The sequence below is a fragment of the Trichocoleus sp. ST-U2 genome (assembly GCF_039961875.1).
GTDB lineage: Bacteria > Cyanobacteriota > Cyanobacteriia > Cyanobacteriales > FACHB-T130 > FACHB-T130.
In genome coordinates this window covers 1-57,671 of the sequence record NZ_JAMPJY010000020.1, presented here as the reverse complement: position 1 = coordinate 57,671, position 57,671 = coordinate 1, and the positions used below count along the sequence as shown (strand labels likewise).

50 protein-coding genes, 1 tRNA gene and 2 pseudogenes (1 of these 53 running past the window's edge) are annotated in these 57,671 nt (G+C 47.6%); 22 read left to right on the top strand and 31 right to left on the bottom strand.

Annotated features, from left to right (window positions below; all coding sequences use genetic code 11):
• From NC996_RS14935 to trmFO, 4 genes are all read left to right on the top strand, one after another.
• A protein-coding gene (locus tag NC996_RS14935; protein ID WP_190689023.1) for an ATP-binding protein crosses the window boundary here: on the top strand, positions 1-1,034 show its 3' portion. 1,915 nt of this gene lie to the left of the window's left edge; only the last 1,034 of its 2,949 coding nucleotides appear in the window; the start codon falls outside the window, past its left edge; it ends in the stop codon at positions 1,032-1,034.
• A gap of 126 nt (positions 1,035-1,160) precedes the next feature.
• Positions 1,161-1,406 carry a hypothetical protein gene (locus tag NC996_RS14930; RefSeq protein WP_190430664.1) on the top strand — a complete coding sequence of 82 codons (246 nt, stop codon included), beginning with the start codon at positions 1,161-1,163 and terminating at the stop codon, positions 1,404-1,406.
• 19 nt (positions 1,407-1,425) lie between these two features.
• Entirely contained in the window at positions 1,426-2,925 is a 1,500-nt protein-coding gene (locus NC996_RS14925; RefSeq protein WP_190430663.1) for a site-2 protease family protein, read from the top strand.
• A 147-nt stretch (positions 2,926-3,072) separates the two neighbouring features.
• Complete coding sequence (gene trmFO, locus NC996_RS14920) at positions 3,073-4,473, top strand: FADH(2)-oxidizing methylenetetrahydrofolate--tRNA-(uracil(54)-C(5))-methyltransferase TrmFO (RefSeq protein ID WP_190689020.1); 1,401 nt, start codon at positions 3,073-3,075, stop codon at positions 4,471-4,473.
• 107 nt (positions 4,474-4,580) lie between these two features.
• On the opposite strand, the gene NC996_RS14915 is transcribed toward trmFO, so the two are convergent.
• From NC996_RS14915 to NC996_RS14895, 5 genes are all read right to left on the bottom strand, one after another.
• On the bottom strand, positions 4,581-4,748 hold the full coding sequence (locus NC996_RS14915) for a hypothetical protein (protein ID WP_190414399.1): 168 nt from the start codon (positions 4,746-4,748) through the stop codon (positions 4,581-4,583).
• A gap of 258 nt (positions 4,749-5,006) precedes the next feature.
• Entirely contained in the window at positions 5,007-6,050 is a 1,044-nt protein-coding gene (locus NC996_RS14910; protein ID WP_190689017.1) for a UDP-N-acetylglucosamine--LPS N-acetylglucosamine transferase, read from the bottom strand.
• Positions 6,051-6,162: 112 nt separating this feature from the next.
• Positions 6,163-6,816, bottom strand: a complete 654-nt coding sequence (locus NC996_RS14905; protein WP_190430660.1) for an FHA domain-containing protein — start codon at positions 6,814-6,816, stop codon at positions 6,163-6,165.
• Positions 6,817-6,819: 3 nt separating this feature from the next.
• Positions 6,820-7,503 (bottom strand): hypothetical protein, encoded by a 684-nt coding sequence (locus NC996_RS14900; RefSeq protein ID WP_199300328.1) that lies wholly within the window; start codon positions 7,501-7,503, stop codon positions 6,820-6,822.
• A 109-nt stretch (positions 7,504-7,612) separates the two neighbouring features.
• Positions 7,613-8,536 carry a hypothetical protein gene (locus NC996_RS14895; protein ID WP_190689013.1) on the bottom strand — a complete coding sequence of 308 codons (924 nt, stop codon included), beginning with the start codon at positions 8,534-8,536 and terminating at the stop codon, positions 7,613-7,615.
• A gap of 164 nt (positions 8,537-8,700) precedes the next feature.
• On the opposite strand from NC996_RS14895, the gene NC996_RS14890 reads away from it, so the two are divergent.
• A complete protein-coding gene (locus NC996_RS14890) occupies positions 8,701-9,966 on the top strand; it encodes a glycosyltransferase family 4 protein (RefSeq protein WP_190689011.1) in 1,266 nt (421 codons plus the stop codon).
• Here the strand turns inward: NC996_RS14890 and NC996_RS14885 are convergent.
• The 6 genes from NC996_RS14885 to NC996_RS14860 all read right to left on the bottom strand — a co-directional run bounded on the left by NC996_RS14885 (position 9,927) and on the right by NC996_RS14860 (position 18,824).
• The gene (locus tag NC996_RS14885) at positions 9,927-11,147 is read right to left on the bottom strand and encodes a glycosyltransferase (protein ID WP_190689008.1); all 1,221 of its coding nucleotides are present in this window, start codon (positions 11,145-11,147) and stop codon (positions 9,927-9,929) included. The two genes, NC996_RS14890 and NC996_RS14885, sit on opposite strands and share 40 nt — an antisense overlap.
• A 291-nt stretch (positions 11,148-11,438) precedes the next feature.
• Positions 11,439-12,167, bottom strand: coding sequence for a PP2C family serine/threonine-protein phosphatase (locus NC996_RS14880; RefSeq protein ID WP_190414405.1), 729 nt, complete (start codon positions 12,165-12,167; stop codon positions 11,439-11,441).
• Between the two features lie 39 nt (positions 12,168-12,206).
• Positions 12,207-13,964, bottom strand: a complete 1,758-nt coding sequence (locus tag NC996_RS14875) for an AarF/UbiB family protein (RefSeq protein WP_190414482.1) — start codon at positions 13,962-13,964, stop codon at positions 12,207-12,209.
• Positions 13,965-14,104: 140 nt separating this feature from the next.
• The gene (locus tag NC996_RS14870; RefSeq protein WP_190414406.1) at positions 14,105-14,431 is read right to left on the bottom strand and encodes a DUF6825 family protein; all 327 of its coding nucleotides are present in this window, start codon (positions 14,429-14,431) and stop codon (positions 14,105-14,107) included.
• A gap of 69 nt (positions 14,432-14,500) precedes the next feature.
• Entirely contained in the window at positions 14,501-15,949 is a 1,449-nt protein-coding gene (locus tag NC996_RS14865; RefSeq protein WP_190689007.1) for a serine/threonine-protein kinase, read from the bottom strand.
• A 139-nt stretch (positions 15,950-16,088) separates the two neighbouring features.
• Positions 16,089-18,824: a CBS domain-containing protein gene (locus tag NC996_RS14860; protein ID WP_190689092.1), complete on the bottom strand. Its 2,736-nt coding sequence runs from the start codon at positions 18,822-18,824 to the stop codon at positions 16,089-16,091.
• A gap of 158 nt (positions 18,825-18,982) precedes the next feature.
• Between NC996_RS14860 and psbZ the strand changes: the two genes are divergently transcribed.
• Together psbZ and ribH are read left to right on the top strand one after the other, a co-directional pair.
• On the top strand, positions 18,983-19,171 hold the full coding sequence (gene psbZ / locus NC996_RS14855; RefSeq protein ID WP_190414408.1) for a photosystem II reaction center protein PsbZ: 189 nt from the start codon (positions 18,983-18,985) through the stop codon (positions 19,169-19,171).
• Positions 19,172-19,296: 125 nt separating this feature from the next.
• Positions 19,297-19,770 (top strand): annotated as a pseudogene (ribH, locus tag NC996_RS14850) (6,7-dimethyl-8-ribityllumazine synthase); the annotation flags it as partial.
• A 278-nt stretch (positions 19,771-20,048) separates the two neighbouring features.
• Here the strand turns inward: ribH and serS are convergent.
• Both serS and NC996_RS14840 read right to left on the bottom strand, forming a co-directional pair.
• A complete protein-coding gene (gene serS / locus NC996_RS14845; protein WP_190689005.1) occupies positions 20,049-21,341 on the bottom strand; it encodes a serine--tRNA ligase in 1,293 nt (430 codons plus the stop codon).
• A gap of 135 nt (positions 21,342-21,476) precedes the next feature.
• Positions 21,477-22,070, bottom strand: coding sequence for a DUF3611 family protein (locus NC996_RS14840; RefSeq protein ID WP_190414411.1), 594 nt, complete (start codon positions 22,068-22,070; stop codon positions 21,477-21,479).
• A gap of 136 nt (positions 22,071-22,206) precedes the next feature.
• On the opposite strand from NC996_RS14840, the gene NC996_RS14835 reads away from it, so the two are divergent.
• The 3 genes from NC996_RS14835 to NC996_RS14825 all read left to right on the top strand — a co-directional run bounded on the left by NC996_RS14835 (position 22,207) and on the right by NC996_RS14825 (position 23,976).
• On the top strand, positions 22,207-22,800 hold the full coding sequence (locus NC996_RS14835; protein ID WP_242028912.1) for a hypothetical protein: 594 nt from the start codon (positions 22,207-22,209) through the stop codon (positions 22,798-22,800).
• A 188-nt stretch (positions 22,801-22,988) separates the two neighbouring features.
• The gene (locus NC996_RS14830; protein WP_190414485.1) at positions 22,989-23,342 is read left to right on the top strand and encodes a PadR family transcriptional regulator; all 354 of its coding nucleotides are present in this window, start codon (positions 22,989-22,991) and stop codon (positions 23,340-23,342) included.
• Positions 23,343-23,442: 100 nt separating this feature from the next.
• Positions 23,443-23,976, top strand: a complete 534-nt coding sequence (locus tag NC996_RS14825) for a cofactor assembly of complex C subunit B (RefSeq protein ID WP_190414412.1) — start codon at positions 23,443-23,445, stop codon at positions 23,974-23,976.
• Positions 23,977-24,140: 164 nt separating this feature from the next.
• Here NC996_RS14825 and NC996_RS14820 read toward each other — a convergent pair whose 3' ends face one another.
• Positions 24,141-24,461 carry a DUF3155 domain-containing protein gene (locus NC996_RS14820; RefSeq protein ID WP_190414413.1) on the bottom strand — a complete coding sequence of 107 codons (321 nt, stop codon included), beginning with the start codon at positions 24,459-24,461 and terminating at the stop codon, positions 24,141-24,143.
• Between the two features lie 443 nt (positions 24,462-24,904).
• Between NC996_RS14820 and NC996_RS14815 the strand changes: the two genes are divergently transcribed.
• Entirely contained in the window at positions 24,905-26,404 is a 1,500-nt protein-coding gene (locus NC996_RS14815; protein WP_199303303.1) for an ATP-binding protein, read from the top strand.
• A 317-nt stretch (positions 26,405-26,721) separates the two neighbouring features.
• On the opposite strand, the gene NC996_RS14810 is transcribed toward NC996_RS14815, so the two are convergent.
• The 3 genes from NC996_RS14810 to NC996_RS14800 all read right to left on the bottom strand — a co-directional run bounded on the left by NC996_RS14810 (position 26,722) and on the right by NC996_RS14800 (position 30,189).
• On the bottom strand, positions 26,722-27,972 hold the full coding sequence (locus NC996_RS14810) for an S-layer homology domain-containing protein (RefSeq protein WP_190688980.1): 1,251 nt from the start codon (positions 27,970-27,972) through the stop codon (positions 26,722-26,724).
• A 336-nt stretch (positions 27,973-28,308) separates the two neighbouring features.
• On the bottom strand, positions 28,309-28,731 hold the full coding sequence (locus NC996_RS14805) for a TerB family tellurite resistance protein (RefSeq protein WP_190414416.1): 423 nt from the start codon (positions 28,729-28,731) through the stop codon (positions 28,309-28,311).
• Between the two features lie 72 nt (positions 28,732-28,803).
• Positions 28,804-30,189 (bottom strand): 16S rRNA (cytosine(967)-C(5))-methyltransferase, encoded by a 1,386-nt coding sequence (locus NC996_RS14800; RefSeq protein ID WP_190688977.1) that lies wholly within the window; start codon positions 30,187-30,189, stop codon positions 28,804-28,806.
• Positions 30,190-30,554: 365 nt separating this feature from the next.
• On the opposite strand from NC996_RS14800, the gene NC996_RS14795 reads away from it, so the two are divergent.
• Entirely contained in the window at positions 30,555-31,703 is a 1,149-nt protein-coding gene (locus NC996_RS14795) for a GerMN domain-containing protein (RefSeq protein ID WP_190429322.1), read from the top strand.
• Positions 31,704-31,946: 243 nt separating this feature from the next.
• Here NC996_RS14795 and NC996_RS14790 read toward each other — a convergent pair whose 3' ends face one another.
• On the bottom strand, positions 31,947-33,092 hold the full coding sequence (locus NC996_RS14790; protein WP_190429324.1) for a PspA/IM30 family protein: 1,146 nt from the start codon (positions 33,090-33,092) through the stop codon (positions 31,947-31,949).
• 193 nt (positions 33,093-33,285) lie between these two features.
• Between NC996_RS14790 and NC996_RS14785 the strand changes: the two genes are divergently transcribed.
• Positions 33,286-34,482: a Coenzyme F420 hydrogenase/dehydrogenase, beta subunit C-terminal domain gene (locus NC996_RS14785; protein WP_190429325.1), complete on the top strand. Its 1,197-nt coding sequence runs from the start codon at positions 33,286-33,288 to the stop codon at positions 34,480-34,482.
• Positions 34,483-34,543: 61 nt separating this feature from the next.
• Here the strand turns inward: NC996_RS14785 and NC996_RS14780 are convergent, their stop codons facing one another.
• Positions 34,544-35,773 (bottom strand): methionine gamma-lyase family protein, encoded by a 1,230-nt coding sequence (locus NC996_RS14780; RefSeq protein WP_190429326.1) that lies wholly within the window; start codon positions 35,771-35,773, stop codon positions 34,544-34,546.
• A gap of 172 nt (positions 35,774-35,945) precedes the next feature.
• Between NC996_RS14780 and NC996_RS14775 the strand changes: the two genes are divergently transcribed.
• A complete protein-coding gene (locus NC996_RS14775) occupies positions 35,946-36,797 on the top strand; it encodes an acyl-CoA desaturase (protein WP_190429327.1) in 852 nt (283 codons plus the stop codon).
• Positions 36,798-36,879: 82 nt separating this feature from the next.
• On the opposite strand, the gene NC996_RS14770 is transcribed toward NC996_RS14775, so the two are convergent.
• From NC996_RS14770 to NC996_RS14760, 3 genes are all read right to left on the bottom strand, one after another.
• Positions 36,880-38,139 carry a glutamate-5-semialdehyde dehydrogenase gene (locus tag NC996_RS14770; protein ID WP_190429328.1) on the bottom strand — a complete coding sequence of 420 codons (1,260 nt, stop codon included), beginning with the start codon at positions 38,137-38,139 and terminating at the stop codon, positions 36,880-36,882.
• 4 nt (positions 38,140-38,143) lie between these two features.
• Positions 38,144-38,560, bottom strand: a complete 417-nt coding sequence (locus tag NC996_RS14765; RefSeq protein WP_190414425.1) for a hypothetical protein — start codon at positions 38,558-38,560, stop codon at positions 38,144-38,146.
• A gap of 280 nt (positions 38,561-38,840) precedes the next feature.
• Positions 38,841-38,912, bottom strand: a tRNA-Gly gene (locus tag NC996_RS14760).
• Positions 38,913-39,173: 261 nt separating this feature from the next.
• Here NC996_RS14760 and rseP point away from each other — a divergent pair.
• The 3 genes from rseP (at position 39,174) to rpsN (ending at position 41,432) form a co-directional block, all read left to right on the top strand.
• On the top strand, positions 39,174-40,265 hold the full coding sequence (gene rseP / locus NC996_RS14755; RefSeq protein ID WP_190429329.1) for an RIP metalloprotease RseP: 1,092 nt from the start codon (positions 39,174-39,176) through the stop codon (positions 40,263-40,265).
• Positions 40,266-40,354: 89 nt separating this feature from the next.
• Entirely contained in the window at positions 40,355-41,071 is a 717-nt protein-coding gene (nth, locus tag NC996_RS14750) for an endonuclease III (RefSeq protein WP_190414427.1), read from the top strand.
• Positions 41,072-41,129: 58 nt separating this feature from the next.
• Complete coding sequence (rpsN, locus tag NC996_RS14745; protein WP_190414428.1) at positions 41,130-41,432, top strand: 30S ribosomal protein S14; 303 nt, start codon at positions 41,130-41,132, stop codon at positions 41,430-41,432.
• A gap of 63 nt (positions 41,433-41,495) precedes the next feature.
• Here rpsN and NC996_RS14740 read toward each other — a convergent pair whose 3' ends face one another.
• Positions 41,496-41,825, bottom strand: coding sequence for a hypothetical protein (locus tag NC996_RS14740; protein ID WP_190414429.1), 330 nt, complete (start codon positions 41,823-41,825; stop codon positions 41,496-41,498).
• A 189-nt stretch (positions 41,826-42,014) separates the two neighbouring features.
• On the opposite strand from NC996_RS14740, the gene aat reads away from it, so the two are divergent.
• Both aat and crtA read left to right on the top strand, forming a co-directional pair.
• The gene (aat, locus tag NC996_RS14735; RefSeq protein ID WP_190688974.1) at positions 42,015-42,590 is read left to right on the top strand and encodes a leucyl/phenylalanyl-tRNA--protein transferase; all 576 of its coding nucleotides are present in this window, start codon (positions 42,015-42,017) and stop codon (positions 42,588-42,590) included.
• Positions 42,591-42,636: 46 nt separating this feature from the next.
• Positions 42,637-43,476: a cyanoexosortase A gene (crtA, locus tag NC996_RS14730; protein WP_190688971.1), complete on the top strand. Its 840-nt coding sequence runs from the start codon at positions 42,637-42,639 to the stop codon at positions 43,474-43,476.
• A gap of 157 nt (positions 43,477-43,633) precedes the next feature.
• Here crtA and NC996_RS14725 read toward each other — a convergent pair whose 3' ends face one another.
• From NC996_RS14725 to priA, 3 genes are all read right to left on the bottom strand, one after another.
• Positions 43,634-46,795, bottom strand: coding sequence for a VIT domain-containing protein (locus NC996_RS14725; protein WP_190688968.1), 3,162 nt, complete (start codon positions 46,793-46,795; stop codon positions 43,634-43,636).
• A gap of 82 nt (positions 46,796-46,877) precedes the next feature.
• A complete protein-coding gene (locus NC996_RS14720; RefSeq protein ID WP_190688965.1) occupies positions 46,878-48,143 on the bottom strand; it encodes an anhydro-N-acetylmuramic acid kinase in 1,266 nt (421 codons plus the stop codon).
• Between the two features lie 147 nt (positions 48,144-48,290).
• Positions 48,291-50,903, bottom strand: a complete 2,613-nt coding sequence (gene priA, locus NC996_RS14715; protein ID WP_190688962.1) for a primosomal protein N' — start codon at positions 50,901-50,903, stop codon at positions 48,291-48,293.
• 808 nt (positions 50,904-51,711) lie between these two features.
• Here priA and NC996_RS14710 point away from each other — a divergent pair.
• The gene (locus NC996_RS14710; RefSeq protein ID WP_190414486.1) at positions 51,712-52,842 is read left to right on the top strand and encodes an RNA polymerase sigma factor, RpoD/SigA family; all 1,131 of its coding nucleotides are present in this window, start codon (positions 51,712-51,714) and stop codon (positions 52,840-52,842) included.
• A gap of 68 nt (positions 52,843-52,910) precedes the next feature.
• Complete coding sequence (locus NC996_RS14705; protein ID WP_190688959.1) at positions 52,911-53,426, top strand: GNAT family N-acetyltransferase; 516 nt, start codon at positions 52,911-52,913, stop codon at positions 53,424-53,426.
• On the opposite strand, the gene NC996_RS14700 is transcribed toward NC996_RS14705, so the two are convergent.
• From NC996_RS14700 to NC996_RS14680, 5 genes are read right to left on the bottom strand one after another with little or no spacing between them, the layout of a single operon-like run.
• On the bottom strand, positions 53,391-54,212 hold the full coding sequence (locus NC996_RS14700; protein ID WP_190688957.1) for a phosphate ABC transporter ATP-binding protein: 822 nt from the start codon (positions 54,210-54,212) through the stop codon (positions 53,391-53,393). The genes NC996_RS14705 and NC996_RS14700 overlap by 36 nt on opposite strands.
• Positions 54,213-54,272: 60 nt before the next feature.
• A complete protein-coding gene (gene pstA, locus NC996_RS14695; RefSeq protein ID WP_190688954.1) occupies positions 54,273-55,190 on the bottom strand; it encodes a phosphate ABC transporter permease PstA in 918 nt (305 codons plus the stop codon).
• A complete protein-coding gene (gene pstC, locus NC996_RS14690; RefSeq protein WP_242037685.1) occupies positions 55,183-56,037 on the bottom strand; it encodes a phosphate ABC transporter permease subunit PstC in 855 nt (284 codons plus the stop codon). Before pstC ends, pstA begins: the two co-directional genes overlap by 8 nt.
• Positions 56,018-56,869 carry a phosphate ABC transporter substrate-binding protein gene (locus tag NC996_RS14685; RefSeq protein WP_190688951.1) on the bottom strand — a complete coding sequence of 284 codons (852 nt, stop codon included), beginning with the start codon at positions 56,867-56,869 and terminating at the stop codon, positions 56,018-56,020. The genes pstC and NC996_RS14685 overlap by 20 nt, the downstream gene beginning before the upstream one ends.
• Before the next feature lie 21 nt (positions 56,870-56,890).
• Entirely contained in the window at positions 56,891-57,205 is a 315-nt protein-coding gene (locus tag NC996_RS14680) for a metalloregulator ArsR/SmtB family transcription factor (protein WP_190688950.1), read from the bottom strand.
• Positions 57,206-57,573: 368 nt separating this feature from the next.
• Between NC996_RS14680 and NC996_RS14675 the strand changes: the two are divergent.
• Positions 57,574-57,671: pseudogene (locus tag NC996_RS14675) on the top strand (IS630 family transposase); the annotation flags it as partial.

Sequence of the window (57,671 nt, the reverse complement as noted above, 5' to 3'; positions counted from 1 at the left end):
CTTTTGCTCAAAGGATGGGGTTTGACAACCGATATGCCGTTCAGGATCGGTCGATTCTAGAATGCTTCCCGCCTCTGATTGCTAAGTCGTTTGCCAAACAAAATTTGCGGGTTTTTGAATCGGGAGAAACGCTACACGAACAGGAAACCCTAGTTTTCCCAGATGGGATTCACCACTTCGACACTTCCAGGGTGCCGTTGAAGCACTCTAATGGTGAGGTTTATGCTTGCTTGGGGACTTTCCGTGAAATTACGGAGCTAGTGGAGACGAAGCAGGCGCTATCTCTGAGAACCGAGCAGTTGCAAGATGCCTTGACTGCTGCGAATGCAGCTTCTCAGGCGAAAACTGAGTTTCTAGCAACCATGAGTCATGAATTGCGGACACCGCTCACATCTGTGATTGGGATGTCCTCCGCTTTAATGCAACCGTATTTTGGCGAACTGAGCGGAAAACAGAAAGAATATCTCAAGATTATTCACAATAGCGGACAGCACCTGTTGCAGCTGATTAACGATATTCTCGATTTATCTAAGATTGAATCCGGTAAGGCGTCTTTAACCCTCAGTCAGTTTTCTCTGCGTCAGGTAGGGATTGAAAGTTTGGAACTGCTGCAAGAAAAGGCTCAAGTCCAACAGGTGAAGCTAACAGGGGATTTCGCTGAGTTGCCTCCCGCCGATGAATTTTGGGGGGATGAACGGCGCGTGCGGCAAATCTTGCTGAATCTACTCTCGAATGCGGTAAAGTTCACACCACCAGGGGGTGAGGTATGGCTGCGGATGCAGTGTGAAAGTAACCAGGCGATGATTGAGGTGGCAGACACGGGAATTGGGATTCCGATGGAGAAACAGCATCTTTTGTTTGAGGCGTTTCAACAAATTGATAGCTCTCTGCATCGGCAGCACGAAGGGACTGGGTTGGGATTGGCTTTAACTCGCCAGTTGGTGGAGATGCATGGCGGCACGATTAGCTTCCATTCAGAGGTAGATGCGGGAACGGTATTCGTGGTTTATCTTCTAGCCCAAAATCCAAAGTGAAGGGGTGAGGGAGAATCGGTCGCAAAGAATAAATAAAATCTAGCGACATCTAGCGACTCCCGACTTTGTTTTCGGCAAACCTTCAAAACAATCGGTCGGGATATCCCCTGGGTTTTCTACAATGGAATGGGGTGTTCCATCCGATGTGTCCCGATTGGGTGGAGATGCACAAATGGTGTTAAGGATGGTGTCAAGGATAGCCCGTTAAAGTTTTACGTGCTGGATGCGGCTGTTCCTTCGAGGGGTTATAAGTCGGGATGGTGGCGCTGTATTCTGGAGAATCTGCTTGCACTTTGCTCTTTTAAGCAATTGGCTGGCACGTTAATTGCCAATCTGGAATGGCTAATTGCTAGCCAGTTAATTCTCCTGTAGACCAATTCAGATTTAGATCATGGAACTCTGGTTGCTCCTACTGTTACTAGGACTGTTTACTTACTTCATCGTGAAGCGCAGTGTTGCCAGCATCACCCGAACCCCAATCTGGCTTTTGTGGATGGTGATGATGACACCGGCATTCATTTGGAGTGCCTGGATTTTGGTCTACGGTGAAGATAAGCGAATGCCGCCAGCTTTGGAGATTGCCCCGTTTATCATTTGCCCGATATTGTACTGGCTGCTGATTCAGTGGGGGCGTCGAGATTTTACCCCGCCGCCAAAACCGCAAGAAATGGTGGCGGAACAAGCTCAGAATCCATCTGAGGTACAGCCTGTTTCTGCTAGCGACGCAGGAAGTACTGTCCGTCCGATTGATAAAACGGAAGAAACGAATCTTCGCAATTGCTTTCCCTGGTCTATCTATTACCTCCAGAACATCGATTACCGACCCCAAGCGGTAATTTGTCGCGGCAAGTTGCGAACGAATCCGGAGGTGGCGTACCAGACAATTCGGGAGAATATTGAGAAATTATTTGGCGATCGCTTCTTTGTTGTCTTTCAAGAAGGTTTGAATGGGAGTCCGTTCTTCGCACTGGTTCCCAATCCCCAAGCTCACTCGCAGGCACAGCAGCAAACCGAACCTTTAAAACGACCGGCTTTAGCCTTAGGGCTGCTGCTTGTAACTTTGTTTACCACTACTTTAGTTGGGGTGGAAATTTCAGAAGTTTCTAACGCCGCACTGCAATCTAACCCAGCTTTGCTGTTAAAAGGACTGCCCTATGCTTTGGCATTGGTGGCTATCTTAGGCATCCACGAACTCGGTCATTACCTGAGTGCCCAATATTACAAAATTCGCACCACGCTGCCTTACTTTATCCCCGTTCCTTTTTTCTTGGGCACATTTGGAGCGTTCATTGGGCGGCGATCGCCCGTACCCAGTCGCAAAGCGTTATTCGATTTGGGCATTGCTAGTTCCGTTGCTGGTTTTTTGGTGACGTTACCGCTATTGTTTTGGGGATTAGCCCACTCGGATGTGGTTGCTGTGTCGGAGCAGTCGAGTATCTTAAACTTCACTTCTTTGAATCCCCGGTTTTCCCTGTTATTAACTTTGCTAAGTAAATGGGCGCTGGGATCTGAACTGACAGCAAACATGGCAATCAAGCTTCACCCAGTGGGAGTGGCGGCTTATATCGGTTTTATCTGGACAGCGTTTAAGTTGATGCCGGTAGGACATCTGGATGGCGGTCACATTGTCCATGCCATGTTTGGACAACGAAATGGGGCGATGATTGGTCAAATTAGCAGACTGCTGATGCTGGGATTGTCTTTAGTTCAGCCAGATTTGTTTATTTGGGCAATATTCTTATTCTTGATGCCAGTTTCTGATGAACCGGCGCTGAATGATGTAAGCGAACTTGACAACAAGCGCGATCTCTGGGGATTGTTAGTTTTGGCGCTTTTAGTGAGCATTCTATTGCCAGTGCCAGGAAATCTCGCGCAGTTGTTGAAGGTTTGATTCAAATAATTGAGTAAACGGTAATTGGTAATTGGTAAAAATTTTTAAGGGAGACGCGATTAATCGTGTCTGAGTTATGAGTTGTGAATTCAAGAATTTTCTTGGAACTCATCACTCTCATTAGCCATTAGCAAAGGAATAAGAACAATGGAAAAACAGCCGATTCAGGTGATAGGTGGTGGTTTAGCGGGGACGGAAGCGGCGTGGCAAATTGCGAATGCGGGTGTGCCAGTGGTGCTGCACGAAATGCGACCGTTACGGTTTAGCCCCGCCCATCACTCCGAACACCTGGCAGAATTGGTGTGCAGTAATTCCTTTGGGGCAATGTCGAGCGATCGCGCAGCCGGTCTTTTGCATGAAGAATTACGTCGTCTCGGCTCAATGATTATTAGTAAAGCCGACGAACACGCGGTTCCCGCTGGGGGTGCCTTGGCGGTGGATAGGGGCGTATTTAGCCGCGAATTGACAGAAATCCTCGCGAATCATCCCCTGATTGAGTTACGACGCGGTGAATTGCGCCAAATCCCCACAGAAGGCATTGTCGTCCTCACCAGTGGCCCGCTAACCAGTCCCGATCTGGCTGAAGATTTGCAGCAGTTCACGGGCATGGAATACATGAGCTTTTTCGATGCCGCCAGCCCGATTGTGGTGGGAGAATCGATTAACCGGGATGTGGCTTTCTTGGCTTCTCGTTACGACAAGGGAGACGCGGCATATCTCAATTGCCCGATGAATCGGGAGCAATATCTCCACTTTAGGCAGGAACTTTGTAAGGCTGAACAAACGGAACTGAAAGACTTTGAGCGGGAAACGGCTAAGTTTTTTGAAGCTTGTCTGCCGATTGAAGAACTGGCGCAGCGGGGGGAAGATACGATGCGTTATGGCCCGTTGAAGCCGGTGGGATTGTTTGATGCCCGTAAAGGCGATTTCCGCGCTCCAGAAAATCAGTCGCAACGTCCTTATGCAGTGGTGCAGTTGCGTCAAGAAGATAAGGCGGGGCAGTTGTGGAATCTAGTCGGATTTCAGACGAATTTGCGCTGGGGCGAACAAAAGAGAGTGTTTCAGCTGATTCCAGGGTTAGAAAATGCTGAGTTTGTGAGGCTGGGTGTGATGCACCGCAACACGTTTATTAATGCGCCCCAACTGTTAAAACCTTCTTTGCAATTCCACAAACGTGCCACGTTGCTAGCGGCGGGGCAATTGGTGGGGACTGAGGGCTATACGGCAGCGGCGGCGGGTGGCTGGCTGGCAGGGACGAATGCGGCGCGGCTGGCTTTGGGCAAAGATCCGCTAACGCTACCAGGAACGACGATGATGGGGGCGTTGTTTGAATTTATTAGTTCGGCGTCATCAAAGCATTTTCAACCAATGCCGCCTAATTTCGGAATTTTGCCGGAACTGCCGACTCGGATTCGCAATAAGCAGGAGCGATATGGAGTTTATCGCGATCGCTCTTTTGCCGATTTAGCGAGTTGGAAAGCTGCGGCTAAATTGCTCGTTCCCAAGCTGAGCTTGGAACGAGAAGCAACAAGCGCTTCCATTGAATAAGGAACGGGGATTTAATTAACTTCCCATTTTGCATAGGGAGATGGCGCTGCCATCCCCTACAGAATGGGAATGAGTGTAAGTGATTTGATCCACCTTCCTCAGTAGCATTAAGATCCCATGAGTCCGAAATAATAACTTGCAGCAACCACGAGAATTGTTAATACTCCGATTGTCGTGCTGATAAGAAATTGCTTAGAGGTTTTTTGATTAAGCTCCTGTTTACTTTCACCTTGCTCAGTGGTAGCCCCACGATTGGTTGCTTCGTTAGTTTTCATGGTTGTTAATGGTTTATGGTTATTTAGTACCCAGTTTGCTACAATTGCCAGAAACTTCATCTAACTTAAGAATTATCAAATAAATGTATACAGCGATACTTAATAGCTTTATACTCAGTTGTCTAACAAGCAGAACTGGTTGCTTAAGAATTGAATTTAACAATCTTTTGCTAAGGCTTTTTTAGGCTTTAAATTACCTAAAGCAGCTTGTACAAATGATTTTTTGATAGTATATTTTTATAATGGAAATCTGTGCGTTCAGGTAAATTGTTTCTCAATTAGCCGTACTGCCTCTACAGCACCATTAGGATAATCCGCAGGGCGATTGGATACCTGATTTTGCAGCATTGCCACAGTCGTGATCGCGTCCTCAATCTCTTCAACACAGTAGGCGCATCGCAAAGCCCTAACCTTTTGACGGTCATATAGTCGCTTAAAAGCAAAAGCAACTAACGGGACGCCTACCGCAGCACATTCATGAACCGTGTTATAACCAGCGCCGCCGACAACGACATCAGCAGATGGGAGGCATTCAATTCCTGGCGAATGAGACACCCAGAACTGCGGCGGACATCCATCTGGACAGACGGGTGCTAAGACACGCACCGTTGCCTCTGGAAACGCTGCATCTAGGTGAGTTGATAACTTACCAAAGAAAGATAATTCGGAAGCTTGTCCGGCGGCACAGACAAGGATAATCTTTTTTCTAACCTCCGCTGGTGGGGTTTGTTTGTGTAGCTGCGACTTACAGTCGCCAGGTTTATGACACAATGCATCAAGACCAAGTAGCGATCGCGCCTTTTTTCTATCTGGCAGTTCCTCAGCATTGCGAATTAACCAGGGACTGGTGTAATAGACAATTGGTAAATCTGCTAGCGGCGAATCTTCTCCATCTCCCGGCACAATAACCGCATCAAAGTTTTCTTTAACAAAAGAACGCAACTCAAAACGGTGAATATAAGCTGGGGTGATATCGCGGTGAACTAAAATTCGGGGAATGTGCTTTAACTGGGGCAAAATATCTGCCAACTCACCACCCAACCCGCGAGGAAAAGTATCGACAATTAAACAGTCGTACCGGGTGTTTAATAAAACATCCCGCACTTGTTCGCAAGTCGCCCCAAAACCAGCGTCAGGTGCAATGATTTGCACATCGCAACCCTCACCGCCCAAGTAAGTTGCATAAGGGGTATTCGTAAGAATTTTGACGTAATGGTAACGGGTAGCCATTCGTCCGAGAGATAAGCTACGGGTAAGATGTCCCCAACCGCCTCCCAAAGCATAAATTAACCAAATTGACATTTTTGGAGTTTTCAACGCAAAGAACACAAAGGTAAACGCAAAGGTACGTTAAGGAATCGTTTTTTCTTGGTGTGCCTCTGCGTTATCTTTGGCGTCCCTCTGCGTTAAAAATTTAACTTGCCCCCATATCCATCTCAAAATCGGCATCCATTTCCCCTTCTAGACTCATATTGTCTGCTTCGGTGAAATCGACATTGCCAGTTTCCGGGTCATAATCATAGCGATCGCGGTTGTCATAGTAGTTGCTGCCCCAATAACCGCGATTGTAGTTACCATATCCAGAGTAATAGGAATAATCGTAGTAATAGGGGTTATTATCTGGGTAACTACAATAAGGACAGCCAATGTTTGTAGTGCGTCCGCAGCGACGTTTGAAGAGAAATCCCACCATGCGATCGCATTCTCCACTTGCACCGATTCCCGATGAACTGGTAGTCTGGCTGCTGCTGGGATTGAGTTGAATTTCGTAGGGGCCAATTTGCAAGCGATCGCCATCTATTAGCGTACTACTGGGCAACCGAACGCTGTTAATTAAGGTGCCAGTACTGCTATTTTGATCGACTACGATTAACTCGCCATTCGCTACATCAATTAGAGCATGATATTCAGCCACTTGCTCGTTGGCTAACACAATTCTAGCAACCCGATTGCCATCAATTTCTTGGGGCATTGAGGCAAATTCTCGGCCCAAGGCGACAGGCGTTTCTAACATGGGTTCTCGTCTTTCGCCGGTGGCTGGATCTATCCAACTCAGTTGAATTTGCAAGGATTATTTCCCTCCCGAACGATTAACTGCGTAAGCTAAAGCGGCTTTTTGTTCTTTGCTTAAAACGTCGAATCCGAAACTAGCGATCGCAATTGCGCTTACCTGAGATTTTGTAGAAAAAACTGGTTTATCGGCTGCATTGATCAGAGAAGTTTTACCATTCTTTACTTTCACCTTGTAAAGCGACTGTTTATCCGGTGACTCAACCTCAAAACCGTAATCTCGCGCTTTAATTCTGTAAATTTCTTTATCTGTCGCATCTTCTAACTTGTAATCTCCATCATTCTGTCTTCGCAAAACATACAATTCTTTTGTTTGATCTGCATTCTCAATCTTCCAGTAACCCTCTCTTTTTACAACGTAGCCTAAAACTTGATCGGCCGGATTCTTGATTTTTACTTTTCCCCCACCATCAACATTAAATCGAGCTAATTCTTTGTCCTTTCCATCAAGCAATTTTGCCCCATCCGCCTCTGGTTTCAGGGCAAAATCTTCCGCACCCCCCTCTTGTTTAAATTTTATCTTCTCTGTATTAGTCGTCACCGCTGACGAATTATTTTGAGCAATTGGAGATGTTTGCGGGTTAGATGTTGTAGATACTTCTGGTGCCTGCTTAACAGAATTACTACAAGAAGCTAGCAGTATTACCGCTGCCAAAGCTAAGCCGGAGAAAAATGTTCTGTTCATGTTATTCATTGTTCAAGTTTCCACCAAAATCCTTTCTTTATTTAGTAACAGTTTGCATAATTAATGTTCCGGATTTTTGCAAACAAACTAAATATGTTTTTACTTTTACTTACTTTGCCTTAGATAACATCCGAGCTAAATTTAGAACTTGATACAGGCTGAGAAACATCATCGTGATAGTTTGATATAATGTTTCTTCGTTCCAAGGCATCGAAGGTGGCATTTTCACGACTAAGTTTATTCCCTTATCCGTCACTCTCATCCGTTTTACCTTAGTCAGTTTTGGAATTTTTACTGCATTCACAGCTTCATTGTTCAGAACTTTGATTGCCCCGTACCGTCGTTGCGGATAAGTTAAATCCAGACTGATATCTAATCCCTTGGCTTTCGATTTCGTTTTGTATTTTGATTTGCCGCTTCTAGAAGTTTTCCATCCATAAGCGGTCTGATTTAGCTCAGAAGTTGTTAATACAAAACGAGTTTTATCTAAAAATTGTCCTTCCATTTTTAGCCAATCATCTTGGAAAATATCTATTTTAAATCCTGATTTCGAGGGATGGGCAACTGTTTTAATCTGCTTAGATTTTTGATGGGCTGGACTGAGATCTAAATGAACACTGACCTTAGCTTCCTTATCCATATCTCGCTCCAGCATTTCCAAAATTTTTTCCGTTAATGCATAGCGATGATTTGGTAAATTTAATCGGCTATATTTACTCCTCCTTATTCCTGCATAAATCGCTACGATCGTACATCCTAATCCAACAAACAATAATAAAACAGTTACAATATATCCAAATAATTGAATCCCATCTCCCATCTCTCCTACAACTATCATTAAAATGAACGCTATAACAATTGAAGTAATCGCACCAATAACACATTTGGTTGCTAAACTTCCAAACTCTGTTTGCTTTGCCTCCGAGGCTCTATCTAGGGTTGCCATTTCCCTTAAGTCTTTGACAATGTCAGAAACAGCAGCCGTCACCGAATAAGTCAGAGATTTGCGAAAGGTTTCTAAATTTATTGACATTTGTAATAAAAATTCAATATCAATGAATCGGGGATTACGGAAGGTAGCGCTCGCTTACCTAAAATCACACTCAAACGCTTTGATAACAGATACGTTCTCGGAAGTGGTAATTATCGTTACAAAAAGTTAGAATCTTAGGGCAAAATTGAGTCATAGTTTAGTTGATGAACGATTCTAGAATAGTTTACGTTTCTTTTGATACCGTACCAGCGCCCAAGGGAGCCGCAATTCATATTTCTGCTTTTACTCAAGCTTTGGCAGATGCTTTTGGCGACATTCAGCTAGTGACAGTTTCCCCGACAGCCTACGCAGTAAATCAGAGGGAATCACCTCATGTTATCCAATCCATGTTACCTGCGCTAGGAGATACGTTAATTAATCGAGTGATTTATTTTCGCGCGATGCTGGGCAATTGGTGGCAGAATCAGTGGTTTGAGACAGTGCATATCCGTTCTATTTATGAAGGATTTCCCATTGCCCTGAGCAAAGAAAAATTATGTAAGTATTTAATTTTTGAAGTTAATGGATTGCCATCCATTGAACTCAAATATCGCTATCCAGCAGTGGCAGAAGATCGGGAATTATTGCACAAATTAAAGGCGCAAGAAAAAATTTGTTTAGAAGCATCAGATTTAATTTTAACGCCTAGTTCCGTAACCAGAGACTATCTCCAAACAAGAGGGGTTCCCGGCTCAAAAATCCGCGTCATTCCCAATGGAGTTGATTTAGATATATTTACTTATCGTCCTTCAAAATTTAGGGATGCCGAGTATCCAAATCTTCCCTATCAGGACAAGGAAACGCCACCCCTACAGATTGAAAATGATGCAATAAAGACTCAGCCTCGATTTCAGGTGTTATATTTTGGGACATTTTCCCCTTGGCAAGGGATTAATCTTGCTGTTGAAGCACTGGCACTTGCTGACCGGGATTTTCCTACTCAATTAACAGTCATTGGACAAGCTCGTGAATTTCAGATTTTAGCCTTAAAACAGCTAGCTTCAAAATTAGGGGTAGCAGAGTCTCTCACGATTCTAGACCCTGTATCGCAAGCGGAACTCGTCCAAAAAATTCATGCATCTGATGTAATTTTGGCTCCGTTGACGCCCAATGACCGAAATCTGGTTCAGGGTTGTTGTCCTTTAAAGATTTTGGAAGGAATGGCGACAGGTACGCCAGTGATTGCTAGCGATTTACCAGTAGCGAGAGAATTGGGTGAGGATGGGGTGCATTTTCTACTCGTGAAACCGGGTTCTGCAAAGGCAATTAAAGATGCTTTACTGAGGTTGAAAACAGAACCAGAATTGGCAAGAAATTTGGCGAGGAATGCCCGTCAGCAGATCGAAAATTATTACACGTGGAAACACGCGGGTGATGCTTTGGTGGCAGCTTATGAGGAAATTGGGATTAAACGATCGATAACAGTTTGAAGCCGCTGATTTTCATGTTTTAGAGAAAATTCAGCGAGAATGCGATCGCGCCCTGCCATCCCAATCTGACGCCTAGCACTTGGCTCTAAATCTAAACACTCCAGCACCGCCTCACCCAGTCGATGTAACTGGGAACGAGGAAGCAAAAATCCACTTTTCCCATGCTCAATCACCTCTGGAATTCCACCGGCATCGCTGGCAATACAGCAACAACCACAGGCGATCGCTTCTAGCAGCGCATTCGGCATCCCCTCCCATACAGAAGGTTGCAGATAGACATCACACAGCCGCAGATGCCCCGCTACCGCCGCAGGACTCGCTAAATGTCCGGTAATAATCACCCGCTTGGCGTCTTCTGGATGCTGAGTCGCATACAGTTGTAGTGCTGCTTCTTGAGACGCCCGCACTTCCCCGATAATTAACAAACACGCAGGACGTTGGGCGCGGACTGTGGTTAAGGCATTCAGAAGAAACTGCTGCCCCTTCTTTTCTCGTAATTCTCCGGAAAATCCCAGTACCGCTTCATCAGGAGCAATCCCTAAAGATGCTCTCAGAAGGGATGATTCATGAGTTGCGCCGATAATGGGGGGCGAAAATACCCGCTCATTGACGCCATTTTTCAAAACCATCACATCATCCCGCTGGGCGAGTAGCTGAATCTTTCGTGCCATATCAGCACTCACCGCCGTAATCAAACCGGCATTTAACAACGTCCATTGCAGTCGCGCAAAATCCCCCGGTGGAAACATGGCTCGATCGATATCATTCCCACGGGCGCTTACCGTGCTAGGAAGCCCATTTGTCGCCGCAAACCAAGTGGCTAAGAACCCACTGGGGAAGACATAGTGCCCCCAAACAGCATCGTATCCACGGCACTGATGCAGCCAGTCGAGGACGTTAAGCGTATGAGGCATCGTCATATCCCAGTGGCGATATAGCCCCACCCGATGGACTTTGAGATGTTTGACGATTTGGAAATCTTGACTTTCAGCGTGCCCGGTTGCTCCCCCTCTGGCAACATCTGAACTCCGGACTTCTCCCGGTTGCAAGTAACGACTCCACGCCACCACGTCTACTTCAATACCCAACTGGCAGAGGGCGGCGGCGATGCGTCCGGCGCTACTCGCTAACCCGCCAATATCTGGGGGAAATCGTTCCGTGAGAAAAAGAAGACGTCTCAAGGGACTATAAAGGATTGCTACTAGGACTGTTTAAAGTCTAAAGTCTAAAATGCGATCGCTCAGTTGTGAATCTGATTCCCTTAACGTTTTGTCTAACCTAGAGGGATTTCATTTAATTAAGGAAAAATTTGAAAAACCCAGGATCTTATTCCCTTTTCCGCGAACGAGTTATCAAGCGCTCAACGGAATGAGACAGCTAATCCCCGTCAACGGGGATTAGGGGCAGGGAGCCGCAGGCGATGGTAGTGTGGGTTTTTTTATCGCGGGGAATCACCTCACCGCTATTCCTGCTCAGTCGCCCCCCTCAATCGCTACCAGCACCACTGTAATATTGTCTCTGCCCCCTTTATCTTTAGCGGACTCGACAAGGGCGTCGGCTGCCTTTTCCAAGGAAGTAACCTTGAGGTGAGTTGCAATCAACTGATCCGAGAGTTCTTCTGTGAGTCCATCGCTACACAGCAGCAGCCTGTCGCCTGCTTGCACATCCAGCGGTTGGATCTCAATCAAACGCAAATCTTTACGACCCAGACACTGAGACAATACGTGACGCCACGGGTGCATTTTAGCTTGTTCGGAAGTCAGCTCCCCGGCTTTCATCGCCCGTGCCACCCAAGTATGATCCTCAGTGATTTGCTCTAGAGTTGCCCCTCGCATTCGATAAAGGCGAGAGTCCCCCACATGAGCGACCCAAGGCTGCTGTTGGCGAAACATCACTACAACGCCTGTCGTGCCCATATCTGAGCGTTCTGGATGATTCGCTTGATCTTGTAAAATCGCCTGATTTGCATCCAAGAAGGCTTTTTCTAATAACGCTGGGCAAGTCTCGTCGGAATGCCAATGCTCATCTAGATAGGTGTAGATAGCCTGAGTGGCGATTTGGCTTGCCTCCTGGCCTCCTGCATGTCCTCCCATGCCATCAGCAACTATAAAAAATCGCCCATCAGGGTCGATATGGTAGTCATCTTGGTTGACGGAACGAAGAAGTCCCGCATCAGAGAGGCCCGTGGAGCGAGGAATCATATATTGTCTGCTGGCAACAGCAACTTTACTTTACCCGAATCAAAACATCCGATCAAATCGGTCGAGGCGCATGAGCAAGCGAATGAGGACAAACGCGATGGCAGATGCCCCCAGAGCAACCACGACTGCCAACCCGACATAACCCTGAACGAAGAGGATGGTGGCTGACAGAGTGAAGGCACTGATGAGCAAAGTATAGTTGGTTCCTAACTGAATACTGCTCATTCGCCGAAGAATGCGATCGCTCTCAATAGAGCGCACTCGAATTCGCAGGTCGCCCTGCTCTAATTTCTCAATCGTATCCTCAATCCGCCTGGGCAAACTCAAAGCCGTACTGCTAACTTGAGCCGCTTGCCGTCCTAATTCATTCAAGAAGCTACTACTACTATTACTGCCATTACTATCTGCCATAAGCTGCATTGCAAAGGGTTTTGCAACCTCCATAAAGTTAAATTCCGGGTCTAAGCCTTTTCCAACCCCTTCTAAAGTTGAGAAGGCTCGCATCACAAAGGTAAAAGTCGCCGGAAACCGAAAAGGTTGGTCGTAAGCAATTTCATAAAGGTCTTCACTAATCTGACTCACCGATTGGTTTTCAAACGGCTTGTCCATAAAGTGATCCAGCATATACTGAATCGATCGCCGTACGGGTCCCATATCATCAACCGCTGCCAGCGCTCCCATTTCGACGAGCGAATGCATCACTCGGTCGCCATCTTTTTGGGCAATGCCAAACAGCGTTTCCATTAGTTGCTCGCGAATGTTGGACTTAATCCGCCCCATCATGCCGAAATCATAGAAAATTAGGGCACCTTCGGGACTGACTGCGATATTGCCAGGATGCGGGTCGGCGTGGAAGAAGCCATCGTTGAGCAATTGTTGCAGGTAAGCTTTAGCACCCAGATGAGCCAGTTCCTTTCGATCTAGCCCTGCTGCTTCTAGCGCTTCATAGTGACTAATTTTGATGCCCGGAATGTACTCAAGAGTGACAACCCGTGGCGACGTATATCGCCAGTAGACACGCGGCACTTTTACCCAATCATAGGCGCGGAAGTTGCGGCGAAACGTATCGGCATTGCTGCCTTCATTCAGGTAATCAATTTCTTCCCAAAGAATTCGGCTGCACTCCTCATAGATTCCCAGCCAGTCACGACCCCGACCCCAGTCGGGATGGTTTTGAAAGAAACGGGCAATTCCTCTAAGAATTTGCAAATCAACCGTAAACAGCTGCCGCAGTCCGGGTCGTTGTACCTTGACCACGACTTCTTCGCCGCTGTGGAGAGTTGCTTTATGTACCTGTCCCAAGCTAGCAGCCGCCAGGGGAATCGGGTCAAAAGTGCGGTAAAGCTGCGAAACTTTCTTGCTGAAGTCCTTCTCAATCAACACCTCAGCTTGTTCGTAGCTAAAAGCAGGCACTTTGTCTTGCAGCTTAGAAAGTTCCTCCACATACTCCACAGGGAATAAATCGGCACGGGTGGAGAACAGCTGCCCAACTTTAATAAAAGTCGGCCCTAGGTCTAAGAACGTCTCTCGAATCCAAATCGCTTGTGCTCTGCGTCTGTGGGCTTGTTTTTCCTCTGTAACTCCGCCCGGATAGCTCCAAGATTTGTTGTAGCGCCAGAGCTTAAACAATAAGGTTAAAACAAACCCCCAAATATCTACGAAGCGCCGTTGATGGGAGTAACTTTCACGGTTCCACCGATAAGCCTTATCCTTACGGGCTTTATCAGCGGCACGCTGGGCACTCGGCGTGCTAGCCGCGTATCGCTTCAGTTTAGAGTCATTAGGATAGGCTGACACTCGGATTCCTAAGTCTGTTTTTTCAAGTAGTTGGCGCGATCGCAGTTGAGTGTGTGAGTTTTGGATAACTAACAACTCACAACTGAACTTTTAACTGAATTCCCCCTCAGCACGCGAACAGAGCGCTGCGCTCTCAGGATTTATACTGAGCTGCTGCGATAGCGTTGTAATTCGGCGCGAAAGCGAGCGACTTCTGCCCGAAGTTCATCAATCGTCGCTTGCAAATCTGTTGTTTGGGTGCCTTGAGGCACAATGCTGGTAGTGGTTCGCCCCCGCATCACCGTTTCAGCTTGGGCGTTAGAGCGTTCGGTTACTCGTGAGGTGAAGTGCCGCAAAGACTCTCGTTGTTCAGCATCAAATTTGCCGAGTTCTGAGAGAGCATTGGTGACGGCGTTTTCTACCTGTTCATTGAGAGCTTCTGCAACCGCTCTGCCGACAAAAAAGGCATGAACTACAGGATTCGTCATGAAAAAATCTATTTGTGCGTCCGAAACAAATTATAACTTGCTTGCTCTCGATACTACATACAGCCTAGGTTACAGCTTAGGCTTTGGCAGTGTACCTGAGGAAGGTGGTACGGGTGCGACAACAGCAGCGGGGGGTGATAGCAGGTTAGCGTTGGACGTGGGATCGGGGGTGTCTGAGATGGGCCAGTCGTCGCGGGGTGGAAAGGATTGTTCGGTATGCAGGATAGAAGATCCCGGTCCCATTGCTCCGTTCAAGCGAACTGCCAAGCCGAATCCAGCACCCGTACAGGTAGCGATCGCAGCGGTCATCATCAGCCCTCTGCCTAGTGTCAGTTTAGGAAACTTTAAGTTTTGTAAGCTAGGAAGGTTCGCTGACGAGCCAAGCTTTGTAGAGACGCGATTCATCGTCTCTGGAATCTTGAAACTCTCTAGCGAGATTTTCAGTTTGGCAAAGGCAATCGGGAAGTTTGCCCGTATCGCTGTTTTGAGTTGTTTCGGGGCAGCACTCACTTTGGCTAGTCGAGTTTTGTAGGGGCGGGTTTTGCCCGGTCGCTTCACATCCTGGCTAAGATTCCAGTTCACTCCGCTAGCAAGCGATATCTTCGGTTTCGTGTTGCTGGCTGGTTGCGGCTTTTGGGGGGCAGGCTGAGATTTGGGGATTACAGGGCGACGAGCCGTTTGGGTCGCGCGGGGAGCCTGTGGAGCCTTGCTAGCTGGCAACAGGGAGAGCCAATCTTCTACTTTTTGGGGACGCTTCTCGGCTTTGATTTCTAAGCCACACAAAATGGCAGCGATCGCAGTCGGGCTGAGTTTGGGTTGAATTTCCCGTAAATTTGACAGAGGGATGCGATCGCGTAGCGGTGCTGGAACCGGCGGTTGACCCGTCAGCAAGCAATACAAACTTGCTGCTAAAGCATAGACATCTGTCGCTGGGGTGAGTTTTGCCTGGGAAAAATATTGTTCGATTGGCGCATATCCGGGATTTAGTAAACTGGCTTGGGTTTGCGTCACTCCCGGCGTCAATTCATCACAAAAACCAACGTCAATCAGCACGACATCATCAGTTCCTTGACGCCGGATGATGTTTTGGGGTTTGACATCTCGGTGCAGTAACCCTGCCTTGTGAATCACCGTTAAGGCACTGCCAATTTGATGAATATAGCCAAGGGCTTGGGCTTCTGGCAAAATCTGACCCGCTGGCAGCGATTCAGCTAGGGTCTGCCCCGGTAGGAACTCCATGACGATGAAACATCGCCGAGATTCCTCAAACAAGTCGAGAACCCGAACCAGGTGAGGATGCTTGCAGCGAGCGAGGCGACGTGCCTGGGTGAGAAATTGCTGCCCAAACCGCTCAAAATCGGGATGAGTCCTCAGACTGTCGTTGAGGGTTTTGACGACGACCGCTTTCCCCGATTGAGTATGAGTCGCCCGGTAGGTGATCCCAAAGATACCTTGACCCAGTGGGGCGTCGAGGACGTATTTGCCGTTCTTCAGGACTGCTCCAGCCGTTAAGTTCATTAAAGATTTGTTACAGTTTTCCCAACTATGCTACCGTCTTGGTACGAATTTTGAGTCTCAGGAGGGAGGGAAGCGGCGGTTGATTACCGGGCTTGCTTAGGGCGGGTGTTTCCGCTCCTGGATTTGACTCTTAGCCGCTTCAAAGTGGATAATACTCTGCCAAAAATTTTTCAGCATCAGCGCGATCGCGGATTTCTCCATCCAGCGTTGCTGCCAACAGACGATCTAACATGGGTTTAAATTCACGCCCCGGTTTGTAGCCGAGGGTTTTCAAATCATTGCCGTTTAATATCGGTTGAATATTCGCCCAGATAGTGAGATATCGCCAAATTAGCCGCCGAATCAGACGCGAATTTTTGACAGCAATCAAAATCAACGTAGGCAATTCGTACCGTCTCAGCAACACGACAATTTGACTCGGTCGGTGACATTCGGGCAAAAATTTCACCACATCCGCTCGATCCCGATCGAGTTGCTCTAATCGTTCGATACTGTCTGTCGGTAATTGCAGATTGATTGCCACTTTCGCGCGATATTCGCCAGCGAGGTAGGCAATTAAAATTTCTAGCCGCATCTGCCAATGATCGAGGGTTTTCTGGGGATCAAATCGGCGCAGACACCGATCTAGTAAACGCACCTGCTTCCATAATGGCTCATCTAACTCTAGCGTGGGATGGAGGCACCGCAACGCCCCCAGATCGGCAAGTAACTGCAACGCGGGTTTCCAGTAGGGCGCTTGGAGGATGTATTTGAGTTCTGCTTTCAGCCGTGTTTGTAGCGCTGGGGCTTTGCTATTTTCAGAGAGCGAGCGCTCGTAAATTCCACTCTCTAGCGCATAGCGGATATATCCTTCCGTCTGTGGCTCAATCTGAAATCCCAGGCGCACTGCAAACCGCACGGCGCGATAAATGCGCGTGGGATCTTCGATAAAGCTATTGGCATGGAGGACGCGGATTTGGCGCGATCGCAAATCTAACATTCCGCCAAAGAAATCTAATAATTCACCCGCCCGGGGTGGCGTCAGTCGCATCGCCAAGGCGTTAATGGTGAAATCCCGCCGATACAAATCTTGGCGAATTGAACTCGCTTCAACTTCTGGATTCGCGGCTGGGTAAGGATAAAACTCAGTTCGAGCCGTCGCAATATCTACCCAAAGAGAGTCTAAAACTGGGTCATTGTGCCACAGTAGCGCGGCTGTTTGAAATTGACCGTGAACTTCCAGACGAGCATTTGGATAGGTTTGTTGAAGTGCTTTCGCTAGTTCTACCCCAGCTCCGACATCCGCCGAGCGGTGAAAGCCATCTACTACCAAGTCAATATCTGAAAGCATCAGGGTTTCATGGGGATTGGCGAGCAGTAAATCCCGCACCCCTCCGCCGACCAAATAGAGATGCCAGCCGCGTTGTTCTGCCTGCTGGGAGGCTCTAGTGAGGAATTCCCACAAGGGAGGAGCAAGGCGATCGCGCAAAATATCGGTTAGGGTTTGATGAGCATTTGGAATTGATAATCGGGAATTGGGAAGGGGATTTTTTCTCTCGTCATCTGTAACATATCCTCCATTCCCTCTTCCCTGATGCAACTGCCGCAAAACATCGGTGCGCGTCACCATTCCGACAAGTTGCCCATCTTGCAATACCGGCAACCGCCCGATATCGTAAGTCACCATAATCGATTCAATCTCTGGCAAGGACGTATCCGGAGTAATCGTCTTCAGATTGTTAGCCATGTAGCCTTTTACCGGCGCATGACTAAAGCCATGATGCAATGCCAGATCGATATCCCGCCGGGAAACAATCCCCACCAGTTGGTCTTCGGAATTCACGACCGAAAGACCAGAATGCCCATAACGTAATAAAATTCTCTGGGCTTGCTCAATTGTCGTGTCCGGGCGAATCGTCCGCACTGGGGATGACATCAGTTCTCGTGCTGTCAGTGGCTGGGGAATTTGGTCTTTTAACTGACTGACGAGCCGATCGAGAGTTGCCTGGGTATCCACGCCGCGCAGTGTCACCGACGCCGCCTGGGAATGCCCCCCGCCACCCAGCGGGTGAAACAATTCATTGAGATTGGTGCCTTCAATACGCGATCGCCCAATGACCGTAAATCGCTCTTCACCTCCATCCCCCACTGGATACGCCGTAGCGAGTAGCAAAGCATCGCTTTCGCCCAGATCCAGAAGTCGAGTCGCAAGCGTTGACAAGCCGGGAACGTAGTCAGAGGTTTTGAGCAGCACCCAAGAAACGGTATAGCCGCACGTTGTCGCTCTTTGTAAATGGTCCAGCGCTTCTGTCAACAGTTCCTGCAATTGAGGCGATAAACCTGGCTCAACATAATCGGCAATTAAGCGCAAGCTTGCCCCTTGTTCCATTAACCAAGCCAACGCGATCGCATCTCTTGCCGTCGCCCCTTCATAAGTTAACGATCCGGTATCGACGTGGATTCCCAACGCCATCACAGTTGCCTCAGAAGGCGTCAACTGGATGCCTTCTTGCTGGAGCTGCTCGGCAATCAGAGTGGTGGTTGCTCCGACTGGCTCAACTTGGGTGCGGGTAGCGGGGATATCTCCTTCCCCGTCTGGATGATGGTCGTAAACGACAACTTCCAATAAATCAGGCAAATCCAGCCATTGGGATGCCTTTCCCACGCGATCGCGTTTTTGAGTATCCACAACAGCAATCGACCGAATCTGCTCTGGGTTCACAGCGCGACGCTCAATCAGCGCATACTCATCTCGGTGCAACGCCAAAAAATCCCGCACCGCTGGATGGCAACCGCCGGTCAGCACGACCCTAGATCCCGGCTGGAGACGGGTTAGCCCCACCGCTGCACCCAAGGTGTCAAAGTCCGCTGTTGTATGGCACAAAATCACATTCATCATTATGAGTCCTTAGTCATTAGTCCTTTGCCCATAACCCATAACCAATGACCCATGACGAATGACCAATGAGTGTCGATTTTTGATACGGTACTACTGTATAGAATTGCGGCTGAACTATTTCTATCCAGCCCATTGCTGTCTTGGGAGAAGAGAAAATGACAATTTTATTTCAGTTGGTACTAGGTGCTTTAGTCTTTTTATCATTCGTCATGGTCATTGGGGTTCCAGTTGCCTATGCCACTCCTCAGAACTGGGATCAGTCTAAGCGCCTCCTTCTTTTAGGATCTGGAGTTTGGATTGCTCTGGTATTTCTGACAGGTGCCCTAAGCTATTTGGTAGTTTAAGGATAGTCAGAGTCAGTCATCGGTCAGGGTTCGATGGTCATCAGTCCACTGCACCCGACTCAGGACTAAAGACAAATGACTGATGACTCAAAACAACTGACAAAAAGCTTCTTATATCTAAAATCATGGCAGTTTTCGAGGGAACGTTTACTCAGACTCAACCCCTACGGTTTGCGATCGTCATCGGTCGCTTCAACGATTTGGTGACGACTAAACTATTGGAGGGGTGTCAAGATTGTCTGAAACGCCACGGCATCGATGTCAATCCTCAAGGCACTCAAGTGGACTATGCTTGGGTTCCTGGGAGTTTTGAGGTGCCTTTGGTGGCTCACCAGTTGGCCCTCACGCGCCGATATGATGCTGTAATTTGCCTGGGTGCAGTCATTCGGGGTCAAACTCCCCACTTTGATTATGTCGCCTCGGAAGTCTCCAAGGGGATTGCCAATGCTGGGTTTCAAACGGGTGTGCCGATCATTTTTGGCATTTTGACAGTAGATACGATGCAACAAGCCTTGGAAAGAGCTGGCATCAAGAGTAACAACGGCTGGGGCTATGCGATGAATGCTCTTGAGATGGCAAGCTTGATGCAGCAGCTCAAAGGGAATGCCGGTGGCGCATCCTACGGTAATAATGCGGTTCATACAGTAACAACTCAAGCACTGCCAGTTTCGCCGAACCTGGCGATTTCTCCAGAGTCAGCAGTTGAACGCAACGCATCTGATTCTCTTTGATCGTTGCACTGTGAGTCGGGTGCGCTGAGAGCTGGGGCGGGGTTTTCCCGCCCCGAGCTGCGAATTTAGGCCGCGAATTTAGAAAGATAAAGATTGATCTCTCGTCTTTCATGCCACCCTTCGGGAAGGGCAAAGCCCGACATCCTTCATTTTTGCCCTAGCACTTCTCGTCCTAGGTAAGGTTGCAGCGCTTCTGGTATCTTGATGGTGCCATCGGGTTGTTGATAGTTCTCCAGAATCGCTGCCATCGTGCGCCCAATTGCCAATCCGGAACCGTTCAGCGTGTGGACAAATTGGGTTCCTTTTTTTCCAGCTTCTTTGAAACGAATGCTGCCGCGTCGAGCCTGAAAATCCATGAAGTTAGAGCAGCTAGAAATCTCGCGGTATTTCTCAGCAGACGGCAGCCATACCTCTAGGTCATAGCACCTTGCTGCCCCAAACCCTAAATCCCCAGTGCATAACTCAAGGACGCGATAAGGCAACTTCAATGCCTGCAAAATTGCCTCGGCATTTTGTACCAACGATTCATGCTCTGCGGCTGAATGATTGGGATGGACAAGTTTTACCAACTCGACTTTATTAAACTGGTGCAGTCGAATTAGCCCTCGCGTGTCTCGTCCGTAGCTACCTGCTTCCCGGCGAAAACAGGGAGTATAGGCACAGTGATAGATAGGCAGCTGCGACGCCTCCAAGATTTCGTCTCGATAGAGATTCGTCACCGGCACTTCAGCCGTGGGAGCGAGCCACAAGTCATCTTGAGCGCATTTAAAGCTTTCGTCGGCAAATTTGGGCAGCTGACTTGTGGCGGTGAGCGATTCGCTGTTGATTAGAAAGGGGGGAATGACTTCTACGTATCCAGCAGCGATTTGCTGGTCGAGCATGAAGCTAATTAAAGCTCTTTCTAAGGCAGCACCAGCACCAATTAGCGTGACAAAACGACTTTGTGCAACTTTAGCCGAGCGCTCAAAGTTAAGAATTCCTAGTTGTTCGCCAATTTCCCAATGGGGAAGAATTTCGGAGTTTTGAGGCAAGTATTCATCCCCCCAGCGGCGGACTTCTACATTCTCTTCTTCACTTTTACCAATAGGTGTGGACTCACTGGGTAAGTTAGGAAACGATAACAAGAGCGCTTCTAACTCGGCTTTCAGGGTTCTTTCCTGGGGTTCAAGTTCGGCAATCTGGTTTTTGATTTGGTTGCCTTCTTCCCGCAATGCTTGGATTTCTGAGCCGTTGGGATCGCTCCCCGATTTAATTTTTTGACCGACTAATTTGCCGATTTCGTTTCCACGAGCTTGGAGCTGACTTCGCTTTGCTTCTAGTTCTCGTTGCTGCTGGTCGCGCTGCAAAATCGGCTGTAGGTCATATTGCCCGATCCCGCGACGATTCAGGCGCTCTTGTACACCTTCTGAATTTTCCCGTATCTGCTTGAGGTCTAGCACAGATTTTTTCCAGCTTTTTTTGCCAATTAATCAGAATACACTGCGATCGCGCGATCGCGATGATACAGCCGAGAGTCTGTATGCGCTCTCAGCCTTCTTTACTTGCTGATGCCGCAATTCGACCCTTTGCCTCCATTACTGTCGGTTGATGCGACTATACAACCACAAGGAAACAACAATCCCGGCAAAATGAGCGGTAATTGTATGTGTATTCGCCAGCACCACAAAAATATCTAAAGGTTGAATCAACCGATTAATAAATTGGGGATCGTAGATGGCTACCCCACCTTGAGCCTGAGCCAGCGACTTTGCCAGCAGAGTGCCGGTAATCGCTTCTGCGCCCAGAACTGCCAATAATAAGCCCCCTAAACTAACGAGTAATCCAAACCTTAAAACTTTAATCGTATCTGCCTTTTTCGGGCGGAGGTTGGGATTAGAATCTTTTAGCTGTATGCCCAAACGGGTGTAACGCCAAGCTTGATAAACACTGAAATACAGCACTAAAAGACCGCAAACTGCAAAAAAGATACTGCCACCTGTCCCTGGGCTAGCAGCGGCAGCGCCACTGGCACGCGGCTGGGCAGCAGGGATGGCAAACAAGAAAATTATGCTCGAAACAACGGCTAGGACTAACTGAACCCAGAAGCCAGCCCAGCCAGCGATCCGAAAAGAGCCAGCGATTCGCTGTAGAGCTGAAGGAACGGGAGATGAATCGAACTGTTCTCGCATAAATTGATTTTAAATCGGTTTAATTCCGGATTTATCTATAAACAGAGCGTTTTGTTGAACAAGTAATGCAATCCCAAATTTATACGGTAATCTTCCTAACCACCAGTTTGAGGCAATGGGGCAGCAAAATTCAAAGATGTTTAACCTCTGGAGAACTTTTAACCCAATGGAGCCGTCTTTCTTTCGAGAGCAGGCTTCTAATTTACTTGGCTTTGATGACGGCCTGCCATTTCCAGAGCAGCCCTCTCGAAGTGGAAGCAGCATGATGAAATTCCTGCAACCAAATCTCAGGAAGCATTTACTCTCCGTCGCTTATGCAGTTGCTTTGGTAGGTAGTTTGGCAGCCTATCAAAGGACGGTGATACCGAAACCGCTTTCGGTAGCGCAAAAACATTGGGCAGCGATCGCTACGGAAAACCCGGAGCGAACAGTCACGCAATACAGTGACAATGCCATTTTAATGCGCTCCTATGGCGTTCTGGACGAAGTCTATCAGGGGAAATCCATCTACCCAGCCTGGGAAGAATTCTTCTCGAAGTACAAGATTCAAGATTTCCAGGTTGTAAAACAACAGCAACGCGATCGCGCTGTCGAAGCAGTCATCACGATCTATGCCAAGTCCAAGCACGGAACCCCTGTTGTTTTGTCGCTTTCCTACCAGGTGCAATTTGATAAGGATGGCAAAATCATCCGTGAAGTCTGGCAGGCCAACCCAGAATTGAGTGTCTAAAATTGATGGTATCGTTCTGTCATTTTGCCAGCTGACATCACGCGCTGCTTTTGATCGTTCGCGGTCTTAATACACCAGTGATAGCAGCCTTGTTTGGGGTGTGTTTTCTGATTGATAAAGGCATCGTTAGATTGGGGAAATCGATCCTAATCCAATTTATTTGGCTGGGAGTTCAGTGAATTATGCAGATGAAATTTGAGGATATTTATCAGTTTTTTCAAGACCCTCCTCCCACTTATCTCAACAAGGAACTAGCGGTGTGTTATGTCCTTTCAGTTTTGATGAGTGGAGAATCCTATGGAACCGAACTCATCGGGCGACTAGAGAGTGAATATCCTACCTATCGGCTTTCTGATACCGTCTTATACAGCGCCTTAAAATTTCTGGAAGACCAAGCCGCTATCACAGGGTATTGGAAAAAAGTGGAGGGGAGAGGAAGACCTCGTCGAATGTATCAAATTCGCCCAGAGTGTCTGGAACAGGCTCATGACCTGGCTCGCCTTTGGGATGAATACACAATGAGAGAATCTCAAGCCATCTGAGCCAATCCCAAAGAAGCTCTCTTGCGATAGGCTATAGGTTATAGGCGATCTTGTATCTCTTGGACAAGAGCCTATTTTCCATTGCCCTATCTAGAAATTCGTGAATACGACAATTCTCTTTTCAACATTTCTGCTAACACTGTTGTTAGCAGTCGGTCTATTTTTCTTTATTCGAGCCTCCGCTAAGGATCGAACGCAACAAGTGAAACTGATTGCGGAGCAACCAGAAGAATCAATTTTAATTCAATTGCAACAATATTTCGATCGGCGTGCTTACCGGATTGCGGCGGTGGATGCAAAGCAAAATCAAGTTACATTCCAAGGCTTTGTCCGCCCCAGCTGGTTTTTGGCAATTTTTCTGAGCTTATTAGCTTTTTGTGGCTTTCTTTGTTTGGCGTTAGTTTTAGCAATTTTATTTCCCCCATTCGCTAAAATCTTTCTAGGTTTGGTTCTCCTTTCACCAGCCGCTGGCGTTTTTTACTGGAAAAAAGCTGGACGCAGCGAACAAGTTTCCCTGAAGGTGGAAACATTTGCAGGTGTCGAAAAAGAGACCAGAAGTTTAATAACTGTCATCGCCCATCGTGATGAATTGGCTCAATTGCAACAGGAACTCCAATTAAAGCCTTGCGAATGACAACTCTCTCGCTGAAAACCTTAAAAAATTCCAAAACCTGGTCAGTTTGTGAACCCAAAAGAATTTTAATTAGAAGGAAAGATTCAAAATTCCTCCTATAAAACAATAGGGGCGGTTCGCAAACCGCCCCTATAACCGAGTTTTCACGTTTAATGCCTAAAACTTCAGCTGCTACGAACAGCGGCGAGGGTAGGCTTTTCCACAGGATTGTCGATTATCCTAAGGCTAGGAAACAGAAAATGATTTTCTTCAACATATTGGGCACCAAATAGCCCCTTTTCCGCCCAAAAGTACCGATCTGTGGTGTGTTCGTTCCGCTTCACGAGCAGCAAAGCAGGCGGAAGGATTCCTTCGGTTTGAATAAACTTTCGCGCGGCGGTGACTGGTTTATCTTCGCCACTTTCAATACTATACTGAGGGACATGCTCTAAAATTCTACGTCCTTCCTGGCGACGGCGACTTTTCCGCTTGCGTCTTCTAGCCAACCTCCTTACCTCCCCTTTAATTCTGACAGTTGTAATGATAGATACAAAAACCGTCGCAAGTATATCGGTTTGAGTTCAAAATATCAACCGCTTTTTACCGATTGATACAAACATTACAGCCCTCAGAAATTAAAATCGACAGCAGCAGAACGGGCAATAGACGCTATATATGCAAGCTTGTCTAAACTTGAGCCTAGATATAGCGTATAAAGGGCTATATTTATTCGACCTTGACAAAATTTAGCCAGTTTGGAAGCAGTTTTGTAACCAAACTATCATGAAAGCTCGCTAAAATTTTTGTAATAAAAAGAAACAAAAATGAGGTCTTTGCACGACCTTTGCCGCTTCAGCGCAATTGCGTGTCAGGATCGACGGAAGAAAACCCGATCCGATAAATGCAATTTTCCTCGCTGTCAAGTACCCAAGTATAAGCGAATGTGTCTATGTCTACCAGTTCAGAATTCATAACTTTGTGCCAATCACAAGTAGCACTATTAACTCAAGGACTGGAAGCTGCCTTGAGTGTTGTGTATTTAACGGAAGAACTGGTAGAGGGCGTCCCAACTAAGCTAAGGCCGGTTGTTGCTTACCCACAGACAGCGGTGGAATGGGAAACGGATGAGATTTCGGCTTTGGGATTTTCCGATCGACCGTTGGCATCCATTCCTCGGTTATTGTCAGCGGCATCTCCGGTTCCTCAGGAGTCCGATGCGGTTTCTGAGACGGGTTCAACGGAATCGGCGGCTGAAGTCGGGAAAGAAGAAACGATTGATGAATTGCAGGCAAAGGCGGGGACATGGCCCCTCCAGCGATCGCTCTTCGCCGATGCTGACTTGAGTAGCTCCTCGCGCCAAATTGTGGTGCCTTTGTTGCATGAAGGTGTGGTGATGGGGCTGCTGGTGACAGCTCGTGAAGATAGACCTTGGAACCAGCGGGAACGAACCGCGATTGAACGGATTGCCGATACACTGGCGAGCGCTTGTATTCTGGATCGGCGTTCCCAATGGTTTGAGCAACAGCTGAGTCAGCAGCGTCATCTTCAGGCTCAACAGCGCGATCTCATGGACGATCTGATACATCAGTTTCGCAATCCCATGACCGCCTTACGGACGTTTGGCAAGTTGCTCCTCAGACGATTGGTACCTGGAGATGCGAACCGCGAAGTTGCCAACAGCATCGTGCGTGAAAGCGATCGCCTGCAAGAGTTGCTTCTACAGTTCGATCGGGCTGTGGATATGGACGAAGGAGAGTTAGTGCCTTTGTACGGGCAAATTGCGGATCGTTCTTACGATGCAGTTCCCGTGCCGATTGCCCCGTCTTGTCCGCTTCCCCCAAAAGGTGAAGATTTAGGAAATCTGTACTCTCCCTTGGGATTGGAGCCTCAAACAATTCCGACGAGAGCGCTGGCATTGGAATCCTGCTCAGTGGCGAAAGTTTTGAAACCGCTAGTGGTGACATCCAGCGCGATCGCCCAAGAAAAAAATCTGGCTTTATTAGCAGAAATTCCTCCGAATTTGCCGCCAGTACAAGCCAATGCCAAAGTACTGCGCGAAGTGTTAAGCAATCTGATTGACAATGCTTTGAAATATACCCCGGCGGGTGGGCAAGTTTACATTCAGGCAGGAAATCGACGACATACTTCTCAAGGAGATTTTCAGGCGATCGCAATTAGCGATACTGGCCCTGGCATTCCTGTGCAAGATAAAGAGCATTTGTTTGAGCGACATTACCGAGGCGTCCAGGCAGAAACTGAGATTCCGGGGAGTGGATTGGGTTTAGCGATCGCGAGAGATTTAGTAGAACAAATGCAGGGCGAAATTGAAGTCATTAGCCCCGCCGAACGCAACTGGCTCGATCGCAGTATTCCCCACACTCAAGGACCCGGAACGACCTTTATTGTCTGGTTACTAACTGAAGCCTTAAAGGGCGAAGATGAAGTTTGATAAGTTGCTCTTACATTTATTTGTATTTGAGCTGGTAATGGGTAATACGATTACTTATCTGAGGCGATCGGTCTGCATGGTATAGCAGTCATCAATGATTCGTGAAAACGAGATGCCCGACTTCCTGGAGAAGTTGGGCATCTGAACTGCTGGCATCTCACAACTTAAATAGGATTGTGATAAGACGCCATTTAGAATTAAAAACCCGATTTCTTCTAGAAACCGGGTTTAGAAAATACTTATTTCTTTGTGCCTATCTGCTTAAAGAATGAAGCAATCAGCAGTCAACTAGAATTGCACGCTTCATTCTGCAAATATTACTGCTCTAGCACTAACTCGTCATTTAACCGCAGATTCAGATCCGTATCCGGATCAATCGCAATCAGATCCACTCTATCCCGACCGAGGAACAGTCCGATGAGTCCACCAATTCCCAGACCGCCCAAGACTTCTTCGGTAGCGATCGCTTTGTCACCCGTCACAGCAGAAACCGCAGCAGCAGCAGCAGCACCTAATGCGGCATTCTTGAGGATACCACCAACGCTAGAACCCTTGGTAACGGATTCGGTTTTGGTAATGGTTTGAGAAGTAGCATCGATAGCCACCCGTTGACCGTTCGTGAAAACCAGTTCCTTCGCCACAAACTGAGAGCCTCCCTGAGCCGGTTGCAATTCACCGACCACTTGGCTTCCAGAGGGGATTAGCACCGTTCCATCAGATGTGGTGATATTTGCTGCTACCGTTAGCGTCAGCGGTGCTCTTTCGTCCTTTGTAACCAGAATTTTTTCTTTCTCGTACCTAACTGGAATAGTGGTTCCAGCCGGAATCGCGACTGTCGTGTCCTCTGGCGGTGTGTCGTTGAGAGAGACAATATAGGGCGAGTTAATTGCCGCTACTTGTCCAGAACTCACCAATGCCTGATAGATGAAAGCTGCTACCTCCGCTCTGGTGGCATTCCGAGTTGGATTCAGCGTCTGGAGAGTCGGATAGTTCACCACAATGCTCTTTTCTGTTGCCGCAGCAATGCTACTGCGAGCATAGGTAGAGATGGAAGAAGCATCGTTATACACTTGCAAATCAGCCGATACGGGATTGCTGGCAGTGTAATTCAAGCCATTCGCCAAGGAAACTAGAACTTGTTCGCGGGGAATATTTTGTGTAGGTCTAAAGACGTTACCGGGATAACCCGACAAAAATCCCATTTCGTAAGCTTCACGGATAGCCGAGTATGCCCAGTAGGTCGATGAAAGATCCACAAAATTAACAGCATTGCGGATTTTATTCTTGTTGAAGGCCTTACGAACCATCGCCGCGAATTGGGCACGAGTCACCGGATCGTTGGGTCGAAACGTACCATCGGGGAACCCGGCAATTACATCACGTTGTGCCAGTTCTTGAATAAAACTAGCAGCCCAGTAGCTTGAGGATACATCACTAAAATTGATAGCTTGAGCAACAGCTGGTGCCGGTGACATAATTGTTTCTACTAGGGGAGCCATCGAACCTGCCGACATTCCCAGCATTAGTAGTAAAGCTGTTCCAGATTTCAAGCGCTTTAAGTTAGACATTGAGAACTTCTCCACTTTTCGCATTCCTTTGATTATTTAGACCTAAGATTACCTGATAGGTTCCTAGAAATTTCAATCTCAACAAATTTATTTACTGCCGTGACAGATTATAGAGATATAGACAGTTTCAGCGGAAAGTTCTGGACTGCCTAAGAAGGAAAGACGCATATTTTGCAAAAATAGTTGCTTGTTGTAGAAAAAATTGGCTTCCGGAGCCTCTAGAAGCCGATCACAATATAGATTGGGAATGCAAAAAAAAGGCACGCTATGTGTAGCGTGCCCTAACTTGTGGAATGATGATGTCAAAATTCGGGTCTTTATCTATTAGTCTTAAAGCTAGTTCTGATGGTCAACCCACCGACGGTAGAGTTTTTGAATCGCTTTGAGGACAGGACTAGGGGCTGACTTCTGAGAGGCACTGTTGGGATCTAGAAGCTGTAATCGAGTCAGGAGTTTAGCTTCCTCAATCGCTACCTCGCCATCGCTATAAATTAAAGCGCTGAGGGCTTCGATGAGGCGCTGGTAATCGTCGGTGCTGGGGCGATCGCCTAAATAATCTTGCACCCAATTGTAGACCTCGCTTGGGCTTACAGCTACGAGTTCATACAACAAAGGCTGAATCTCTGGATCGTCAGCAATGCCCTTTTCCTTCGCCACTCGCTGAAGATATTGCCGTTCCTCTGACTGAATTTTGCCATCAATCCAAGCTGCGCCGATGAGAATTTTAACAAGCTGTTTAACACTAGAATTGGCTACCATTGGCTTTTCCCTTATTTCCCCTAACAGATTAATCCATCAACAGATTTCTGCAACCACAACTACCATAGAGGTTTAGCTATTTTTCTTCTGTAGCCGCACCATAAAGAATCCATCCATTTGATGCCGGTGGGGCCAGACTTCGATCCATCCAGCAGGGGTAGTATAAGCTGCCGCTGGTGAATTGGGGTTGGGGGGCAAAATCTGCCACTGGGGGTAACGCTCTAAAAAGGCGCGAACAACACCTTCATTCTCCAATGGATGCAAGGTACAAGTTGCATAAACCAGAATGCCATCTGGTTTAACCCAGGTAGCCACTCGATCTAATAGTTCGCCTTGCAGAATTGAAAGTTCCTGAACTGTCTGTAGAGTTTGCCGCCAACGGGCGTCAGCATGACGATGTAGCGTCCCCAGTCCAGAGCAGGGGGCATCGAGTAATACCCTATCAGCTTGATTGATAAACTGGGGTAGGTTGCGGCTGTCCCCCTCCTGAATTTGAATCGAGTGCAAACTTAACCGTTTGGCATTTTCTTGCAGTTTCCGGAGACGGGAAGCAGTCTTGTCACACGCCCAAACAGTTCCCCGATCTTCGATCAATTCTGCGATGTGCGTTGTCTTTCCCCCTGGTGCTGCACAGGCATCGATGACGACTTCACCCGGTTGGGGATCTAGCAGATAACTGACTAGCTGGGCACTACTATCTTGTACCGTCCACCAACCTTCGCTAAAACCAGGTAAATTTTGAATTGCGCCTGTGCCACCAGTTAGCCTCAAAGCTTGGGGTAGATGGGGGACGCGACTCACTGAGATACCCGCAGCTTGCAGTGCTGCCTCAACTTTCTCTATCTCAGCGCGAAGGGGATTTACCCGCAAGTCAATTGCTGGGGTTTGGTTCATCCATTCACACAGCTGTTCCGTTTCTTCTAAACCCAGACGTTCTAGCCATACCTCAATAATCCAGTCGGGATAGCTGTGTAAGATGCCTAATCGTTCAACTGGGTTTTTTGGCAGATGTAGCGGGTCAGGTTCTAAGTTCTGAACTTCCCCTCCCCGGTTCTCCTGCTTTTTGCCTTCCGCTAGACGAATATACTGTCGCAATAGACCATTGACAAAGCCGGAAAGCCCTGGAAATCCGTTTTCTTTGGCTAATTGCACGGTAGTATTCACAGCTGCCGACACAGGGATTCGGTCTTGATAACGAAGTTGATATAAGCCTAGATGCAGAATTGCGCGGAGGTCTAGGGGTTGTTGGTGGGCTTTCTTTTTACCTAGATGGTCGATGAGTGCATCGAGCGATCGCTGTCTTCTCACACTCCCATAAACTAACTCTGTCACTAAGCGCCGATCGGTAGCACTTAAGTCTGCTTGGCGCAGCAGTCGGTCGAGTGCCACGTCAGCAAAAGCGCCTTTACGGTGGACATCTCGAAGTGCCAGAAATGCTATTTGACGAGGATTTTGCATACTAAATAGTATGCGTTAGCAGATACATTTGGAAGCATTGCTGTCTCACTTTGACTCAGCCGGTTTCTCTTTATGTTTTCATTAAAACAACGATTTACACGTTCCCTTCAACTGTCTGTGTCACTCTCTTGATTGTCCCAGCGACCGCCACAAGGCTTCAGGAGACGCAGAAAACCCCTGTTAGCCTTCAAACCCCATTTTTTCTCAGACAGAACGTCTCTGCTTTTTCTGGAAACAACTCACAAGGGCTTGTTTCCACTTAATGTCACTCCAAGTATTGACACACCACTTCACCAGTTTTCTGCTGACGGCTTTCTACAGTAGAGAACGTAAGTAATTAGTCATTCATCCATCTCAGAAACAAAATGCACCGCATCCGTAAATCAGCTTTATTTTCTTTTTGCTTGTTATTAATAGTTTCGGGTATCAGTGCTTGTGACACTCAAGTTACAGATGCCGCACCCTCCTCAGAAACACCCAAAGTCGTAACCGAATCATCAACCAAACCCTCGACCGAACCAACTCAGCCCCAATCAAGCTTAGAGGTATCTTCTTCAGAAAAAACCGCTCAAACTAAACAAGCTGTTCAAAGCAGCTTCGAGCCGGTGAAAGCAACTCCAAAAAAGGTAAAAGTCTTTTTTCCTAAAAACCCCCAAAGCGGGCAAGATTTCACTTATGTTGAGCCAGTTTGGCGAACAACAAACAGTCCGAGTACAGCCCAGTTTGCCATTGAGCAATTAATCGCAGGGCCTACAAGTCAGGAAAAAGCTCGTGGTTTAATCGACCCTATTGAATTCAAGGGCAGTTCCAACTGCGGCAAAGATTTTACGATTTCCATCACGAATGGAATTGCTAAACTGAAATTCTGTAAGTCGGTAATTTCAGGAGGTACTGGAGATGATGCTCGTCAAAAATTCTCTATTAATACCACCCTTAAGCAATTTCCAACTGTCAACTCAGTTATTATTCTGGATAGAAACGGCAAATGCTTAAACGATCAAAGTGGCGAGAATACTTGCCTAAAGAAAGCCGAAAAACTGACAACTGAATCGGGGCTATCGATTGACGGACTTGGGTCAGTTAAAATTAACATGACTGTTGCTGAGGCATCAGGCGTTGCTGGGACTCCAATCGTGCCATCCCGGCAAAATCCCAATCGCGTCTGTGACTATTACAAGCCAGCAAATGGGCCAGAGGGTGTTACTTTTATGGTCACGCAAGGCCGAATCGCTACAGTAGAAATTGAAACCAATAAAATTACCACTGTTCATGGTATCAAAGTTGACGATACAGAAAGCCTGATTAAGTCTACTTATCCCGGACAAATTCAGGTAAGTCGTCTTCCCAACAGCGAAAAAGGTAAAGCCTGGATCGTTCAACCAAGCAGCTTTGCTGACAAAGACTTGCGTCTCGTGTTTGTGTCTACGAATGGCAAGACTGTTAATCGCATGATTGCTGGTAAAGTTCCAGAAGTGAATTATGCAGAAGGCTGTCTTGATGTTCGCCCTGGTTGATAGGGTTTTAGTATAAATTTGCTAACCCAGCTAGTTTAACTGGCTGGGTTTGGCGTTTTAGTGGAAGGTGATAAAGCGATCGCGCTCCTACATTACCTATCTGCACGGAAGAAGTGGAACCACGAAGACGCAAAGAACACGAAGGAAGAGAAAGAAAGAGCGATCGCGCTTTTTCCTTTCCCCGTCTGCCCTAAATAATGAAGCAGGGTAAGCGAGTCTATTTCCTATGCGACAGTCTGCCTTTTAAAGGTTATCTAGTTGCTTTTTTAAGTCTTCTAATTCGTTATCAACTGCTAAATTAGATTTAGAGGAAGTAGTAGTTGGGTTAGCTGCCGGTAGTTGCGCTTGGGTGGTGGAAGAACCAGTCAACTGCGCTTTCATTGCTGCCAATTCATCATCAACGTCATTGCCGGATTCGAGCATGGCAAATTGCTGATCTAAATTATTGCCAGTAAGCTCGGCTGCTGCTGTGGAACGAGCTTCTAGTTCCAACACTTTTTCTTCCATCCGCTCAAAGGCTGCCATCGATCCGCTGGTATTCAGCCGACCGACTGTGTTTTGCAGCTGCTCTTGAGCCTTGGCAGCTTGTATTCGTGCCTTAAGGATGGGCTTGTACGCTTTGGCTTCAGAAACCTTACTTTCAAAAACAGCTAAATTGCGCTTGAGCGTATCTACCTGAGCTGTTCCCTGGTCTATTTGGGCTTTTAGAGTGCTTGCGGTTTCAGCGTGAATCTTTTTCCTCAAGATCGCTTCACGAGCCAAATTCTCATCCTCTTTTTGGAGAGCCAACTGAGCGCGTTGATGCCAGTTGTTCACTTCGGTTTGAGCTTGGTTGTACTGTTGCAGGAGGCGTTTTTGAGCGACTATGACTGGAACAACAGCTTTACGCAACTTCACCAAGTCTTCGTGCATATCCTCAATAGCTAGCTCTAGCAGCTTTTCGGGGTCAATTCCTTGTTGAATGAGCCGAGCCAAGCTAGCGATACCAAGCCCAGCTACAGCTCCAGCAGCTGCCATAGGAGCCATACCAACAGCAAATGCAGTTCCCCCAGCAGCTACTCCTACGCCGCCAATAGCACCTGAAATACCCGCACCTGCTGCTGCTCCTGCTGCTGCCGCACCAAGAGACCGAGTATTTCGCTCTGCTATTGCTCTTATTGCTTCATAAAGGGCAAGACCAGTTAATGCTCCAGCCGCACCTAAGGGAACTGCGCCAACGCTAAAACCACCGCCTTTTGCGACTATTCCAATTTTGCCGATGGCAGCACCAGATGTAGCCCCTCCAGCCGCAAATGCTGTACCATCTCCGAAGTTACCTGTATAGTTTTCACGGTTAATATGGTTAATCTCAGCTCTGACTATGCGGCTGATGCGCTCAAATAATCCCATAGCTATATGTTCCCGTTTGCTTATTAACTTTCTATTAAGCAGTCTGCACCCTCATAAGCATAGAAAAAGTTACTTGTTGCGTCTTCGTAATAATTACTGAAATCCTTATCACCTCTCTCAGTTTTTATGTAAAAGTAAGCTTTGAGCTATCTTGCTCAGATAGATGTTTTTAGTTAATAAACTGCCCTTAATTATGACTTCGGTGCGCCCTCACGATAAAGCCAAAGCCCTCAAACCTTCTAGTCGTCGCCCTGCTAAAGAACTCTGTAGCGAGTGCGGGCTATGCGACACCTACTATATTCACTATGTCAAGGAAGCGTGTGCATTTCTTAATCAGCAGATAGCGGAACTGGAAGAACAAATCCACGGAAGAAGCCGCAATCTAGATAATCCCGATGATTGGTACTTTGGGGTTAGTCAAGAGATGATGGCGGCGCGGAAAACTGAGCCAATTGAGGGGGCGCAGTGGACGGGAATTGTCAGCACCATTGCCATCGAAATGCTCAATCGCGGCATGGTTGAAGGTGTCGTCTGCGTCCAGAATACGAAGGAAGACAGATTTCAGCCAATGCCGATAATCGCTCGCACGCCAGAAGAAATTCTGGCAGCGCGGGTGAATAAGCCAACGCTGTCGCCTAATCTTTCGGTATTGGAGCAAATTGAGCAATCTGGGATGAAGCGGCTGTTGGTAATTGGTGTTGGTTGCCAAATTCAAGCATTACGAGCCGTTGAGAAGGAACTGGGATTAGAAAAGCTTTACGTTTTGGGTACGCCCTGTGTCGATAATGTTAACCGCGCCGGGTTGCAAAAATTCTTGGAAACCACTAGCCGTTCCCCGGATACAGTGGTGCATTACGAGTTTATGCAAGATTTCCGGGTTCACTTCAAGCACGAAGATGGCTCTACGGAAATGGTGCCTTTCTTTGGACTAAAGACAAACCAGTTAAAGGATGTTTTCGCTCCTTCTTGTATGAGCTGTTTTGATTATGTGAATTCTTTGGCAGATTTAGTCGTAGGCTACATGGGCGCTCCCTTTGGCTGGCAGTGGATTGTGGTGCGGAATGACACTGGCAAAGAAATGCTGGATTTGGTGCAAGATCAGATAGACACGCAGCCAGTCATGTCCCAAGGAAACCGCAAAGAAGCTGTACAACAAAGTATCCCCGCCTACGATAAAGGCGTCACTCTCCCGATGTGGGCGGCAAAGCTGATGGGAGTCGTGATTGAAAAAATTGGCCCCAAAGGTTTAGAGTATGCCCGTTTCTCAATTGATTCCCACTTCACCCGCAATTATTTGTATGTGAAGCGCAATCATCCAGAGAAGTTAGAGGCGCACGTACCAGAATATGCCAAGCGGATTGTCGGGCAGTATAAATTGCCGGAATCTTGAAGCTTTCGCGCCAAGACGCAAAAGCGCAAAGTTTTTCTTGGCGTCTTGGCGCGAAATTATTCTAAGCTGGCCCCACAGCTTCAATTGCGGCTTCTAGCGCGATCGCTACATGAGTCCAATGGGTTCCCCCTTGACAAAATACAACGTATGGCTCTCGCAGCGGCCCATCGGATGACAATTCAGAGGTGCTGCCTTCAATAAACGTACCTCCAGCCATCACTAACTGGCTCTCATATCCCGGCATATCACCGGGTATGGGATCGACATAGGAATCGATAGGCGAGTGCTGTTGAATGGCTCGACAAAAGGCAATCATCTTCTCACGCGAACCCAATTTGATGGCTTGAATCACGTCTCGACGGGGTGCCATTGGTAAAGGATTCACTGCATAACCCAATTGATCGAAAACGTAAGCCGTCAGGTGGTTTCCTTTCATGGCTTCCCCGACCATTTGCGGTGCGAGGAACAATCCTTGGAACATCAAGCGATGTTGATCGAAACTGGCACCGCCACTACTGCCAATTCCGGGTGCAGTCAAACGACAGGCAGCCGCTTCTACTAAGTCTGCCCGACCCGCAACATAGCCGCCAGCTGTTACGATAGTACCACCAGGATTTTTAATCAAAGAACCAGCCATTAGATCGGCACCGATAGCGGTGGGTTCCTGTTCTTCAATAAATTCCCCGTAACAATTATCGACAAAACAGACTGTGTTGGGATTTTGTTGTTTAACCAGGAAAACAATTTTTTCAATGTCGGTAATCGAAAGACTAGGACGCCAGGAATAGCCGCAGGAACGCTGGATTAACACGAGACGAGTGCGATCGCTAACTGCTGTCGCCAGCGCTTGCCAATCAATAATTCCTTCGCCAGTAAGAGCCAATTCTTTGTAACTAACGCCAAAATCAAGTAAGGAGCCTTGGCCTTGCCCTCGCAAACCAATAACTTCTTCTAGCGTGTCATAGGGGGCACCGACCACTGCCAGCATTTCATCTCCAGGACGAAGAACGCCAAATAAGGCACAGGCGATCGCATGAGTACCGGACACAAACTGCACTCGAACCGCAGCAGCTTCGGCACCCATCACGTCTGCAAATACCCGATCGAGCGTCTGACGCCCTAAATCATCGTGACCGTAGCCGGTGACACCAGCGAAATGGTGCGCCCCCACCCGATGGTGACGAAAGGCTTCCAGCACTCGTTTGAGATTTTGCTTGACTGTCGCGTCAATTGCGGAAAAAATCGGAAACAGTACCTTTTCTGCTTCCTGTAGCTGTTGAAAGCTGTTCATCAATACCTGGAGAAAGAGATTTCTTATTTATTTTAGATTTTGGAGCTTTTAGCAATGTAAAAATTTGCATTTCCAGTAAAAGCGGGGCAAACAAGCCGCCCTTACAAAATCGAGACCAAAATCCCAAATCCAATAGCAGATTGGGCTGCACAATTCTTATCAAGGTTACTGCATGACTGTTGCGACCACAACGAAAGATCAAGAACAGGTGAGACAAGACTCGCCTCTCCGTCCTGATTGGGTCATTATTATCTACATGGCTGCGTTACACATCGCAGCGCTTTTCGCCCTATTTCCCAGTAATTTCAGCTGGGCTGCGGTTGGTGTCGCCGTCTTTTTCCACTGGGTGACGGGTGGCTTGGGAATTACGCTGGGATTTCATCGTCTGGTAACGCATCGTAGTTTCCAAACGCCTAAGTGGTTAGAATACTTCTTTGTTCTCTGCGGCACCCTTTCCTGCCAAGGAGGTCCGATTAACTGGATAGGCATACACCGCCTCCATCATCTGCACTCGGATGAAAACTTAGATCCTCATGATTCCAACAAAGGCTTTTGGTGGAGTCACATGGGCTGGATGCTTTATCAAAACCCTGCGGATACGGACATCCCTCGCGTTACTAAAGATATTTCTGGCGACCCAGTTTATCAATTTTTACAAACCTATTTCATTCCCATTCAGGTTGTCTTAGGTCTAATTCTTTACGCCTTGGGCGGTTGGCCTTTTGTGGTTTGGGGAATTTTTGTTCGAGTTGTAGCGGTGTTTCACTGCACTTGGTTTGTCAACAGTGCAACGCATAAATTTGGCTATCGCACTTACGAATCTGAGGATCGATCGACTAATTGTTGGTGGGTGGCTTTACTCACCTATGGCGAAGGTTGGCACAACAACCACCATGCTTTTCAATATTCCGCTCGACATGGCTTAAAGTGGTGGGAAATTGACCTAACGTGGATGACCATTCAATTTCTTCAGTCGCTCGGTTTAGCCTCAAAGGTAAAACTGGTCGAAGAGAGTAAACAATAAATAGTTAAAAGGCAAAAGAGAGCGGAAAGAAAGGATGAAGGATGAAGCAGTTTTTCCCTTCATCCTTCTCTCTTTTGCCTTTTTAGTTGTGTCCCTGCACGACGTGCTTAACGGTGGTAAAAGATTCTAAGCCAATCGGCCCTCGGCGATGTCCTTTTTGGTTAGACATTCCCAGAAATAAGGAGTCTCCGCCCTTGGGGTTACGCGAAAATCGGGGAGAAGAATTGAGATAGACTGAGGCACTATTAACGCCGAGAGCAAATTGGCGGCTTTCTTGATAGGATTCAGAAACTAGACAGTCGGCGTGACCGCTGCTGTATTGATTAATACAAATAATGGCTTCCTCGATACTCTCTACCAGTTTAAAAGCCACAATCTTATCAAGATAGGCTTGACTCCACTCTAATTCTTCAGCTAGTTTCAAATCTGGAAATTGTGTCACCAAATCCCTATCTCCTCTGAGTTGAAACCCTTTTTCCTTAAGACTGTTCCAAAGCATTGTTAGAGAAGAAGGTTTGCAAGCTGGATGAATCAAAACCTTTTCAATCGCATTAACAGGGTCTGGCTCGCTTTGATGACTGTCTAAAATTGCGTTCCGAGCCATCTCTAAGCTACCCGTAGGCGACCAATAGAGGTAGCAGTTTCCCATCGCCGACTTCAAGACGGGTGCAGTTGAGAGCTGGATCACTTTTTGGACTAAACTAGGGCGACCATAGGGAATCACCAAATTAATGTATCGGTCTTGAATGACTAAATCCCGAATGGAAGCGCCTTGCTCTGATGGTAGTAGCTCCAGACAACCCGGTGGCATACCTGCTCGTTCTAAGGCTGATTGTAAAACTTGGGCAATGACCGTATTAGAGTGGCTAGCTTCACTTCCACCTCGGAGAATCAGGCTGTTGCCAGTTTTCAGACACATCCCGGCAGCGATCGCTCCTAGCTCCGGAAAGGCTTCGTAAATCAATGCAATGACCCCCAGCGGCATTAGCTGAGAGTAAGTTTGCGAGTGTTCTAGCTGATAAGTCGCGTTCATCACCCGCCGGATCGGATCGGACAACTCAGCTAACCGTTGCAAAATGTGGATGGTGGTTTGCAGCCGCTCAGGTGTCAGCTTCAGCCAATCTAAAATCAGCTCATGTGCTGCCATTTCGCGACTGGCTTCCAGATCCAGGGTGTTTGCTTCCAAAATATCGTCTAAGGATCTCTGAAGTGCCTGCGCCATTGCGGCGACAGCACGGCTGCGCTCTACTCCCTTGGTAGTTGCCAATTCCAGGGAAGCTTCATAAGCGCGACGAACAGCGTTCATTGGGTCGGGGGTCGGAGTAATATCGTTGATTGCCATTGGGCTAACGTCGGTGAGTCAGCCAGATGATCAGCGCTGGCACCAATAGCGCCAACACGCTCACCATCGCACACAGCACAATAATGATACCAGGAGGGGCGGGAGGTGAAATCTGAGCTAAGCAAAGCCCTGCGATCAGTACCACCGCAATGATTCCTAAGGAAACAGGTAGGTAGCTGTCCCCAAGCCCTGGATGAGCAGTACTCCAGCGATGACCCGTCCACCGCCACGATCGCTTGTAGGGATAGCTTGTAGACAGTTGTTCGATCGCATACCCACTCTCTTCAACCACGAAGATTTGCTGACAGCGATCGCAGCCAAACGCTTCTGTCAGCGTAATCGGTACTAAACGCCCTCTACGTCGGCATGGGCACGGGTAATCGTTATTTAAGTCAATCTTCTGATCTTTCTGAGATGGCACAAGCGCTATTTAAACAAAGATATGAAAGTGTTAACTTAAGATTTTCGGAACCGGGTTCGTCTGTTAGACTTTTTTTAGTTTGCACCTAGCAACCGCCTTTCTTCGGACTGGGTACTACTGAATGAATGCCTTTAAAGACACAGACAATCTAGGCGAATTTTAACACTGTAAACCTTTGCCTAGAAATGCTCCGACTTATAGATAATCAGATTTATCCTCTGTACCTCTGAAGATCTATGCCTGAAGAAAGGGCTACTTCTTATATGATTTTAACCAGAAGAGCGGGTAACGCGATTCGAACGCGCGACATTCACCTTGGCAAGGTGACGCTCTACCACTGAGCTATACCCGCAAAACTTTATCTTTATCTAGATTCTCAAAATTTTCAGCATCTGTCAACTATCTTTTTTAATCATTTCATTAACCACCCGATGAAATTTGAAGTTGGCGAGAGTGGGAGCGCTTGGTGAAGCGATTTCTGCGGGGAGGCGAGGAAGGAATTCCTGACTCTGTATTTTGACGCTTTCCGGCTCCTCTTCCCTGAACTCACCCAGCTTCCGGACGCAACACCGTAGAATGAAGAAGTATGTAGTTAGTTGAATTAATTATTAATATGCCTGTTTTTGCGGCGATCGCAGTCTTGGCGCTTTTGATTGTGGTACATGAGCTGGGTCATTTCATGGCAGCTCGTCTTCAAGGAATTCACGTCAACCGCTTCTCCCTCGGCTTTGGACCGATCCTCTGGAAGTACCAGGGACCGGAAACAGAATATGCCATCCGGGCTTTTCCCTTAGGCGGATTTGTCGGTTTCCCTGATGATGACCCCGACAGTGATATTCCCCCAGAAGACCCTAATCTATTACGTAACCGACCCATTCTCGACAGAGCCATTGTCATTAGCGCTGGTGTCATCGCCAACTTGCTATTTGCTTACTTGCTGCTAGCGACTCAACTGGGTCTTGTAGGCGTTCAGGAATTTAATTATCAGCCTGGTGTCCTGGTTCCCCAAGTCGCCTCAGACGTAAGTTCTGCTGCACTCAAGGCTGGCATCAAAGCAGGAGACATTATTCTCTTAGCAGACGGTCAACCACTGAAAGCCTCCAAGGAAGCCATTCCAAAGCTTATGGAGGTAATTCAGAACAATCCCAACCAGCCGATCCCGCTGAGCGTTGAACGTCAAGGTCAAATCATTTCCCTGACCGTGACACCGCAACCCGGAAGCGATGGGAAAGGTCGCATCGGTGTCCAGCTAGCTCCTAGCGGCAAAGTAGTGCGTCGGCACCTCAAGAATCCTGTAGAAGTTTTGACCACTGCGGCTACAAAGTACCAAGAATTTGTCGTTTTAACGGCTCAGGGCTTTGTACAACTGATCAGTAACTTTGGCGAAACAGCCGATCAGGTTGCTGGGCCGGTTAAAATTGTGGAACTTGGTGCCAGTATTGCCAAGTCAGACGCAGCGAATCTGTTTCAGTTTGCTGCCTTGATCAGCATTAACCTTGCGATTATCAACATATTGCCTCTACCGGCTCTAGATGGCGGTCAGCTAGCTTTCTTATTGATTGAAGGCTTGCGGGGTAAACCTTTGCCGACTCAAATCCAAGATGGCATTATGCAAACTGGTTTGATGTTGCTTCTGGGTTTGGGAATTTTCTTGATTGTTCGAGACACTGCTAACCTGGAGTGGGTTCAAAAACTCTTGCAATGAACGCAGTTGTCTATCGTTTTTAACAATGGATAACTGACCTGTACGGGCGCAGGGTCATGCGCCCCTACCAACTAGACAATTGACGATTTATGAACATTACCCGTACATGGTCAGCTAAGCAGCAGCGTGCTTTGGAGATTTTGATTCGCCTGAAGCGATTGTATCCAGATGCACCCTGTACGCTGAACTACGAGACGCCGGTACAGTTATTGGTCGCAACCATTCTCTCCGCTCAATGTACCGATGAACGGGTGAATCAAGTAACCCCCTCCTTATTTTCTCGGTTTCCCGACGCCCCAGCTTTGGCAAACGCTGATATTGCCGAGTTGGAAACCCTGATCCGTTCAACCGGCTTTTATCGCAATAAAGCTAAAAATATTCAAGGTGCCTGCGTCCTGATTGTGGAGAAATTTAAAGGACAGGTGCCAAAACGAATGGAATTGTTGCTGGAATTACCAGGAGTAGCGCGAAAGACGGCGAATGTCGTTCTGGCTCACGCTTACGGCATCAATCAAGGCGTAACAGTGGATACTCATGTGAAGCGCCTCAGCTACCGATTGGGTTTGACAGAATATACAGACCCAGTGCGGATAGAGCGAGATTTAATGAGACTATTGCCCCTAGAGGATTGGGAAAACTGGTCAATTCGGTTGGTCTATCATGGTCGGGCAATTTGTAAAGCCAAAAATCCGGTGTGCCATGCTTGTGTCCTTGCGGATTTGTGTCCTTCTGCTAATTTGTCGCCCTCAGATTCTGTAAATATTAGCCTCGCCACATCTCCTCAAATTGTGGAAGCTTCTAATTGATACCATCCGCTAGAATGGAGAATGGTGTCTTTATTGCTGGAACAAAGTAGGATAATTCATGGCTAAAAAGAGCATGATTGAGCGGGAGAAAAAACGCCAGAAGCTGGTAGATAAGTATGCCGCTAAGCGTGAAACGTTGCAGGAAGCATTTGAGAATGCAACAACCCAACAACAGAAGCTGACGATTCATCGGCAGATACAGCAACTGCCGCGCAACAGTGCGCCCACACGACTACGGAATCGCTGCTGGGTGACTGGGCGTCCTAGAGGCGTATACCGGGATTTTGGTCTGTCTCGCAACGTTATGCGGGAATGGGCACACCAAGGCCTGTTGCCGGGAGTTGTCAAGTCTAGCTGGTAGTCTTTAGTCTTTAGTCTTTAGTCTTTAGTTGATTGCGTTTGACCAATGACTATTGACTATTGACTATTGACCGCAACAGCGGTCGATGCCAAGACTGTCTAAGAGCAATTCACTGACTGCATTCGCGATCGCAAACTCGCTATAAAAACTTCTGGAAAAATCAAACGCCTGCATCTCTGTCAGAATGGCAATCACCAGGGAACCCAGGTCGTTTTCCCCTTCCATCCGCTGGCGGACATAAATCTGGGAAGCTCGTTGGGCAATCTCTTGATTGACAGCCTCTGGAATAAACTCTTCATCGAGCCACTTGTGTAATGCGCTTTGCAGCCATTTGCCTTCCTGTTGAGGATTTTCGGCTGGTGGTAAGGTGATCGGTGGGATAGGTTGAGACATTTTCACGTATCAGCTTTTCGCTTCTCAGCTTTTAAATTTCAGACGCCGACTCAATGATTCTAAAAGTTGGGGCAGTATTTTAGATATTAAGGTGGTTCTATCTCATCAGGACATCTATGCAGCCATTGGTGGCTGTTAGAGATATACATAGATCGGATAATACGTCATTAACCCGCTTGGATTGAGTGCATGGAGTTTGATATTCCCACCATTATTCAGGGGTATGCCCAAGGCTACTTCCTGATGGCGGATGACGACAATGGCTTGGGATGGTATTCCAGCCGTCAGAGAACACTCGTTCCCCTCGATGGGCAGTTTCGCTACCCGAAGTCACTGCGGCGTGTTCTCAACCAAGAACGCTTTACTGTTGCTGTCAATCGGGATTTCCAGGGTGTAGTGGCTGGGTGTGCGGATCGAGAAACAACGTGGATTTCCCCAGAACTCCAAGAGATTTATTTGGCACTCTATGAAGAGGGTTGGGCTTATAGCTTCGAGACTTGGCAGGGAGAGGAACTGGCTGGAGGAATTTTAGGACTTGTCATCGGGGGTGCGTTTATTGGGGAATCTATGTTCTACCGGATTCCAGAGGGGTCAAAGGTGGCGATGGTGAAGTTGGTGGAAAGATTGCGATCGCGCAATTTTGCTTTCTTTGACGCCCAAATGATGAACCCCCATTTAGAGCGCTTTGGTGCCTACATCATTGACGATTCACAATATCAAGTCCTGTTACGGAAAGCGTTGCAGCGTCGGTGTTCTCTAGTATAGCCGCAGCCCGCGGGTGTGTTTTATAGAGCAAAACTTTAAACGAATCATGAGCAGGCTAAAACTCGTCAAAGACTTGAAATTCTGGCTGATAGCGATCGCGGCAGGCTTAATTACGATTCATCTTACTTTGACTTGGAGGAGTGGCAATACTGAACTGCTGAGTACAAGTTTCTTATTTTGGGCTGCGGTATCATCCCTGCTTTGGCAGAAACGGGACGGATTAGAGCTAAAAAGCGATGATTTTTCTAGCATTTTTGGGTTCGCACTGATTAGTTTGGTACTCTTTAAAAGTCTTTACCCCGGCTATGGTTTTACCCTTCACGTTACACCTTTGATTTCAATGCTGGGCTTGGGTTTAATTGCCTCTGGGGTTAAAGGATTAAAGCAGTATTGGCGGGAATTGCTGCTACTGGCTTTTTTTGTCTTAAATCAAGAATTAATATTGAAATTTTTTAATGTATCTTTATTAACCGCTAAATTTACATTTATTTTTCTTTGGTTTTTAGGATTCCCCGTTGTGCAGCGAGGGGAGATTTTAAGTTTGCCAACCGGGTCTGTACAAATTGGCGGAGCTTGTGCAGGTGTAGGTACTATCCTTCAGCTATTGGGATTAGCTTTAGTTGTTTTACTCATTTTTCCAACTAAATTGAAGGAAAAGATTTTATTACCATTCGTTGCTGTCATCGTAGCCTTTACGCTAAATGGGATACGGGTGGCTTTGATGACTGTTTTGGCAGGGTTATCAAATAAAGAAGCTTTTGAATATTGGCATCTTGGTGATGGTTCTGTAATCTTTTCTATGATTTCTGTATTTATTTTTGGATTAATTTGTCGATTTTGGCTGTTAAAACCAGGCAGCAAAAATGAGAATTCCGTAGAATTTTAATTGCACCTATAGCACTCTTAAAGGATGCGTGAAAGCAAGCTCCCCGACAACTTTTACGAAGTCGGGGAGGGGAAAGGCTGGAAGCTCACAACTAAAACAGGATTGCTATATTTTTGACTGATGAAGCTTAATATAGCGGCAAAAAAGTGGACTGGGATTAGTTTCGAGGCGGAGTGCTTTTCAAACCCTTCAACCGCTTCCAGGCAAAGTACATTCCCAGCAAGAGAACAGCCAAGATGTTGCCTAAGATTTGGCTGGGTTCGGGCACTGGATCGGGATCTAACGATTGGCTGGATGGCTGTGCTGAGCTAGATAACGGCTGGCTGTTCGCTGCTGATGGTGCTGACGGTGCTGACGGCATTTTGCTAGCAGTAGGTTTGCTAGCTACTAACGCTTTGCTAGATGGTGGCGCTTGGCTGAGTGAAGGCACGTTACCGTTTTGGCTAGACGTTGCTTCGGCGTTCATACCCTCTGGCGTTTCTACCGGCACTTGCACCTGCTGAGTTTTCTGGGAATCGACTCGCACTTCTTCCGTGACAGCGACAAAGGAGGTGTATTGCGACAACAACCGATAAGCGAGCGCGGTATCTGTAACGGCTTTGACATTATTTGGGTTTTCTCCAGCATAGATTTCATTCATCAAATCTTTAATTCGGGCGCGTCCCCAAAGTTGAGCGATCGCGCTATTGCCACCGCCGTCAAATTCAATCGGTAACTTCTTCTCATAGCGTTTGCCACCCGCGACGATTCCAGTAATTCGCAAAGTTCCTTTAGCGCGATCGCCTTTACGTCCAAACAACACCAAAGGCTGATTGGCAAATAAATCAGGGGGTTTGATCGGATAGATTTGCGGTGCTTTTCCACTCCCTTCCCAGCTAACTTCGATATTCGTTAGTACGGGATTATTGATTTGTTGGGAGAACTTTTCGACAACTTTTTGAGCCGGTTCGTTAGGGGGAACCACTTCAGAAGTCCCCCGCCCTTCCTCTGCCAGACGGTCGATCAAGAAGCGGTTCACTGAAGGGCCAACACCGAAACTATAAAGACGATTTCCCGGCTTCAGCCGCTTTTTAATTTCTGCGATCGCTTGCTGGTCTTGGTCGATCAAACCGTCAGTGATCAAGACAATACTCCGCAGGCGTCCTTCTGGCGCGGCGGGGAAATTCAACACAGTTTGAATGCCATTAAATAACTCGGTGCCACCGTTAGCATCTAGGCGATTGATATAATTTAGGGCTTTCTCACGGTTTTGCGGCGTATTCGGTAAAGGTATAGGAGATAGCTGCGTCGCGCTATCGGAAAAGTCAACAATATTAAAGGTATCGCCGGGATTGAGTCCATTGATAAACCGGCGCATCAGTTCCTTTGATTGCTCAATTGGCGGTCCACTTTGAGAGCCAGAAGTATCCATGAGAAATACCACATCTTTGGGTACAATCTCATTACTTTGATATTCCACGGCTGGAATTAAATAGGTGGCAAAGTGACCGCCGCGTTCATCCGCCTCCGATAATACTGTGGACTGGGTTTGGGCACTCGATACCTGATAACGTAAAATCAGGTCTTTATTCGGAATTGCGTTTTCCTTGCTCAATTCAACCCGCATGATGCGACCATCTTGAGTGGTACGGATTTGATGAGAAGGCGATCGCACTTCTTTGACTGGCACCCCGGCTTCTATTTCTACCGTTACGCCAATATCTTGCCCAGAACGGCTTCCGGCTGGTAAAGTCGGCGGATTTATCTGCGAAGTGTCGGTAAGGTTTGTATTGCCTTGATTATTCGTTGAATTTCCTGAGCTGTAACGTGGTCCTACCACCATTGGGAAGACAAATTCATAGTTACCTTTTTCAAACTTCAGGCTTTCACTGTAGCGAATTGTGACATCGATTTTTTCGCCTGGTTTGATGTTAGCCAAGGACTGAGTAAAAATATTGTCTCGTTCTTGGTCTAATAATGCAGCAGTTTTTCCTTCTTGTTTGGCTTGTTCGTAAATTTGCTTTGCTTCTTCGCGTTTTTTGATGACCCCTCGGATGATGCGATTGCCTACTTTTATTTCCATGTCATCCACTGCCGCTTCATCGGGCAGTGGAAACTTATAGACAGCTTCTAAGGGATTATTAAAGGGATTTTCAAAGGTCTGCGTTACCTCCACCCGCGACACATTCCCTGTAACTTTCGCTACCACTTCCGTATGTTTCAACGGAAACACTTGCTGCTGTCCATCCACAATGGCGAATAAGCTGCCTTCCGTCAGAGATGGTTGTTTCTCAATTTGCTGAGTCACCATCTCTACCACAGGCGAAGCTAAGTACCGCACTCCCGCATATCCAAACAATAGGAAGGCACCGGCTATCAGCCATTTTTTCTTAGAATTACGTTTAGTAGTTGGGAGCGATCGCCCATTCAAATCTTGCAACACTTCATCTGCTGATTGATAGCGCCGCTTCGTACCTGTTTGCAGCATTTTGTCGAGAATGCTACCGAACTGTTTACTGACTGGGGTCTTTAAAAAATGTCGCCAAACCCAGGTATCTTCACTGGTATCGCTCAGATCGAAAGGAGGAATTTGGGTGAGCAAATGAATACAAGTAACACCCAAACTATACAAATCGCTGGCGAAAATCGCTTTCCCTTTTACTTGTTCGGGAGCCGTATACGCAGCAGAACCGATGACCGTCCCAGTTTTGCCTAGCATCGTCTCAGTCGCATACTTTGCTGCGCCAAAATCGACTAACACGAGTTTGCCATCTCGACGGTTGCGAATGATGTTTTCGGGTTTAATATCCCGGTGAATCATCTGTTGACTGTGGACAAATTGCAAGACTGGCAGCAAACTTTGCAGGAGTTGCCGAATTTCTACTTCTTTAAACGGCCCTTTTTGGGCTAATTCTTGAGCTAAGTTTTCTCCATCGATAAACTGTTGCACTAAATACTGATGGTCATCTTGCTCAAAATATGCCAGCAGTTCGGGAATTTGATGATGTTTCCCAACAACCTCTAAGCGAGTTGCCTCTTGACGGAATAACTCTGCTGCTTTTTGGCGATTATTAGTTCCTTGTTGTTGAGGAAAAAACTGTTTAATGACACAGCGCGGTTCCGATGGCTGGGATATATCCACAGCCAGGAAAGTTCTCCCCATACCTCCTTGACCAATCGGTTTAATCGCACGATAGCGATCGCTCAGCAGTAATTGCGATCCGCAACTTTCGCAGATAGCGGCATTTCCAGGATTTTCTGGCTGCTTACAATTAGGATTCAGGCAATAACACCGACGTCGATCGTGAGCTGTGCTTTTTTGAGGCGGGAAGGTCGTCATAGCAGCCCTTTTTCAAAACCGTTCACGCCATTCTAGCCATTTCATTTCTAAAATTAATATGAAGAATCGGCTAGAAACGCTCTCAGCGCAAGGTTTTGAGCTTTGTAGGAAGATAAACTTCTCCAAGTAGTACGGCAGAAGTTGCGCCGGTAACTTGGGGAAGATTGCCAGGGATGCCTAACTGACGCCAATATGCCAAAACAGCGAAAGCGATCGCTTCTTTGAAATCAGCATTCACACCCGCTTCATCCGTCGTCAACACTGGCACGGGTTGCAAAGTCGCTTGTAGGCGCTCTTTTAAGTAGAGGTTGCGGCTACCACCGCCACACAATAACACCTCGTCAGGCATCTGCGGCAGGAAAGTGCGGTAGCTATGAACAATTGACGCAGCAGTGAGTTCAGTCAGCGTTGCCAGCAGATCAGCGCTACTCAACTCATAAGCAGAGGCATCTGCGATACACTGCCGGAGATAGGTGTAGCTAAATAGCTCTCGACCCGTTGATTTGGGCGGTTGCTGCTGGAAGTAGTCCTGCTGTAGCCATTGCTCTACTAAATCGTTGCAGATTGTGCCTGCTGCGGCCCATGCTCCATCCTGATCGTAGGTTTTGGCTCCATTCGTTAAATATTGCACCGCCAGGTCTAGAAGCGCATTCCCCGGCCCGGTGTCCCAGCCTCGGCTCTCTTCTAGCCAGCTGCCCCGACGCGCCGGTAGGTAAGTGACATTCCCGATACCGCCAATATTTTGGACACATCGGTACTTGTCAGGGTCGCTCAATAAATAAGCATCTACTGCTGGCACCATAGGCGCACCTTGTCCACCGGCGGCAATATCCGCCGCCCGGAAATTACTTACTGTGGGAATACCTGTCAGATGGGCAATTAAGGCACCCCGACCTAATTGCAGACTGTAACCTAAAGGAGTGCTGAGGACGGATGACTGAGGACTGAGTGAAGGGTCGAGGACTGAGGACTGAGGACTGAGTGAAGGATTGAGGATAAAAGATGAAGTCTCTTTTTTTCCCTCTCTCCCCTGCTCTGTGGGCGGGCGATGAAAAACAGTTTGTCCGTGAGAGCCAATTAACTCGGCTGGGGGGTTGCCATTTTGAATGTTTTGGGCTGCTTGAGCGAAGGTGGAAGCGATCGCATCATCTAATTGGGCAAATTCTTCCATTGACAAGGATGACCCGCCACAAACTTCTAGAATTTGCTTTGAGAGCGCATCTGGATAAGGATAGGTGGCTCCTGCTAGCAGAGTCACTTTTATATCTAAGTCTTTACCAGAAATTTCTACTAAAGCGGCATCAATGCCATCTACCGACGTGCCGCTAATTAAACCAATTACACGCATAATTCAGAGAAATTAAAAATTATAAGGTACGGAAATCGCACAGCTGGCAGAAGAACGCGCTGAACGCTTGGCAGAACGGTTACGAGCAATGGCATCAACCCTCGATGAATTAGTGTGAGATCGGAAACCGGGTTTCTGGCTTGGGGATTACATCAAATTCAGCGGGTCAACGTCTATTGTCAAGCTGACTGAGGACGGGCAGAGGAGGCGCAACTCGTTGAAATCTGGTAATTCTGGCAGCGAATTAGGCGCAAACTTGAGCATAATCTGCCATCGATATCGGTTCGCCACTCGTAAGATGCTCGCCGGTGCTGGCCCTAACACCTCATACATTGGGGTGGTGAGATGAGCATCTGAACTGCTATCCCCCTGGGGTGTATTGGAAGCTAGCCCTGCTGCTAGCATCTCGGCAGTTTCCTGAACTTCTGCGGCATCGGTGCTGCTTAGCCGCAACAAAATAAGACGCCCGTAGGGGGGATAATTCAGCGCCTCTCGTTGTTCTAACTCTGTCTCAATGAAAGATTGATACTGGTGACGCCGTACTGCTTGAATAACGGCGTGTTCCGGGGAGTAAGTTTGAATAATCACTTGACCGGGATCGTCGCCGCGACCGGCACGACCCGCAACCTGAGTTAGGGTTTGAAAGGCTCGCTCGGATGCCCGATAGCCGGGGAGATGCAGCAAGCCATCAGCAGCAACCACTCCCACCAGTGTCACTTGAGATATATCCAGCCCTTTGGTGAGCATTTGAGTCCCAATTAATAAGTCGGCTTCTCCGTTGGTAAAGCGTGTCAGTAGCGTGCGATGAGCGCCTTTGGTGCGGGTGGTGTCGCTATCAAACCGGATATAGCGCAACTGAGGGAACTGTTGGGCTAGTTCTTGGGCGACTCGCTGGGTGCCACTGCCAAAAAATTTCAGGTATGGGGAACCGCATTCGGGACAAGATTGAGGATGCGATCGCACAAAATTACAGTAATGACACCTCAATAATTCAGCAGCTTCTTCATGGGTGTGGTGATACGACAGCGAAACATCGCAGTGAGGACACTCAATTACATACCCACAGCTGCGACAAGAAACGAAGGTACTATGTCCCCGCCGATGAATAAATAAAATTCCCTGTTTCCCCTGATCTTGCAGCTGCTGTAAGCCTTCCTGAAGCGATCGGCTAAAAATTGAGCGATTCCCTTGCTGCAACTCTTGGCGCATATCCACCACTTCTACCGGCGGTAGCGGGCGCGATTGGATGCGTTCTGGCAATGAGAGGTAATGGGTAAGCGCGTTTTGAGTTGGAGAGACGCGATGAATCGCGTCTGAGTTTTGAGTTGAAGCGGTTAACTCCGGACTCGTAATGTTTAGCCAGGTTTCTAGGGAAGGGGTGGCGGAACCTAAGACCAGGGGGCAGTTTTCCAACTCGGCACGCCAAGTAGCGACAGTACGGGCGTGATAAGTGGGTGCGGGTTGGTCTTGCTTGAAGCTGGAGTCGTGTTCCTCATCCAACACGATTAGCCCTAGGCGTGGCAGTGGGGCAAAGATAGCGGAACGGGTGCCAATGACGACTTGAGCTGCACCCGCCAGCATTTGCCGCCAAGTGTCGTAGCGTTCGCCATCGGAAAGGGCGCTGTGATAGACGCAGACTTTGTTGCCAAAACGAGCGCGAAATCGGTCGGTGAGTTGGGGTGTCAGACCAATTTCTGGGACGAGGACGAGGGCAGATTGTCCCCGTTCTAAAATTGGGGCGATCGCTTGTAAATACACCTCTGTCTTCCCGGAACCCGTGACTCCGTGCAACAGCACCTTCGCAAAACTGGATAAAGACGCGATCGCTTCTAGCGCCTCAGATTGAGCCGGTGTTAATGCTTTCGGTTGATCCCCAGCCAAGAGCGGTTCTGCGGAAGTCCGCAACATCTCCCGTTCTTGAATAACCACGCAGCCTTTTTGCTCCAGCGTCTTGATGGTGGATGAACTGGCGTTGCAGATTTGCAGCAACTCCGTTAACAACAAATCGCCGCCGCGCCGCCGCAGCACTTCCAAAATTTCCCGTTGGCGCTGCGTCAAGTCGAGGGGAAAAACATCGACAACCAGCGTCACGGCTTTCTGTAACTTCGGTCGCTGGGTTCTGGGCGGTTCCAGGTAACTTTCGACTAACTTGAGCCGCAATAGCTCCCGGATCGATCGATAGGCTCCTTTAACTTGACGCTGGAGGTAGACGAAGCTGTAGTCTCCAGAGGGTTGAGCTTTCAAAAGTTCCAGAATCTGACAGGCAGTGGGACTCAGGTAATGGGCACTTCCCGCTTGTCCCCCGCTTTCGCCTTCGCCTTGGGCAAGCCGGAGGCGACGCTGCGATCGCCCCAGTAATCCCGGCGGTAGCGCGACTCGAATTACCTGAATCAGCTGGGTGTAGTAGTATTGGGCGACTTGGTTCAGCAGTTGCCAGTAAGTCGGCGGGAAAAACCCAGCACTGACTACATCCTCTACATCCCGAATTTTGGCTGGGTTCAAATCTGGCGGCGGTGCATCGCAAATCCGAATCGCGATCGCTCCCAAAACTTGCGCCCCAAACGGTACGCTCAGAATATCCCCCGGCTGCACTTGCAACTGGGCAGGCAACCGATAGGTATACAACCGCTTCTGCGCTTCTGCTTCTGGACAATCCACCAGCACTTCTATCCATCGATTCTGTCCAGAATCAGACTGGTCGTAGGATGCTCTACTCTCCAGCACAATGCCCGAACGCCCGACATTGGGATTTGACGACATATTCCCCCTCTCCCTTGGCAGCCGGATACTACAGCCAGCTTTCCAGACCGCCATGCTTGTCGCTTACTGTAGACCTGTTAATTTTAGCTGGCTGTAGACGCTTGAGAGACTTGAAATTCAACAACATCCGAGGTCGCAACCAAGAGGATAGAAGTTAGGATACAAATGTCTCGCTTGGATGCTTGTATGTGAGTATACTTGCTATCCTCTATCTATTGTGCAGAGCGCGGATGCCTATTTTCTCCCTATCGATAGAGAGGAAAGCTCACAAGTATATGAGATCCTGTGTGAATAGCATGGGAAATTTAAAAAACTTTAAACTTTCCTTAATTAGGAGCCAGAAAAAATGGAAAGAAACCCCAGACTTGGCATTGATTTAAGTTTAATCTAATTGAAATTTATCTACGGCATCACATCTGACGGCAAGCTTCTAATAGACTAGGGCATCACCTTCATGTTTCCTGATTTTTTCTTAAGACGCATACCCAATCTAAAGCGCTTCTAGATTCTGGAATCGAGAAATGTAATCAGGGAAACAATCAAAAAACTATTTTCTGGTAGCCTTAAAAAGCTATTTGTAAATTGAAAGGTTGAATAAATTTTGAGTGTTCCAAAGTGGGTACCCGATCTGGTGTTGCCACGAGCGGATAAATGAAGCTCAAAATTAGCAAAGAATGCAGACAGTAAAAATAAAGTTGACCCTTGAGTCTATGCTCGTAGAGCCTGTCTTCAGTCCGTCATGGATATGTACAAAGAGAGCATCCGTTCCCATCAACTCGCTTTATCCAATACCGACTCAGACCTTGCTATGAATATTGCTGACTTGAACCGAAGCGACGTGGAATCTACATCCGATCGGGATTTTGTAGATATTACCGACCAGCAAATGGAAGAAACCACTGAAATAGAAATCGTCAGTGTTGAAGATGAAATTTCAGACGAAATTGATAAATTAGCCGGTGGTCGCCCCTCTGAATACCGCAAAACTGTCTCCGATGATACTGTAGGAGCGTTTTTTAAGGAGATGGCACGCTATCCCCTTCTGAAACCAGATGAAGAAGTCGAGTTAGCCCATCGCGTCCAATATTTAGTCAAGATAGAAGCGCTCCAAGAAAAATTACAAAAAGAGTTAGATCGCGCTCCCACGAAAGCAGAACTGGCAGCAGCAGATGGGCTTTCGGAACGGCAGATGGAACATCAACTGTATCGCGGACGGGTGGCGAAACGGAAGATGATTCGCTCGAACCTGAGATTAGTTGTTTCTATTGCTAAACGATATTTGAACCGAGGTGTTCAATTCCTCGATTTAATTCAGGAAGGGGCGCTGGGATTAAATCGCGCTACGGAAAAGTTTGATCCCGACAAAGGTTATAAGTTTTCTACCTATGCCTATTGGTGGATTCGGCAAGCGATTACGCGAACCATCGCTAACGATGCCCGGACGATTCGATTGCCAATTCACATCGTCGAGAAGTTAAACAAGCTCAAAAAAGCGCAGCGAGAACTCAAGCAAGAACTGCATCGCAATCCGACAGAAGAGGAACTGGCGCAATCTTTAGATATTGAGGCTTCGCAGTTGCGTCAGTTGTTGCAGCTTAGAAGGCGATCGCTTTCTCTCAACCATCGCATCGGGAAGGGAGAAGAGACGGAACTGATGGATCTGCTCGAAGATGGGGATAATCAATCTCCTGAAGAGCAGATGAGCGAAGCCATGATGCGCCAGGAAATTTGGGAAGTGTTAGGCGACGTTCTCACCGATCGGGAAAAAGATGTTATCTCTCTGCGGTATGGTTTAACCAGCAGCGAACCCTACACGTTAGAAGAAGTGGGCTGTCTATTTAATTTGTCCCGCGAACGAGTGCGTCAAATTCAAAGTAAAGCGATGCGGAAACTGCGGCGTCCCCAGGTTGCCAAACGCTTGAAAGGATGGCTCACCTAAAAGTTGTTGGCGATCGGTAATTAGTCATTCGTTTTATGATTGACCAAACGATCGCTGACTGATGACGAATGACTACTGAATTGATTTTACGTCCAGCAGAGCCTGGAGATGCGTCGGTGCTATTTGGGCTAATTAAAGCACTCGCGGAATATGAGAAACTCTCTGACGCTGTCACAGGCAATACGGACGCCCTGAAAGAGCATCTGTTCGGTTCTAAGCCTTATGTAGAGGCAATTCTAGCAGAATATGCGGGGCAAGCCGTGGGGTTTGCCCTGTTTTTTCATAACTATTCCACCTTTCTCACTAAGCCGGGAATTTATCTAGAAGACTTGTTTGTACTCCCAGAATATCGGCGTCAGGGGATCGGGAAGGCGATTCTCACCCACCTTGCTCAGTTGGCTGTATCTCGCGGCTGCGGGAGATTGGAGTGGAGCGTTTTAGATTGGAATGAACCCGCGATCGCATTTTACGAACGCATGGGTGCTGACGTTTTGCCCGACTGGCGGATTTGCCGCGTTACGGGCGATTCTCTCATGAGTATGGCTGCACTAACCCCTTCTGCCAGTGACGTAGGCAGTCGTTAACGGGTGCTGGGGCGATTCAAAAATCTGCTCAACCGAACCGGATTCGATCAATTGTCCAGCGCCATCCTGAACCCAAAACAGCGCCACATCATCCGCAATCCGTTTTGCCTGTGCCAGATTGTGAGTGACAACCAGGACTGTATATTTGCCGCGCAGATTGACGATTAAATCCTCTACGACTTCACTAGAAAGGGGATCGAGGGCGCTGCAAGGCTCATCCATCAGGAGAACATCGGGTTTGAGGGCGATCGCTCTGGCGAGACATAGCCGTTGTTGTTGTCCGCCAGAAAGGGAAAGGGCAGGAGATTTCAGCCTGTCCTTCACCTCATCCCACAAGCCGACATCGCGCAAGGCATCTTCGACAATTTCATCGATTTTTTCTCGATTCCTCAGTCCATGTTCTCTAAGCGGAAATTCAAGATTTCTGATAATGGAAAGTGGGAAGGGATTGGGTTTTTGAAATAGCATTCCTACCCGGCGACGCAATGAAATCACATCGATTTCTTGCACATCTTGATCCCCCAGCAGAATCCGCCCTGTTAACCGACAGTTGTTGGTTAAATCGGTAAGGCGGTTTAGACAAGTGAGAAAGCTTGTTTTGCCACAACCGGAAGGGCCAATTAGGGCTGTAATTTCACCCGATTTAATAGAGAGAGTGACATCTTTAAATGCGGGTTTATTCGCGTAAAAAAGGCTTAAATTCTCGGTTTTGATTTCTGGGGCATTACTGGGAAGTGAGGCTGAAGTTTTCTCTTTAATTCTAATTTCACTTGTCGATTGTTTCATGAAGAATTTAAACTGTAAAGACGCGAAGTACGCAAAAAAAGAACGCGAGGTAAGCTTGGTTTACGCTACCCAAATTCGGGATTGCCGAAACCGTTCTGCTAGCCAAGAGATTGCAGCATTAATGAGTAATAGAAAGCTGACTAATACGAGAGCAGAGGCGTAGGCATTTGGTTCGCCGCCAGAGACGTTCATAGCGAGATCGTAAATGTGAACCGAGAGCGATCGCCCGGAATCCCACAATGACTCTGGCATCCGATCGACGTAACCGCTGGTAAAGATTAAAGCAGCCGTTTCAGCGATCGCTCTTCCCAAACCTAACAGCAACCCCACAACTAATCCAGGCATTGCGGCTGGTAGCAGTAACTCCCATAATGTGGCTGTACGCGAGAGTCCTAGCGCCGCCGCCGAACGTCGATAGTCATCCGGGACGCCTCGGAAACCTTCCTGGGTTGAGCGAATCAAAATCGGCAGCACCATACACGCCAGCGTCAACCCACCGGAAAGAATCGAAAAGCCCATTCCCAATGTTTTACAGAAGAAAGCGTTCCCAAAAAGACCAAAAACAATTGAAGGGACGCCTGCTAAAACATCCAAACTCAGTCGCACTAACCGCCCTAAAATACTCTGGTTTGAGGTAAATTCAGCCAGCAATATCGCAGTCCCTACTCCCAACGGAATCGAAACCGCCATGCACACTCCTACGATTAGCGCGGTCGAGATTAAAATGGGTGCGATTCCTCCATCTCGCCCAGCATTACGCGGTGCAGTTGTCAAAAATTCCCAGCTAATTTGACCGATACCAGAAACAAAAATATTGCTCAATAGCCACAACAGCGAAGCTGTTATTAAAGCGACAGATGCCCAGACGATTGCAGTCGGAAGCAATTCAGAAGAAGGCAAACAATTAAAAGGCAAAAAATTGTTTTTTTCTTGCACCTTTTGTTTTTGTAAGTTTGTCTTCTCAAAGGATTCACTCATAAAGATGCCCTTGATTAATCATTTCGGCAGCAACGACTAAAACCACAATCATCGCCATCAATGTCAACCCGCTGACAAACAAGGCGGCGCGGTGATTTCCCACGGCATAAGCCATTTCTAAAGCAATATTTGCTGTTAACGTCCGCACTGGCTCAAATACACCCTTTGGTACCTGCACGACGTTACCGCAAACCATTAACACCGCCATTGTTTCGCCAATCGCCCGTCCCGTTTCCAAGATAATCCCCGTTAATAGCCCTGATTTTGCTGCTGGAAAAACCACACTACGCACCATTGCCCAGCGTCCCAATCCCAGCGCCGCCGCACCCCGCAGATAATCTGCGGGTACGTTGGCAAAGGTGGCATCGGCGACGAGAGCAATGGTAGGCAAAATCATCAGCGTTAGGATTAAAATCCCGGCCAATAAACTTGGTCCCGGTGGGTGCATCCGCCCAATAATTGGCACCAGTACGACTAAACCCCAAAAGCCATAAACGACTGAGGGAATCCCTGCTAAAAGCTCAATTAAGCCTCGGTAAATTTTGGCTAATGCGGGAGGTGCATAATAGTGGCAAAAAACTGCTGAGAGAATCCCTAAAGGGGTTGCGATTAGCACAGATCCCGCCGTCACAAATAGCGACCCCCACAACATCGGCATTAGGTTAAATTCTTCGCTAACTGGATGCCAGGAGGGGTCTTTGAAGAAGCGTGTCAGTCCGATATTTTGCAGGATGGGTAAGGTTTCCCAAATCAGGAATAGCAGGATTAAAAGCGCGATCGCGCCCGAAATAATCGCCATTCCCCGCAACATCCAGACGAGGATGACTTCATTTCGCGACTGGGACAAAATATTGCTCCTTCACAATGTCTTGCACATCTTTGGAACGGGCAAAATCAATAAATTCTTTTTGCAATCCGGTGGGTGTAGTTTTCGTCACTAAATTGAGGGGACGAGAAAGCGGAAATTTACCGTTGCTGACGTTGACGATGGAAGCGTCTACTCCTTCTATTGGCAATAGTTTGATAGGAGTATTGTGAGTAGCACCATATTCGCCAGAACCAATGGAGACATAAGCGATCGCGTTGGGATTCCCTGCTACAGTTTTAATCCCTTGTTCGTTATCGCCAATCACGACATCGGCACGAATATCAGTTGTTTTTAATTTGAAGTGGTCGGCAAACAGTTCCAGAGTGGATCGACCCTCAGCTTTATTGACCACCGTAATCGGGGCGTCTTTTCCCCCGACTTGTTTCCAGTTATTAATTTTGTCGGTGTAGATATCGACAATTTGCTTGTCCGTCAGATTTTTAACTGGATTCTCTTGATTGAGAATGACCGACACGCCATCGTTCGCAATTGTAAAAGCTTGCAAATCCTTCTCGCTGTCTTTGAGACTTCGGGAAACCATCCCAATATCCGCCACCCCCTGACGGGCATCTGCGACTCCCCGCGAAGACCCACCTGTTTGCACGTCAATCCGGACACCCGGATGTTGAGTTTCATAGCGCTTGGCAATCTCAGCCGCCAGAGGCGCTACCGTACTCGATCCCGTCAAAACCAACTTGCCTTGTAACTTATCAGACGACTGGGTTGCCGCTTCTGGAGGCTTCCCACAAGATTGCAGCCAGCAGGCAACTAACCCTATAGAAAGTGGCACAAGCAGTCTTAGGTGTTTCATCTGTATATAAATTGAGGTTTTTTATTGATTGGAATCAAAGGAAAGCAGGCAACATCCCAAGTCAATCGCCCAGCCAGCATTTGCCCGCTGGATTGCAGGATCTAGCTGATAAAGCACTGCCTTACCATCTCGCGTCGCTGTCACAAAACCCTCTTCCCGCAAAACTTTTAGATGATGCGATAGCAAACTCTGTTGCAACCCCAGCACAGCATTTATCTCGCCAACGTGCTTGGGACCACTCATCAGCAGTTCTAAAACGTCAAGCCGCGTTGAATCTGCTAAGGTCTTCAGTTTTTGGGCACAAAAGGACTGCGATGAGACTTTTTGGCTACTCATAGATTCACCTGTGCGAAGTTGGGATCTAACCCAGGCTTCCCCTGGATCGGGATTGATATCAACTTATATTTATATCAATAACTGTTGATTAATTACCAGTTAATTTATTTTTTACCAATGCTGAGACCGATGCTGAGGATGTCGGGAAAATTCAGATTTTTTCCCTGAAAAACCGAACCTCCTTCCCGGCAAGGAAAGGATGTTTCCGAGTGCAAGCCGTTTTATCACACTCCTAAATGATTCCTCAAGGCGAGATCCCCGACTTCGGGAGAGAAGTCGGGGATCTCAAGGGCTGGTATAGCAACCGCCAAGATAGTTAGGACGTAGAGTAGAGATCACCTGTTGTCCTGAAGTTATTCAAGCTGCTCATGGCAAACCCCTATAGTTATGACCTGCGTCAGAAGGTGATCCAAGCGATCGAGTTAGACGGCATGAAGAAAAGTGAAGCCGCACAGGTGTTCCAAAT

Bases quoted from the DNA above. Each gene is read 5' to 3' on its own strand.
- NC996_RS14930 (WP_190430664.1), top strand. From the start codon at position 1,161: ATGGGGTGTTCCATCCGATGTGTCCCGATTGGGTGGAGATGCACAAAT.
- NC996_RS14925 (WP_190430663.1), top strand. From the start codon at position 1,426: ATGGAACTCTGGTTGCTCCTACTGTTACTAGGACTGTTTACTTACTTC.
- trmFO (WP_190689020.1), top strand. From the start codon at position 3,073: ATGGAAAAACAGCCGATTCAGGTGATAGGTGGTGGTTTAGCGGGGACG.
- NC996_RS14915 (WP_190414399.1), bottom strand. From the start codon at position 4,748: ATGAAAACTAACGAAGCAACCAATCGTGGGGCTACCACTGAGCAAGGT.
- NC996_RS14910 (WP_190689017.1), bottom strand. From the start codon at position 6,050: ATGTCAATTTGGTTAATTTATGCTTTGGGAGGCGGTTGGGGACATCTT.
- NC996_RS14900 (WP_199300328.1), bottom strand. From the start codon at position 7,503: ATGAACAGAACATTTTTCTCCGGCTTAGCTTTGGCAGCGGTAATACTG.
- NC996_RS14895 (WP_190689013.1), bottom strand. From the start codon at position 8,536: ATGTCAATAAATTTAGAAACCTTTCGCAAATCTCTGACTTATTCGGTG.
- NC996_RS14890 (WP_190689011.1), top strand. From the start codon at position 8,701: ATGAACGATTCTAGAATAGTTTACGTTTCTTTTGATACCGTACCAGCG.
- NC996_RS14880 (WP_190414405.1), bottom strand. From the start codon at position 12,167: ATGATTCCTCGCTCCACGGGCCTCTCTGATGCGGGACTTCTTCGTTCC.
- NC996_RS14870 (WP_190414406.1), bottom strand. From the start codon at position 14,431: ATGACGAATCCTGTAGTTCATGCCTTTTTTGTCGGCAGAGCGGTTGCA.
- NC996_RS14865 (WP_190689007.1), bottom strand. From the start codon at position 15,949: ATGAACTTAACGGCTGGAGCAGTCCTGAAGAACGGCAAATACGTCCTC.
- NC996_RS14860 (WP_190689092.1), bottom strand. From the start codon at position 18,824: ATGAATGTGATTTTGTGCCATACAACAGCGGACTTTGACACCTTGGGT.
- psbZ (WP_190414408.1), top strand. From the start codon at position 18,983: ATGACAATTTTATTTCAGTTGGTACTAGGTGCTTTAGTCTTTTTATCA.
- NC996_RS14840 (WP_190414411.1), bottom strand. From the start codon at position 22,070: ATGCGAGAACAGTTCGATTCATCTCCCGTTCCTTCAGCTCTACAGCGA.
- NC996_RS14835 (WP_242028912.1), top strand. From the start codon at position 22,207: ATGTTTAACCTCTGGAGAACTTTTAACCCAATGGAGCCGTCTTTCTTT.
- NC996_RS14830 (WP_190414485.1), top strand. From the start codon at position 22,989: ATGAAATTTGAGGATATTTATCAGTTTTTTCAAGACCCTCCTCCCACT.
- NC996_RS14815 (WP_199303303.1), top strand. From the start codon at position 24,905: ATGTCTACCAGTTCAGAATTCATAACTTTGTGCCAATCACAAGTAGCA.
- NC996_RS14810 (WP_190688980.1), bottom strand. From the start codon at position 27,972: ATGTCTAACTTAAAGCGCTTGAAATCTGGAACAGCTTTACTACTAATG.
- NC996_RS14805 (WP_190414416.1), bottom strand. From the start codon at position 28,731: ATGGTAGCCAATTCTAGTGTTAAACAGCTTGTTAAAATTCTCATCGGC.
- NC996_RS14800 (WP_190688977.1), bottom strand. From the start codon at position 30,189: ATGCAAAATCCTCGTCAAATAGCATTTCTGGCACTTCGAGATGTCCAC.
- NC996_RS14795 (WP_190429322.1), top strand. From the start codon at position 30,555: ATGCACCGCATCCGTAAATCAGCTTTATTTTCTTTTTGCTTGTTATTA.
- NC996_RS14790 (WP_190429324.1), bottom strand. From the start codon at position 33,092: ATGGGATTATTTGAGCGCATCAGCCGCATAGTCAGAGCTGAGATTAAC.
- NC996_RS14785 (WP_190429325.1), top strand. From the start codon at position 33,286: ATGACTTCGGTGCGCCCTCACGATAAAGCCAAAGCCCTCAAACCTTCT.
- NC996_RS14780 (WP_190429326.1), bottom strand. From the start codon at position 35,773: ATGAACAGCTTTCAACAGCTACAGGAAGCAGAAAAGGTACTGTTTCCG.
- NC996_RS14775 (WP_190429327.1), top strand. From the start codon at position 35,946: ATGACTGTTGCGACCACAACGAAAGATCAAGAACAGGTGAGACAAGAC.
- NC996_RS14770 (WP_190429328.1), bottom strand. From the start codon at position 38,139: ATGGCAATCAACGATATTACTCCGACCCCCGACCCAATGAACGCTGTT.
- rseP (WP_190429329.1), top strand. From the start codon at position 39,174: ATGCCTGTTTTTGCGGCGATCGCAGTCTTGGCGCTTTTGATTGTGGTA.
- nth (WP_190414427.1), top strand. From the start codon at position 40,355: ATGAACATTACCCGTACATGGTCAGCTAAGCAGCAGCGTGCTTTGGAG.
- rpsN (WP_190414428.1), top strand. From the start codon at position 41,130: ATGGCTAAAAAGAGCATGATTGAGCGGGAGAAAAAACGCCAGAAGCTG.
- NC996_RS14740 (WP_190414429.1), bottom strand. From the start codon at position 41,825: ATGTCTCAACCTATCCCACCGATCACCTTACCACCAGCCGAAAATCCT.
- aat (WP_190688974.1), top strand. From the start codon at position 42,015: ATGGAGTTTGATATTCCCACCATTATTCAGGGGTATGCCCAAGGCTAC.
- crtA (WP_190688971.1), top strand. From the start codon at position 42,637: ATGAGCAGGCTAAAACTCGTCAAAGACTTGAAATTCTGGCTGATAGCG.
- NC996_RS14725 (WP_190688968.1), bottom strand. From the start codon at position 46,795: ATGACGACCTTCCCGCCTCAAAAAAGCACAGCTCACGATCGACGTCGG.
- NC996_RS14720 (WP_190688965.1), bottom strand. From the start codon at position 48,143: ATGCGTGTAATTGGTTTAATTAGCGGCACGTCGGTAGATGGCATTGAT.
- priA (WP_190688962.1), bottom strand. From the start codon at position 50,903: ATGTCGTCAAATCCCAATGTCGGGCGTTCGGGCATTGTGCTGGAGAGT.
- NC996_RS14710 (WP_190414486.1), top strand. From the start codon at position 51,712: ATGAATATTGCTGACTTGAACCGAAGCGACGTGGAATCTACATCCGAT.
- NC996_RS14705 (WP_190688959.1), top strand. From the start codon at position 52,911: ATGACTACTGAATTGATTTTACGTCCAGCAGAGCCTGGAGATGCGTCG.
- NC996_RS14700 (WP_190688957.1), bottom strand. From the start codon at position 54,212: ATGAAACAATCGACAAGTGAAATTAGAATTAAAGAGAAAACTTCAGCC.
- pstA (WP_190688954.1), bottom strand. From the start codon at position 55,190: ATGAGTGAATCCTTTGAGAAGACAAACTTACAAAAACAAAAGGTGCAA.
- NC996_RS14685 (WP_190688951.1), bottom strand. From the start codon at position 56,869: ATGAAACACCTAAGACTGCTTGTGCCACTTTCTATAGGGTTAGTTGCC.
- NC996_RS14680 (WP_190688950.1), bottom strand. From the start codon at position 57,205: ATGAGTAGCCAAAAAGTCTCATCGCAGTCCTTTTGTGCCCAAAAACTG.